General features: G+C 66.9%; 56 protein-coding genes (1 of these 56 cut by a window edge). 27 read left to right on the forward strand and 29 right to left on the reverse strand.

The annotated features are described in order from the left end of the window. The first annotated feature begins 11 nt into the window (after positions 1–11). Positions 12–1136 carry a mechanosensitive ion channel family protein gene (locus tag GGR40_RS14500; RefSeq protein ID WP_429276962.1) on the forward strand — a complete coding sequence of 375 codons (1125 nt, stop codon included), beginning with the start codon at positions 12–14 and terminating at the stop codon, positions 1134–1136. 67 nt (positions 1137–1203) lie between these two features. On the opposite strand, the gene GGR40_RS14505 is transcribed toward GGR40_RS14500, so the two are convergent. The 3 genes from GGR40_RS14505 to GGR40_RS14515 all read right to left on the reverse strand — a co-directional run bounded on the left by GGR40_RS14505 (position 1204) and on the right by GGR40_RS14515 (position 5887). Further along, positions 1204–3513 (reverse strand): CDC48 family AAA ATPase, encoded by a 2310-nt coding sequence (locus tag GGR40_RS14505; RefSeq protein WP_429276963.1) that lies wholly within the window; start codon positions 3511–3513, stop codon positions 1204–1206. Positions 3514–4057: 544 nt separating this feature from the next. Continuing rightward, entirely contained in the window at positions 4058–4831 is a 774-nt protein-coding gene (locus GGR40_RS14510; RefSeq protein WP_429276964.1) for a universal stress protein, read from the reverse strand. A gap of 159 nt (positions 4832–4990) precedes the next feature. Next, positions 4991–5887, reverse strand: a complete 897-nt coding sequence (locus GGR40_RS14515; RefSeq protein ID WP_429276965.1) for a LysR family transcriptional regulator — start codon at positions 5885–5887, stop codon at positions 4991–4993. 96 nt (positions 5888–5983) lie between these two features. Here GGR40_RS14515 and GGR40_RS14520 point away from each other — a divergent pair, with 96 nt between their 5' ends. The 4 genes from GGR40_RS14520 (at position 5984) to GGR40_RS14535 (ending at position 8778) form a co-directional block, all read left to right on the forward strand. Then, a complete protein-coding gene (locus tag GGR40_RS14520) occupies positions 5984–6691 on the forward strand; it encodes a CoA transferase subunit A (protein WP_429276966.1) in 708 nt (235 codons plus the stop codon). Then, a complete protein-coding gene (locus tag GGR40_RS14525; protein WP_429276967.1) occupies positions 6691–7341 on the forward strand; it encodes a CoA transferase subunit B in 651 nt (216 codons plus the stop codon). Before GGR40_RS14520 ends, GGR40_RS14525 begins: the two co-directional genes overlap by 1 nt. 102 nt (positions 7342–7443) lie before the next feature. Then, positions 7444–8127 carry a glutathione S-transferase family protein gene (locus GGR40_RS14530; RefSeq protein ID WP_429276968.1) on the forward strand — a complete coding sequence of 228 codons (684 nt, stop codon included), beginning with the start codon at positions 7444–7446 and terminating at the stop codon, positions 8125–8127. A gap of 105 nt (positions 8128–8232) precedes the next feature. Next, positions 8233–8778: a glutathione peroxidase gene (locus GGR40_RS14535; protein WP_429276969.1), complete on the forward strand. Its 546-nt coding sequence runs from the start codon at positions 8233–8235 to the stop codon at positions 8776–8778. 27 nt (positions 8779–8805) lie between these two features. On the opposite strand, the gene GGR40_RS14540 is transcribed toward GGR40_RS14535, so the two are convergent. From GGR40_RS14540 to GGR40_RS14550, 3 genes are all read right to left on the reverse strand, one after another. After that, complete coding sequence (locus GGR40_RS14540) at positions 8806–9669, reverse strand: sulfurtransferase (RefSeq protein WP_429276970.1); 864 nt, start codon at positions 9667–9669, stop codon at positions 8806–8808. Positions 9670–9873: 204 nt separating this feature from the next. After that, entirely contained in the window at positions 9874–10413 is a 540-nt protein-coding gene (ppa, locus tag GGR40_RS14545; protein WP_429276971.1) for an inorganic diphosphatase, read from the reverse strand. A gap of 194 nt (positions 10414–10607) precedes the next feature. Next, a complete protein-coding gene (locus GGR40_RS14550) occupies positions 10608–12551 on the reverse strand; it encodes a M61 family metallopeptidase (protein ID WP_429276972.1) in 1944 nt (647 codons plus the stop codon). A gap of 103 nt (positions 12552–12654) precedes the next feature. Here GGR40_RS14550 and hisS point away from each other — a divergent pair, with 103 nt between their 5' ends. The 8 genes from hisS to GGR40_RS14590 all read left to right on the forward strand — a co-directional run bounded on the left by hisS (position 12655) and on the right by GGR40_RS14590 (position 22421). Next, positions 12655–13899: a histidine--tRNA ligase gene (gene hisS, locus GGR40_RS14555; RefSeq protein ID WP_429276973.1), complete on the forward strand. Its 1245-nt coding sequence runs from the start codon at positions 12655–12657 to the stop codon at positions 13897–13899. Further along, positions 13896–14966, forward strand: a complete 1071-nt coding sequence (gene prfA / locus GGR40_RS14560) for a peptide chain release factor 1 (protein WP_429276974.1) — start codon at positions 13896–13898, stop codon at positions 14964–14966. Before hisS ends, prfA begins: the two co-directional genes overlap by 4 nt. Next, positions 14959–15819 (forward strand): peptide chain release factor N(5)-glutamine methyltransferase, encoded by an 861-nt coding sequence (gene prmC, locus GGR40_RS14565; protein ID WP_429276975.1) that lies wholly within the window; start codon positions 14959–14961, stop codon positions 15817–15819. Before prfA ends, prmC begins: the two co-directional genes overlap by 8 nt. A 252-nt stretch (positions 15820–16071) precedes the next feature. Next, a complete protein-coding gene (locus GGR40_RS14570) occupies positions 16072–16983 on the forward strand; it encodes a DUF4167 domain-containing protein (protein ID WP_429276976.1) in 912 nt (303 codons plus the stop codon). A 77-nt stretch (positions 16984–17060) separates the two neighbouring features. Beyond that, positions 17061–18704, forward strand: coding sequence for an apolipoprotein N-acyltransferase (gene lnt, locus GGR40_RS14575; protein ID WP_429276977.1), 1644 nt, complete (start codon positions 17061–17063; stop codon positions 18702–18704). Between the two features lie 44 nt (positions 18705–18748). Continuing rightward, positions 18749–19963: a methionine adenosyltransferase gene (gene metK, locus GGR40_RS14580; protein ID WP_429276978.1), complete on the forward strand. Its 1215-nt coding sequence runs from the start codon at positions 18749–18751 to the stop codon at positions 19961–19963. 272 nt (positions 19964–20235) lie between these two features. After that, positions 20236–22116: an oligoendopeptidase F gene (gene pepF / locus GGR40_RS14585; protein WP_429276979.1), complete on the forward strand. Its 1881-nt coding sequence runs from the start codon at positions 20236–20238 to the stop codon at positions 22114–22116. Positions 22117–22181: 65 nt separating this feature from the next. Continuing rightward, positions 22182–22421 carry a hypothetical protein gene (locus GGR40_RS14590; RefSeq protein WP_429276980.1) on the forward strand — a complete coding sequence of 80 codons (240 nt, stop codon included), beginning with the start codon at positions 22182–22184 and terminating at the stop codon, positions 22419–22421. Between the two features lie 64 nt (positions 22422–22485). On the opposite strand, the gene GGR40_RS14595 is transcribed toward GGR40_RS14590, so the two are convergent. After that, positions 22486–23937, reverse strand: a complete 1452-nt coding sequence (locus tag GGR40_RS14595; protein ID WP_429276981.1) for an NAD-dependent succinate-semialdehyde dehydrogenase — start codon at positions 23935–23937, stop codon at positions 22486–22488. A gap of 291 nt (positions 23938–24228) precedes the next feature. Here GGR40_RS14595 and GGR40_RS14600 point away from each other — a divergent pair, with 291 nt between their 5' ends. The 3 genes from GGR40_RS14600 to GGR40_RS14610 all read left to right on the forward strand — a co-directional run bounded on the left by GGR40_RS14600 (position 24229) and on the right by GGR40_RS14610 (position 28236). After that, a complete protein-coding gene (locus tag GGR40_RS14600; RefSeq protein ID WP_429276982.1) occupies positions 24229–25830 on the forward strand; it encodes a carboxyl transferase domain-containing protein in 1602 nt (533 codons plus the stop codon). A gap of 73 nt (positions 25831–25903) precedes the next feature. Continuing rightward, a complete protein-coding gene (locus tag GGR40_RS14605; RefSeq protein ID WP_429276983.1) occupies positions 25904–27760 on the forward strand; it encodes an ATP-binding protein in 1857 nt (618 codons plus the stop codon). Beyond that, positions 27760–28236 carry a MaoC family dehydratase gene (locus GGR40_RS14610; protein WP_429276984.1) on the forward strand — a complete coding sequence of 159 codons (477 nt, stop codon included), beginning with the start codon at positions 27760–27762 and terminating at the stop codon, positions 28234–28236. The genes GGR40_RS14605 and GGR40_RS14610 overlap by 1 nt, the downstream gene beginning before the upstream one ends. Before the next feature lie 57 nt (positions 28237–28293). Here the strand turns inward: GGR40_RS14610 and pyk are convergent, their stop codons facing one another. Next, the gene (gene pyk, locus GGR40_RS14615) at positions 28294–29766 is read right to left on the reverse strand and encodes a pyruvate kinase (RefSeq protein WP_429277021.1); all 1473 of its coding nucleotides are present in this window, start codon (positions 29764–29766) and stop codon (positions 28294–28296) included. Positions 29767–29867: 101 nt separating this feature from the next. On the opposite strand from pyk, the gene GGR40_RS14620 reads away from it, so the two are divergent. Beyond that, positions 29868–30179: a DUF1244 domain-containing protein gene (locus GGR40_RS14620; RefSeq protein ID WP_429277022.1), complete on the forward strand. Its 312-nt coding sequence runs from the start codon at positions 29868–29870 to the stop codon at positions 30177–30179. 26 nt (positions 30180–30205) lie between these two features. Here GGR40_RS14620 and GGR40_RS14625 read toward each other — a convergent pair whose 3' ends face one another. Beyond that, positions 30206–30520: a DMT family transporter gene (locus GGR40_RS14625; protein ID WP_429276985.1), complete on the reverse strand. Its 315-nt coding sequence runs from the start codon at positions 30518–30520 to the stop codon at positions 30206–30208. 223 nt (positions 30521–30743) lie between these two features. Here GGR40_RS14625 and GGR40_RS14630 point away from each other — a divergent pair, with 223 nt between their 5' ends. Further along, a complete protein-coding gene (locus GGR40_RS14630; RefSeq protein ID WP_429276986.1) occupies positions 30744–30980 on the forward strand; it encodes a DUF2312 domain-containing protein in 237 nt (78 codons plus the stop codon). A 51-nt stretch (positions 30981–31031) separates the two neighbouring features. Here GGR40_RS14630 and GGR40_RS14635 read toward each other — a convergent pair whose 3' ends face one another. After that, positions 31032–31745: a CPBP family glutamic-type intramembrane protease gene (locus GGR40_RS14635; protein ID WP_429276987.1), complete on the reverse strand. Its 714-nt coding sequence runs from the start codon at positions 31743–31745 to the stop codon at positions 31032–31034. A 182-nt stretch (positions 31746–31927) separates the two neighbouring features. Here GGR40_RS14635 and GGR40_RS14640 point away from each other — a divergent pair, with 182 nt between their 5' ends. The 7 genes from GGR40_RS14640 (at position 31928) to GGR40_RS14670 (ending at position 36731) form a co-directional block, all read left to right on the forward strand. Then, on the forward strand, positions 31928–32692 hold the full coding sequence (locus tag GGR40_RS14640) for a YebC/PmpR family DNA-binding transcriptional regulator (protein ID WP_429276988.1): 765 nt from the start codon (positions 31928–31930) through the stop codon (positions 32690–32692). A 25-nt stretch (positions 32693–32717) separates the two neighbouring features. After that, complete coding sequence (gene ruvC, locus GGR40_RS14645) at positions 32718–33194, forward strand: crossover junction endodeoxyribonuclease RuvC (RefSeq protein WP_429276989.1); 477 nt, start codon at positions 32718–32720, stop codon at positions 33192–33194. 55 nt (positions 33195–33249) lie between these two features. Further along, entirely contained in the window at positions 33250–33855 is a 606-nt protein-coding gene (gene ruvA, locus GGR40_RS14650) for a Holliday junction branch migration protein RuvA (RefSeq protein WP_429276990.1), read from the forward strand. Between the two features lie 19 nt (positions 33856–33874). Next, positions 33875–34147, forward strand: coding sequence for a type II toxin-antitoxin system ParD family antitoxin (locus tag GGR40_RS14655; protein ID WP_429276991.1), 273 nt, complete (start codon positions 33875–33877; stop codon positions 34145–34147). Continuing rightward, a complete protein-coding gene (locus GGR40_RS14660) occupies positions 34140–34442 on the forward strand; it encodes a type II toxin-antitoxin system RelE/ParE family toxin (RefSeq protein WP_429276992.1) in 303 nt (100 codons plus the stop codon). Before GGR40_RS14655 ends, GGR40_RS14660 begins: the two co-directional genes overlap by 8 nt. Then, positions 34439–35467, forward strand: coding sequence for a Holliday junction branch migration DNA helicase RuvB (gene ruvB / locus GGR40_RS14665; RefSeq protein WP_429276993.1), 1029 nt, complete (start codon positions 34439–34441; stop codon positions 35465–35467). Before GGR40_RS14660 ends, ruvB begins: the two co-directional genes overlap by 4 nt. A gap of 250 nt (positions 35468–35717) precedes the next feature. Continuing rightward, positions 35718–36731, forward strand: a complete 1014-nt coding sequence (locus GGR40_RS14670) for a PEP-CTERM sorting domain-containing protein (RefSeq protein WP_429276994.1) — start codon at positions 35718–35720, stop codon at positions 36729–36731. Between the two features lie 5 nt (positions 36732–36736). Here GGR40_RS14670 and GGR40_RS14675 read toward each other — a convergent pair whose 3' ends face one another. Next, positions 36737–39070: an O-linked N-acetylglucosamine transferase, SPINDLY family protein gene (locus GGR40_RS14675; RefSeq protein WP_429276995.1), complete on the reverse strand. Its 2334-nt coding sequence runs from the start codon at positions 39068–39070 to the stop codon at positions 36737–36739. Between GGR40_RS14675 and GGR40_RS14680 the strand changes: the two genes are divergently transcribed. Then, a complete protein-coding gene (locus GGR40_RS14680; protein WP_429276996.1) occupies positions 39069–40217 on the forward strand; it encodes a pyridoxal phosphate-dependent aminotransferase in 1149 nt (382 codons plus the stop codon). The genes GGR40_RS14675 and GGR40_RS14680 overlap by 2 nt on opposite strands. A 235-nt stretch (positions 40218–40452) precedes the next feature. Further along, a complete protein-coding gene (locus GGR40_RS14685; RefSeq protein ID WP_429276997.1) occupies positions 40453–40899 on the forward strand; it encodes a hypothetical protein in 447 nt (148 codons plus the stop codon). A gap of 202 nt (positions 40900–41101) precedes the next feature. On the opposite strand, the gene GGR40_RS14690 is transcribed toward GGR40_RS14685, so the two are convergent. From GGR40_RS14690 to fliE, 18 genes are all read right to left on the reverse strand, one after another. Beyond that, positions 41102–41731 (reverse strand): response regulator transcription factor, encoded by a 630-nt coding sequence (locus GGR40_RS14690; protein WP_429276998.1) that lies wholly within the window; start codon positions 41729–41731, stop codon positions 41102–41104. A gap of 168 nt (positions 41732–41899) precedes the next feature. Then, positions 41900–42292, reverse strand: coding sequence for a flagellar protein FliS (locus GGR40_RS14695; protein ID WP_429276999.1), 393 nt, complete (start codon positions 42290–42292; stop codon positions 41900–41902). Continuing rightward, on the reverse strand, positions 42274–43695 hold the full coding sequence (gene fliD / locus GGR40_RS14700; protein ID WP_429277000.1) for a flagellar filament capping protein FliD: 1422 nt from the start codon (positions 43693–43695) through the stop codon (positions 42274–42276). The genes GGR40_RS14695 and fliD overlap by 19 nt, the downstream gene beginning before the upstream one ends. A 46-nt stretch (positions 43696–43741) precedes the next feature. Beyond that, positions 43742–44881 carry an EscU/YscU/HrcU family type III secretion system export apparatus switch protein gene (locus tag GGR40_RS14705; RefSeq protein ID WP_429277001.1) on the reverse strand — a complete coding sequence of 380 codons (1140 nt, stop codon included), beginning with the start codon at positions 44879–44881 and terminating at the stop codon, positions 43742–43744. Next, a complete protein-coding gene (gene fliR, locus GGR40_RS14710) occupies positions 44878–45657 on the reverse strand; it encodes a flagellar biosynthetic protein FliR (RefSeq protein WP_429277002.1) in 780 nt (259 codons plus the stop codon). Before fliR ends, GGR40_RS14705 begins: the two co-directional genes overlap by 4 nt. 10 nt (positions 45658–45667) lie before the next feature. Continuing rightward, positions 45668–45958: a flagellar biosynthesis protein FliQ gene (gene fliQ / locus GGR40_RS14715; protein WP_429277003.1), complete on the reverse strand. Its 291-nt coding sequence runs from the start codon at positions 45956–45958 to the stop codon at positions 45668–45670. Further along, on the reverse strand, positions 45958–46713 hold the full coding sequence (fliP, locus tag GGR40_RS14720; RefSeq protein WP_429277023.1) for a flagellar type III secretion system pore protein FliP: 756 nt from the start codon (positions 46711–46713) through the stop codon (positions 45958–45960). Before fliP ends, fliQ begins: the two co-directional genes overlap by 1 nt. Before the next feature lie 38 nt (positions 46714–46751). Continuing rightward, the gene (locus tag GGR40_RS14725) at positions 46752–47039 is read right to left on the reverse strand and encodes a flagellar biosynthetic protein FliO (protein WP_429277004.1); all 288 of its coding nucleotides are present in this window, start codon (positions 47037–47039) and stop codon (positions 46752–46754) included. Between the two features lie 12 nt (positions 47040–47051). Beyond that, the gene (fliN, locus tag GGR40_RS14730) at positions 47052–47354 is read right to left on the reverse strand and encodes a flagellar motor switch protein FliN (RefSeq protein WP_429277005.1); all 303 of its coding nucleotides are present in this window, start codon (positions 47352–47354) and stop codon (positions 47052–47054) included. Positions 47355–47388: 34 nt separating this feature from the next. Then, positions 47389–48273 (reverse strand): FliM/FliN family flagellar motor switch protein, encoded by an 885-nt coding sequence (locus GGR40_RS14735; RefSeq protein ID WP_429277006.1) that lies wholly within the window; start codon positions 48271–48273, stop codon positions 47389–47391. Between the two features lie 8 nt (positions 48274–48281). Beyond that, positions 48282–48881 carry a flagellar basal body-associated FliL family protein gene (locus GGR40_RS14740; RefSeq protein WP_429277007.1) on the reverse strand — a complete coding sequence of 200 codons (600 nt, stop codon included), beginning with the start codon at positions 48879–48881 and terminating at the stop codon, positions 48282–48284. 26 nt (positions 48882–48907) lie between these two features. Beyond that, entirely contained in the window at positions 48908–50827 is a 1920-nt protein-coding gene (locus GGR40_RS14745) for a hypothetical protein (protein ID WP_429277008.1), read from the reverse strand. A gap of 63 nt (positions 50828–50890) precedes the next feature. After that, positions 50891–51316: a hypothetical protein gene (locus tag GGR40_RS14750; RefSeq protein WP_429277009.1), complete on the reverse strand. Its 426-nt coding sequence runs from the start codon at positions 51314–51316 to the stop codon at positions 50891–50893. Continuing rightward, a complete protein-coding gene (locus GGR40_RS14755) occupies positions 51313–52626 on the reverse strand; it encodes a FliI/YscN family ATPase (protein ID WP_429277010.1) in 1314 nt (437 codons plus the stop codon). Before GGR40_RS14755 ends, GGR40_RS14750 begins: the two co-directional genes overlap by 4 nt. Before the next feature lie 14 nt (positions 52627–52640). Further along, positions 52641–53264 (reverse strand): FliH/SctL family protein, encoded by a 624-nt coding sequence (locus GGR40_RS14760; RefSeq protein WP_429277011.1) that lies wholly within the window; start codon positions 53262–53264, stop codon positions 52641–52643. Further along, positions 53248–54264 (reverse strand): flagellar motor switch protein FliG, encoded by a 1017-nt coding sequence (gene fliG / locus GGR40_RS14765; protein WP_429277012.1) that lies wholly within the window; start codon positions 54262–54264, stop codon positions 53248–53250. Before fliG ends, GGR40_RS14760 begins: the two co-directional genes overlap by 17 nt. Beyond that, positions 54264–55919: a flagellar basal-body MS-ring/collar protein FliF gene (fliF, locus tag GGR40_RS14770; RefSeq protein WP_429277013.1), complete on the reverse strand. Its 1656-nt coding sequence runs from the start codon at positions 55917–55919 to the stop codon at positions 54264–54266. Before fliF ends, fliG begins: the two co-directional genes overlap by 1 nt. A 4-nt stretch (positions 55920–55923) precedes the next feature. Then, on the reverse strand, positions 55924–56277 hold the 3' portion of the coding sequence (fliE, locus tag GGR40_RS14775; protein ID WP_429277014.1) for a flagellar hook-basal body complex protein FliE. The gene runs 12 nt beyond the window's last position; 354 of the gene's 366 nt are visible here — the last part of the coding sequence; its start codon lies beyond the right edge, outside the window; it ends in the stop codon at positions 55924–55926.

Genomic DNA, 56277 nt, shown 5'->3' on the forward strand with positions numbered 1-56277 from the left:
GTTGATCCGGGATGATCGACTTCATCGAGAGCCACATCGCGGGCCTTCCGAACTGGGCCGAGCGGCCCGTGGTCGCCATTCTGGCCGGACTTATCGGCGTTGTCTTCGCGCTGCTGGTCCATGCGGTGCTGTTCCGCATTCTCGTGCGGGTGGCCCGGCGCAGCGCCAGCGACGCCGACGATCTTGTCGTCAACCGGCTGGAGCGGCCCACGCGCTGGGCCTTCGTCTCCATCGGCGTGGTGCTCGCCGCGCGGGAAGCTCCGGCGCTGGAGGCAGTGTGGGAACGGTTCGCTCCCTTCGTCATGCCGCTGCTGACAGGGTGGGTCGCCATTGCCATCCTGCGCGCCTTCATCGAGGCGATGATCCTGCGCGCCGACATCACGGTGGAGAACAACCGCAACGCCCGCCGCCGCCGCACCCGGCTGGGCATATTCAGCCGCATCGGCACGTTCCTGATCGTTTTCCTGACCATATCCGGCATGTTGGCCTCGATCCCCGGCGTCAAAGAGATCGGCGTCACCCTGATGGCATCGGCGGGCCTTGCCGCACTGGCCGTCGGCGCCGCGGCCCAGCCGGCGCTTAAGGCGCTGATCGCAGGCATCCAGATGGCGATGACGGAGCCGATCTCCATCGACGACGTCGTCATCCTCGACGGCGAATGGGGTCGGATCGAGGATATCCGCACCACGTATGTCGTCGTGCGCCTGTGGGATGAACGCCGCCTGGTCGTGCCGTCGAACCGCTTTCTGGAGGACACCTTCCAGAACTGGACCAAGACCACGTCGCAGCTGCTGGGGACGGTGTTCCTCTACCTCGACCACGGGACCGAGATTGGCCCGATCCGAGAGGAATATACGCGCCAGATCAAGGCGCACCGCCTGTTCGACGGTCGCGCGCAAGTGCTTCAGGTCACCGACTGCCGCGACCAGACCCTGGAAGTGCGCCTGCTGATGAGCGCGCGCGACGGCCCGACCCTGTTCGATCTGCGCTGCGAGATCCGCGAGAGCATGATGGACTGGATCCGTCGCGAGATGCCCGCAGCGCTGGCTCGCCGCCGCCAGATGCAGGTCGCCCCGATGGAACTTGCCGCCGCACCTTCGATGGTGGAGGCCATGGGGAAGGGTGCTCTTAACTGATGGATAAAGAGAAGCCCGGCCGTCACCGACCGGGCTTCTCTTCAATATCGAGCACAGGCCTTCCGGTTCAGTGCTTCCGTTCGCGAGTGCTTTCGACCATGCCTGGGGCGATGAAGCCGATGGGGTTGATCTCCATGGCGCGCTTTTTCAGTTCGCCTTTCATGCGCTCGTATTCGGCTTCCATGTCCTCGGTGACGGTGGCGCGGCTGTCTTCGAGGGCTTCGTCGAAGTCGGCCATGGTCACCGCGTCTACCGATGCGCCGCGTTTGCGGATGGCGATGAGGCCGGCGCGGCGGACGACGTCTTCGAGATCCGCACCGGTGAAGCGTTCGGTGCGGTCGGCAATCTCGCCAAGGCGCACGTCCTCGGCCAGCGGCATGCGGCTGGTGTGGATGCCCAGGATGTGCTCGCGGCCCGGCGCGTCGGGCGTGCCGACGTAGACCAGTTCGTCGAACCGGCCGGGGCGCAGAAGCGCAGGATCGACCAGCGCGGGACGGTTGGTGGCGCCGACCAGCACAACCGACTGCAGTTCCTCCATGCCGTCCATCTCGGCGAGGATGGTGTTGACGACGCGGGCGGTGACCTGCGGTTCGCCCATGCCGCCACCCATCCCGCGGGCGGGGACAAGGCTGTCGATCTCGTCGATGAAGATGACGCAGGGGGCCACCTGCCGTGCGCGGGCGAAGAGGCGGGCGATCTGCTGTTCGCTTTCTCCGTACCACTTGCTGAGGAGGTCGGACGACTTGATCGAGATGAAGTTCGCCTCCGCCTCCTTGGCGACGGCCTTGGCGAGCAGGGTTTTGCCGGTGCCGGGAGGGCCGTAGAGCAGGAAGCCCTTGGCCGGGCGGATACCCAGCTTGTGGAACGCCTCCGGGTTCTTCAGCGGCAGTTCGATGCCTTCCTTCAGCTTGAGCTGTGCGCCGTCCAGCCCGCCGATGTCGGCCCAGCCGATGTTCGGCACCTGCACCATCACTTCGCGCATGGCCGAGGGCTGCACCCGCTTGAGCGCGGCGACGAAGTCCTCGCGGTAGACCTGCAGATTATCGAGCACTTCCGCAGGGATGGTGCGGGCTTCCAGATCCAGCTTGGGCATGATCCGGCGCACCGCCTCGATCGCGGCTTCGCGCGCAAGGGCGGCAAGGTCGGCGCCGACGAAGCCGTGCGTGGTGCGCGCCAGTTCGTTGAGGTCCACGCGGTCGCCCAGCGGCATGCCACGGGTGTGGATGCCCAGGATTTCACGACGGCCCTTTTCGTCCGGCACGCCGATGACGATCTCGCGGTCGAAGCGGCCGGGCCGGCGCAGGGCCTCGTCGATGGCGTCGGGGCGGTTGGTGGCGGCGATCACCACCACGTGCGCGCGGCTGTTGAGGCCGTCCATCAGGGTGAGCAACTGGGCGACAAGGCGCTTTTCCGCTTCGCCGTGGACCTGATCGCGCTTGGGGGCGATCGAATCGATCTCGTCGATGAAGATGATTGCGGGCGCGGCCTTGGTCGCTTCCTCGAACACTTCGCGCAGGTGCTTCTCGCTCTCGCCATAACCGGACCCCATGATCTCGGGGCCGTTGATGGAGAAGAACTGCGCCTCGCTTTCGTTGGCGACGGCCTGGGCAAGGCGCGTCTTGCCGGTTCCCGGCGGACCGTGGAGCAGCACGCCCTTGGGCGGGGCGACGCCAAGGCGGGTGAACAGTTCGGGATAGCGCAGCGGCAGTTCCACCATTTCGCGCAGCTGGCGGATGGTGTCGCTCATGCCGCCGACGTCGTCGTAGTTGACGTCGCCACGCGCATCGTGCGCCTCTTCGAACACCTCGCGCAATTCCACCTCTGTGTTCTCATCGATGTGGACGATGCCGCGCGGGGTGGTGGAGACGACGTTGAGGCGGATCTGCGTCAGCGCATAGGCGGGCGCGTTGAACATGCGGCGCAGCTGGGGCGGGATGTCCGCGACCTGCTGCTGGCCGGTGGTGGCCACAAGGTCTCCCTGCACCATCGGGCGCTGGAAGAAGTTGCGCTTCAATGCGGCGGACGGCCCCTGCAGCCGCATGTCCTTCTGCGCGGGCGCGAAGACGACGCGCTGGGCGGGGCGCGATTCGGCCTTGCGGATGGTGACGTGGTCGCCGGAGCCGACCTCGGCATTGCCGCGCTGGAGGCCGTCGAGGCGCACCACGCTGAGGCCCTCGTCCTCGTCATGCGCAAGGACGGCTCGGGCCACCGTGACGGCCTTGCCGGTAATTTCGAGTACATCGCCTTCCATCGCGCCAATCTCTGAAAGCGAGGCGCGGGAGAGGCGAGCGATGCCATGGCCGCTCTCTTCCTGACGAGCGGCGGCGACCTGCAGCCTGACGGTGCGGTCGTCGGTCTTGATGTCGGTATCCGCCATGTGCGGGGTGTTCCTTCTTCGATCCCGTGCCGGTCATCGATCTGATCGACCGGCTGGTGAAGGATAGTGGGTATCGACACCGGGGATTTCAAACCAACCGACGGGTCGTGTCGGTGTTCCCTTGGATCGGCACGGAACGCAGGCCCGTTCAGGCAAGAAAAAAGGCCCGATCGTTACCGACCGGGCCATAAAAGTTTTGGGAGAGGATGCCTGAAAGGCAATGTCTGTATGGCCCCGAATCGGGTTTTGTGCAAGTGCGAAATGAGTAAACGGATTGTGAAAAATGCAACCTAGCTTGCATCCGCTTGCATAAGCTGGCCGTAAATGAACGAAATGTCAGGAAATCCGCAGTTCTTAATCTGAACCACCTTTCAAGTATGACTTTCCCCATAGGGCAACTCACAGCCCTAATGCGCGACTGTGCAAACCTTTGCCTGTTGCGATGCGCAAATAGCTTGCCGTGTTGAGCATCATTGATGTGGCTCATACACGAAACGGCGCCTGCTCCTGAGCCAGCAGACGCCATTTTTACGTAAGAGGACGATCAGTGCGCCAGCAGCAGCGCGGGCGCGGTTTCCTCTTTCAGGAAGAACTCGGTGACGCCGCCGAACAGGTATTCGCGCACCCGGCTCTTGCCGTACGCGCCCATGACCAGAAGGTCGGTGCCGCGCACTGCATTCGCCAGTGTGTCCTGCGTGGAATCGCCGCGTTCGTGTTCCTCCAGCACGGCATTGATGCCATGGCGCGACAGGTAGCGCAGGGCGTCGGTGGCGGGGAAGCTGCCGTCCTTGTCGATCACGCAGATCAGCTTCACCGATGAGCACTGCGCCAGAAGCGGCGCGGCGGCGCGCAGGGCTGCGGCAGACTGCTCGCCGCCGTCCCAACCGATGCAGGCGCTGCCGACGGGGACGGTAAGCGGCGTATCCGCCAGCGCCAGCACCGGTGCCCGCGCCCGCAGCGCCAGATCGCCCGCCAGCCCGCCCGAGCGCGAGACGACGATGAGGTCTGCCAGCCGCGCGGCATAGGCAAAGGCGGTGACGGGATCGTCCTCGCATCGCACCACCTCGAACGGGACACCGGAAGTGGCAAGGCGGGCTTCGGCGGCATCGGCCACCTCGTCATCGGTGGCGCGCGCCTTTTCCAATGCTTCGGACAGGACGTAGCTGCCGCCCATGGGATCCATCGCGATGTAGCGCGACACGGGGGTGTCGACGAGCACGGTGACATGGCCGTTTTCCCGCCGGGCGATGGCGAGCGCGGTCTCGAGGCGGGCGTCGCTGCCCGGCCTGCTGTCGGCGTTGACGAGTATCGAGCGCATGATCTTTCTCCCTCTGAGGCATCCTCAGTCCGGGCCGTCGGGGTGGGCGGTCCATGACCGGGATTAAACATAGGTCATGACGGGGAAACGAGCGGGCGCGCACCGGGTTGCGGCGCGATGGGGGGCGGACATGGTTTGACATGGTCGACCGGGCGCCGATCAGGTTCGCGGCGGCTTCCTGTCCGTGGCGTCTATCCGCAGCCGCCCCGCGCGCTCGAACAGGTCCAGGATCACCGGATCGCGTTCGCGCGTGCGGATCGCGGCCTCGAAGTGGACGTGCTGGCTTGGACGGGGCAGCACTTCGTGCAGATAGCCGGCGGCAAGGTGCCCGCGCACCATGGTTTCGGGCAGGACGGCGGCGCCCTGGCCGCTCGCGACGATCTCTATCAGGGTGCGCACGTTGTTGCAGGTATGGAGCGCGCGCGGGACGATGCCGTGGCCGTCCAGCGTCTCATGCGTAACGGCGTGCAGCGGGGAGTGCTCGGGCAGCGACCATACCGGTAGAGACTGCCTGAAGCCGCCTGCCGCCAAGACTTCCGCGTTCGCTGCCCAGACCAGCTGGACCGAACCGATCGGCGCCGTGCGCATTCCGGGACTCGCGACCGGGCCGGCCAGGAACACGATGTCGCGTGTGCCGTTCAGCAGTTGATGCAGCAGCGGCGCCGTCAGGTCGATCTCGATTTCCATCGCCACGCCCGGACGGTCGCGCTCGATCGCCTGGATGAACGAGGGCAGGCAGCTGGCCGCCGCGATCTCTCCGGCCCCGATGCGGACGGAGGCGGTGGCTCCTGCAAAGTCGCTGGCCTCCAGCAGCACCTGTTCCAGCCCGTGGTACAGCGGCTCTGTGGCCTGGACCAGCCGGCGGCCCCGTGCCGACAGCACCATGCGCCGCCCTTCGCGCTGGAACAGCGGCACGCCCAGTTGCTCCTCGATCTCGCGCACGCGGGCGGAAATCGCGGGCTGGGTGGTGTTCAGCCGCTGCGCCGCCGCCGCGAACGTGCCGAGGCGGTCGATCCACATCAGTGTTTCCAGATGAAAAAGGGCGATGCGTTTCATAAAAGATGCATATTGGAACCGATAAAAAACAATCGCTATTCGTGATGGGATAAGCTGTCTAGCCTCCCGCAGAAACTACAAAGAGGATCGGCCTCGATGAAGAAGATCTATCCCAGCGCGCAGGCCGCGCTGGACGGCGTGCTTAAGGACGGCCTGCTGATCGCTAGCGGCGGTTTCGGGCTTTGCGGCATCCCCGAACGGCTGCTCGACGCTATTCGCGATTCGGGCGTCACTGGCCTGACGTTCGCCTCCAACAATGCCGGTATCGACAACGAAGGCATCGGCAAGCTGCTGCGCACGAAGCAGGTGAAGAAGATGATCTCGTCCTACGTGGGCGAGAACAAGGAGTTCGAGCGCCAGTTCCTTGCCGGAGAACTTGAGGTCGAGTTCTGCCCCCAGGGCACACTGGCCGAGCGCATGCGGGCCGGTGGCGCGGGCATTCCGGGCTTCTATACCAAGACCGGTGTTGGCACGCAGGTGGCCGAGGGCAAGGAAGTGAAGAGCTTCCGGGGCGAAGACTACATCCTGGAGGAAGGGATCTTCGCCGACCTGTCCATCGTCAAGGCGTGGAAGGCTGACGAAACCGGCAACGTCGTGTTCCGCAAGACGGCGCGCAACTTCAACGTGCCCGCCGCTACCTGCGGCAAGGTCTGCATCGTCGAGGTGGAGGAGATCGTGCCGGTTGGCACCCTGGATCCCGATGCGATCCATCTGCCGGGCGTCTTCGTCCAGCGCATCGTCGTGGGCGCGCCTTACGACAAGAAGATCGAGTTCACGACCACCCGTGAAAGGGAGAGCGCGTAATGGCCCAGGAATCCAAAGGCTGGAACCGCAACGAAATGGCCGCGCGCGCCGCGAAGGAACTGCAGGACGGGTTCTACGTGAATCTGGGCATCGGCATCCCCACACTGGTGGCGAACTACGTGCCCGAAGACATTACAGTCACCCTGCAGAGCGAAAACGGCATGCTCGGCATCGGTCCGTTCCCCTATGCGGACGAAGTCGATGCCGACCTCATCAACGCGGGCAAGCAGACCATCAGCGAACTGCCGCACTCCGCTTATTTCGACAGCGCCACCAGCTTTGGCATGATCCGCGGCGGGCACATCGACCTGACCGTGCTGGGCGCGATGGAAGTGGCGGAAAACGGTGACATCGCCAACTGGATGATCCCCGGCAAGATGATCAAGGGCATGGGCGGCGCGATGGACCTCGTTGCCGGCGTGAAGAAGATCATCGTGGTGATGGAACACACGTCCAAGAACGGCGATCCCAAGTTCATCCCCGCCTGCACGCTGCCGCTGACAGGGACCAACGTGGTGGACATGGTCATCACCGACCTCGCCGTGTTCCAGCGCCCGGACCATGACAGCCCGTTCCGGCTGATCGAACTGGCGCCCGGCGTGACGGCCGAGGAAGTCGCCGCCAAGACCTCGGCGCATTACATAAGCTGATCGGAAACCGTCGTCCCGGATCGGGTCCGGGGCGGCGGTTCACCCCTCGCCACGGTGGCAACTTCGCGGTATTCCCGGCGCGATATTCGCAGGGAACCTTCCATGACTTACACCCTCATCACCGCGAACCGGAACTATTCCAGCTGGTCGCTGCGCCCCTGGGTGCTGATGAAGGCGCTCGCCATTCCGTTCGAGGACGAGCTTGAGCCGTTCACCATGCCGGTGAATTACGACGCCTTCCGCAGCTTCTCTCCCACTGGACAGGTGCCTGCGCTGATCGATGGCGATCGCACGGTGTGGGACTCGCTGGGCATCGCGCTTTACCTTGCTGACCGTCATCCGGCCGTCTGGCCGCAGGACGCTGAGGCCCGCGCCTTTGCACAAAGCGCGGTGTGCGAGATGCACGCGGGGTTCCCGGCCCTGCGCAGCGCCTGCACGATGAACGTTGGCGTCCGCGTGAAGCTGCGCCCGATGAGCGGTGCTCTGGTGCGTGAAGTCCACCGCATCCGCGAATTGTTCGAGGAAGGGCTGGAGCGCTTCGGCGGACCCTGGCTGGCAGGGGCGGAGTTTAGTGCGGTCGATGCGTTCTATGCGCCCGTGGCCTTTCGCATCCGCACCTACGGCCTCGACGTCGGCGGCGGCCACGCGTGGGTGGATGCGATGCTGGCCCACCCGGCGATGCGCCAGTGGGAGGAGGAAGCCCTTGCCGAAACCTGGCGCGAGGAAAGTCACGAGGCCGAACTGGCCGAGTCCGGTGACGTCACCGCCGATTACCGGCGCGCCTGATTCGGTGCATTCGCTCAGGCCGGCCCGCCCGCGCGCCTTGCGCGCTTGCCGGTCTGGCCGGACCGCCCCATAGTTTTGCGACACCTTTTTCCGGAGACTTCCCGCATGGCCGACTTCGCTTCCATCCCGCTGACCCGCATCGACGGCAAGCCCGACACGCTTGGCGACCACGCGGGCAATGTCCTGCTGGTGGTCAACGTGGCCTCCAAGTGCGGCCTCACCCCGCAGTACGAAGGGCTTGAGGCCATATACGAGGCGTACAAGGGGCAGGGCTTCGAAGTGCTGGGCTTCCCCGCCAACGACTTCGGCGCGCAGGAGCCGGGCACGCATGAGGAAATCGCCGAGTTCTGCTCGATCAACTATGGCGTCTCGTTCCCGCTGTTCGCCAAGGCAGACGTCACCGGAGAGGCAAGGCAGCCGCTCTACACCGCGCTGACCCAGGCGCAGCCCACTAAGCAGGGGCCGGCGCAGGAGTTTCGTGACAAGCTGAAGGGCTTCGGCATGACGCCGACCGAAGACCCCGAAGTGCTGTGGAACTTCGAGAAGTTCCTCATCGCCCGCGACGGCTCTGTCGTCGCCCGCTTCGCGCCGGGCGTAGAGCCCAGGGATCCTGCACTGGTCGAGGCGATCGAGGCCGAACTGGCGAAGTGAGCGCCCGTCGCGTCCGTCCGTGACCGTTCAGTCCCTGCCCGTCGCAACCGGGCGGGCAGGGTCGCTGATCCATTCGCTCCACGAACCGGGGTAAAGGCGGCCTGCGGGCACCCTGGCCACCGCCATCGCCAGCGCATTGTGGCAGGCGGTGACGCCCGATCCGCACTGCAGGATGGCGGATGCGCCCTGCAGCAGGGCGTTGAAATCGGCGGCAAGGTCATCGGCGGGTCGGAAACGGCCATCCGCGCCGAGGTTGTCGCGAAAGAAGCGATTGCGCGCGCCGGGAATGTGGCCGGCGACCGGATCTATCGGGTTAGGCTCGCCGGCGAAGCGCGACGGATCACGGGCGTCGAGCACCTGAGCCTTACCCGTGTCGATGTTGGTGAGCACGTCGGCGGCACGGACCGGTGCCGGAACCAGACTGTCCGCCACCTCGAAATCGCCCGGTACGGCGGCAACGGGCGTTCCGGCCTCCAGCGGCAGTCCGGCAGCCACCCAGGCCTGCCTGCCGCCGTCGAGTACGGTGACGGGCCCATGCCCCAGCCAGCGCAGCAGCCACCACAGACGTGCGGCCCAGGCCCCGCCGTGACTGTCGTACGCAACGACCTGCTGGTCCCGGCGAAGGCCCTGCGCCCGCAACCACGCTGCGAAAGCCACCGGCGCCGGCAACGGGTGCCGTCCATTGGTGCCGTCGGATGGCGATGCAAGGTCATTGTCCAGATGCGCGTAACGGGCGCCGGGAATGTGCCCCCGCGCGTAGATCTCCGCGCCCTTGTCCGGCGCGCCCAGTTCGAATTCGCAATCGAAAATGATCACGTCCGCACCCGATGCAAGCATGTCCTTGAGCGCGTCGACCGCGATCAGCGTCTGGTAAGTCATCGGTTCCTTCATTGGTGCGCGTCGGCATCGGGTGCTTGGCTGGCGATCACGATACGCGCCCGGCAGGCGGATTGTCGATGGCACTGCGTTCACCGATGGGATTTTTCACGATCGTGCCCGGCAACGGGGAGCGTTCGCTTCAGGCCATGAAAAAGGGGCCGACAGCTTGCGCCGCCGGCCCCTGTCCACATGGGGAAGTGGATCGTAAACCTTGGATCAGGCCTTCTTGTCGGCCTCGTAGCGCTCGATCGCCTCGATCACGATTCGGCGGGCATCCTCGGCGGTGCCCCAGGTGCCGACGCGCACCCACTTTTCCTTCTCCAGATCCTTGTAGTGGGTGAAGAAGTGCTCGACCTGCTGGTAGACGATGTCGGGCAGGTCTTCCTTCTCGTTGACGTGCGAATAGTACGGGAAGGTCGAGTTGATCGGCACGCAGAGGAGCTTTTCGTCGCCGCCATGCTCGTCTTCAAGGTTGAGGACGGCGATCGGGCGAACCTTGACCACGCAGCCCGGAATGAAGGGCGAACGCGCCACGACCAGCGCGTCGAGCGGGTCGCCATCGGGCGAAAGGGTGTGCGGCACGAAACCGTAGTTCGCGGGGTAGCGCATCGGCGTGTGCAGGATGCGATCGACGAACAGCGCGCCCGAATCCTTGTCGAATTCATACTTCACCGGCTCGCCGCCGACGGGGACTTCGATGATGACGTTCAGGCTCTCGGGCGGATTGTCGCCGACGGGAATCATGTCGATGCGCATAATGGTCCTTCTTTATTCTGGCGCTGTTCGTCGTCGTGCCTGGGAAGCACGGTTCGCGCGGGCTTAGCGTCGCGTTTATTGCGTCGCAACAGCCATTTCGGACTATTGGAGGGAGTTTACGCCAAAGTCGACGCAATTACCCCTGTCCGGCCCTCAAGCCGGGGCCGGACAGGGGTAATTGCGTCCGGTGCGGCTTACTTGCCGCGCGGCGCCAGCAGTCTGTCGAAGCCGTTGGTCTTGCCCGGCGTCGTGCTTTCCAGCCACGGGTAGCGCAGGCCGCCGTGGTAGTCGATGGACACCGTCTGGTAGCGTTCGCCACGCTTCACCAGCAGGCTGAGCGGGGTCTTGCCGTCCTTTGCAGCGGTGATGGCGTCCTTCATCACGTCGGACGAATAGGCACGCCCGCCCACGGCCACGATCTTCACCGCGTTGACGATACCGGCGTTGTAGGCCGGGCCATCCCACAGGGTGGCGGTGACGTCGCCATCCTTGTTCAGCGTGACGCCCAGCGAATAGGTCAGGTCGAGCGTCTTGCGATCGTCGGCGATGCCCTTTTCATAGGGGTTCTGCTTGTCCTTCCAGACCAGCTTGTAGCCGCCCATCTGCACGCCGTTGAGCGGTGCCGGCTGGTTGGTGTCGTACAGGCGGGTGCGCAGGAAGGTGGCCCAGTCATAGGCGTAGATGCCGTTCAGCGTCTTTGCCACGTCGTCGAAAGTGTAAGTCACTTCGCCCCAGTCGCCGTCACGGATGCCGAAGAAGGCCTTGGCGAAATCGTCCAGCCCTCTGGCGCCGTTCGTCCCCTTGCGGATGATCTGGTCGGCTTCCAGCCAGACCAGCGCGCCTTCGACGTAGTAGTCTTCCGAACGGGTGAGCGAGGTGTAGGGCAGGGGACGGCGGCGGACCAGCTGCGGCGCATTCACCGTATCCTCGACCGAGCGCCAGGCGCGGCCCGGCGTGCCTTCGGCATACTTGGCTGCGGCGGTGGCGAACATCGCCGTGACCATGTCACGCGACTGGACGCCCGAACGCGCGGCCAGGACATAGCCCCAGAACTGCGTCTGGCCTTCGTAGACCCACAGCATCGTGTTCTGCATCGGCTGCTGGTAGTCCGGCGTCCAGGCATCGGCGCCGCGGCGGAACTTGCCGTTCCAGCTGTGCACGAATTCATGCGAGATGACGTTACGGTCCCAGCCCATCGTGTCCCAGTCGGTCCACGACTTGGGTTCCTGCTGGTTTTCACTGGAGCGATGATGCTCCAGCCCGATGCCGCCCATACGGTCGGTAAGGGCAAGGAGAAAATCGTAATGGTCGAAGTGGCGCGACCCGAACGTGGCCAGCGATTCGGTCACCAGGTTGCGATATGTCTGGAGGTGCTCCGGCTTGATCTTCAGCAGGTCCGGCTCGTCGGCGACGACGTCCATGAACACGTTCTTGCCCAGATCCCAGCGCTGCGCATGGATGCCGGCGAACACCGGCGAATCGACCAGCCGCTCAAAGTCGATGGTGTTCCACGTCACCGTGTCTCCGGCGCGCTGGAACCCGTCGAGCGCGGTGAAGACCTGCCAGCCGCGCGGGAAGGTGACGGTCGGCTTGTACTGGATGCCGCGCGTGTAATAGCCCGCCGGGTAAAGGCTCATCTTCTCCCACTGGAGATTGAGCATCTCCTGCGTCATCGTGATACGGCCTTCGGTGCTTTGCAGCGGCGAGGTGTGGACGAACTTGGCGGTGACCGTCCTGGTTCCCTCGGGCAGGGCGAGGTGGAAGGCGTTTACCGCCACGGTGTCACGCACCCACGGGATTTCCTTACCGTCGGCGTAGAAGTGAATGTCCGCCAGCAGTGCGTAAGGGCCGGTTTCCGAATGGTTGCCCGGCAGCCAGCCCGCCTGAAGCAGGATGAGGTCGCGGGCACCGGTCGCCACCGGGATCTGCTGCGTCACGCGGTAGACGCCGCGCGTGATGTCGGTGGCGTCGATCGTGAGGTCGATTGGCCCGGCATAGGGCACGTCCCTGGCCGCTGGCATCTCCGGCGGCAGCGGGGGCGCCATGGGGGTGGAACGGGTGGCATCCTGCGCAAAGGCCGAAGTCGACAGCAGCAGGGGGGTGGTGAGCAGGGTCGCGCCCTTGAGCAGAGTCTTCATTACGCAGGTCTTTGCGCTTGTTGCCCGGTTTGGCAACCATCCAATAAGCTCAAATTGGCGGGACCACTTCACGGATAGCGCCATTGCGGCTAGACGCGCGCGGATGAACACCACACCACAGGCCATTCGCGGAACCCAGGACATCTTCGGCGCCGACGCCGAGGCTTTCGCCCACGTCGTCGAGACGTTCGAGCGCGTGCGCAAGCTGTACCGCTTCCGCCGTGTGGAGATGCCGGTGTTCGAGAAGACCGCCGTGTTCTCCCGCTCGCTGGGCGAGACGACCGACGTGGTATCCAAGGAAATGTATTCTTTCGAGGATCGCGGTGGCGAATCGCTGACGCTGCGGCCTGAATTCACCGCTGGCATCGCCCGCGCCTACCTGACCGACGGCTGGAAGCAGTTCGCCCCGCTCAAGGTGGCGACGCATGGGCCGCTGTTCCGTTACGAACGCCCGCAGAAGGGCCGCTATCGCCAGTTCCACCAGATCGACGCCGAAGTGATCGGCGCGGCAGAGCCGATGGCGGACGTGGAGCTGCTGGTGATGGCCGATCAGCTGCTCAAGGAACTCGGCATCGCCGATGGCGTGACGTTGCAGCTGAACACGCTGGGTGACGGCGAAAGCCGCGAGGCATGGCGCGCTGCGCTGGTCGAATATTTCAGCGCGCACCGCGATTCGCTGTCCGAGGATTCGCAGGACCGGCTTGAGCGCAACCCGCTGCGCATCCTCGATTCCAAGGATCCGCGCGACAAGCCCTTCACTGCCGATGCGCCGAAGATCGACGATTACCTGTCGGCAGAGGCGCAGGACTTCTTCGGCGCGGTCACCTCCGGTCTCGATGCAGCGGGCGTCGCCTGGACCCGCGCCGAAGCGCTGGTGCGAGGGCTGGACTACTATCGCCACACCGCTTTCGAGTTCGTGACCGACCGCCTTGGCGCGCAGGGCACGGTGCTGGGCGGTGGGCGCTATGACGGCCTGATGGTCGCGCTGGGCGGTCCGGAAACCCCGGCGGTCGGCTGGGCGGCAGGGATCGAGCGGCTGGCGATGCTGGTAGCCGATGCCGGACAGACCGCCGAGGCGCCGCTGACGGCGATGCTGGCGGTGGAGGACGACGCCGCTTTGGGCTTCGCGCTCAAGACGCTGACAGCGCTGCGCCACCAGGGCATCGACGCCGAAATCATCGCCACCGGATCCCCGCGCAAGCGCTTCGACAAGGCGGTGAAGTCGAACGCGAAGGCGATCGTCTCGTTCGTGGTCAAGGACGGCGCGCCCGTCGCCAACCTGCGCGCCGGCGAAACCACGCCTGCTCGATTGGCGGTGGAGCAGGTGCTGGTGACCGTCCAGCCGTGAGCATATCCGACATTCGCCTTGCGCAGCTCGGCGGTCGCCTTGCTGAACTGGAGGCGCGCCTTGCGTCCGGCACGCTGGAAGGCGAGGCATTCGTCGCCGCCAGCCGCGATTATGCAGAGCTTGAACCGGTGGCGCGGGCCGCTGCGCGAGTCGTCTCCATGCGCGGCGAACTGGAATCGCTGCTCGGCCTCGAAGACCCGGACCCCGAGATGCGCGCCCTTGCCGCAGAGGAAGCGGCGCGCCTGAAGGCCGAACTGCCCGAAGCCGAGCGCCGCCTGGCCATCGCCATGCTGCCGCGCGATGCGGCGGACGTGCGCCCGGCGATGCTGGAAATCCGCGCCGGCACCGGTGGCGACGAGGCCGCGCTGTTCGCCGCCGACCTTTACCGCATGTACGAAAAGTACGCCGCCGAGCAGGGCTGGCGGGTCGAGATGGTCAGCGCCAATGCCAGCGATGTCGGCGGCTTCAAGGAAGTGGTGGCCAACGTCACCGGATCGGGCGTGTTCGCCAAGCTGAAGTTCGAAAGCGGCGTCCACCGCGTCCAGCGCGTGCCCGTGACCGAATCTGGCGGCCGCATCCATACCTCTGCGGCCACCGTGGCGGTGCTGCCCGAACCCACGGAGGTCGATGTCCAGATCGAGGACAAGGACCTCAAGATCGACATCTACCGCGCGTCGGGCGCGGGCGGGCAGCACGTCAACACCACCGATTCGGCAGTCCGCATCACGCACCTGCCCAGCGGCATCGTGGTAACCTGCCAGGACGAGCGCAGCCAGCACAAGAACAAGGCCAAGGCCATGCAGGTGCTGCGCGCGCGCCTCTATGAAAAGATGCGCGACGAAGCGCAGGGGGCAGAGGCCGAGGCGCGCAAGGCGATGGTCGGTTCAGGCGACCGGTCGGAGCGCATCCGCACCTACAACTTCCCACAGGGGCGCGTGACCGACCACCGCATCAACCTGACGCTGCATCGCCTGCCCGAAGTGCTGGAAGGCACCGGCCTTGCCGAACTGGTCGACGCGCTCATCGCCGAGGACGAGGCAAAGCGGCTGGCGGCGATGGATGGCTGACGCCATCGCCATCACCGTCGCCGAAGCCATCCGCGACGCAGCCCTGCGCCTCGCCGAAACCAGCGACACCGCCCGCCTCGACGCAGAAGTCCTGATGGCCCATGTGCTGGGAGTCACCCGCTCGCAGCTGCTGCTCAGTTGGATGCGCGAACCCGCGCCCGCTGGGTTCGCCGCTCTGGTGGATCGGCGCGCAGCGCATGAACCTGTCGCCTACATCACCGGCAAGGCCGAATTCTACGGTCTGGAACTCGACGTCACCCCTGCCACGCTGATCCCGCGCGGGGATACCGAAACGCTGGTCGAGGCCGCACGGCGGGCTCTGACGGACCGTCCGCCCGCGCGCATCCTCGACCTTGGCACCGGCACCGGCGCGCTGCTGCTGGCGGCGCTGTCGCTCTGGCCCGAGGCCGAAGGGGTCGCGACCGACCGCTCGCCCGATGCGCTGACCGTGGCACAGACCAACGCCGCCCGCCATGCGCCCACCGCACGGCTGGTGCTGGCGGACTGGACGAAGGCGGGCTGGTCTGCGGATCTGGGCCGCTTCGACCTGATCCTGACGAACCCGCCCTATGTCGAGGACGATGCCCGGCTCGATACCTCGGTGCGCGGGTTCGAGCCTGCGGGCGCGCTGTTTTCAGGGCCTGAGGGGCTCGACGATTACCGTGCCCTCGTTCCCCAGCTGCCCGGCCTGCTGGCGCCCGGCGGGGTGGCGATGGTGGAGATCGGCTGGCGGCAGGCTGAAGCGGTCGCTGCTATCGGTGCGGAAACGGGGCTTTCGTCCACGGTCCACCGCGATCTGGGCGGGCGGGATCGTGTGGTCGCGTTTTCGGGGACAAACGTGCAGGCCGCGTAAGTTTCCTCTTGGAATCGGACGTCCGAATCCCTAATGATTATGGCGAACCGGCCGAATGGACGATTTTTTCCCATACCCGGTTCGCCTCCAGCATTTGCAAGCGGTCGGCGGCACCAACGCATCCGACAGGGCAGATGGGGAAGACACGGCGACCGGGGGGTCGATCGTGATCATGTGACGCAGGGCATTCTGACTTAATCGGGGTCGGAGCGCGCCAGGGCTTGAAGCCGGGGTTTTGAGGAAAGTCATCCCTTGAATAACAACAATCGTGGTAACAACCGTCGGCGTGGCCGCGGTAACAATCGCCAGCAGGGCGGCCAGCAGACCAATCGGATCGACAGCAGGGCACGCGGCAATGCGCCGCAGCTTCTGGAAAAGTACCGCAAGCTGGCGCACGACGCGCATCTCAACGGCGATCGCGTGACGGAGGAATATTACCTCCAGTTCGCGGACCACTATTTCCGCGTCATCGCCGACCAGAAGCAGCGCCAGGAAGAAGGCCGCCAGCCGCAGCAGCCGCGCCGCGACGATCACCGTCAGGCCGACTACGGCGACGACTACGGTTCCTACGACGATCCTTACGGCGAAGCGCCTGCCGCTCCGGTCGAGCGTGCGCCCCGTGCAGAGCGTGAACCGCGCCAGTACGAACAGCGCGGCGACCGTCCTCAGGAGCAGCGTGAACCGCGCGGCGACCGCCAGCGTGATGACCGCCGCGACCAGCGCCATAACGAACAGCGCCAGCATGAGCAGGCCGCGCAGGACGCCCCCGAACCTGTCGGTGAGGACGTGCCCGAAGGTGAGCGCAACCTCTACGAACCGCCCGAGAACCCCTTTGTGCGTGACAACCGCGCATCGCGTGGTCTGAAGCAGCGCAAGCCGCGTGGCGATCGCCGCGGCGACGACGAAGGCGAAGACACGGCTCCGGCTGCATCGGACGATGTCGCTCCCGTTGTTCAGGCGCCGGAAGAGGCCTCGGCCTTCGATGCCGCCACGCTGCCTCCCGCGATCTCGGCCAAGCCGACGCGCAAGCGTACCCCCAAGGCTGCCACCCCGGTCGAAGCCGCTCCGGCAGCCGAAGGCGAAGCGGCACCCGAGGAAAAGCCCCGCCGTCGTCGCACCCGCAAGGCCGCTGACGAAACCGCGACCGAAGCGGTCGAAGGCTGAACCCTTACCCGGCGTGATGCATCTGAGCCGTAACTGGCTCTTGCATCCCGCCGGACCGGGCCTACAAGCCCAACGCGATGCAGTCCGACCGGTACGCTTCGCCCTTTCCCGCAATCCTTGCCCTGGCCGTGCCCCCGCGGCCTGCCTTGCGCGCCGTGGCAGCGACTGCCGCTGGCGCGCTTGTTGCGTGCGGGTTCCAGCCACTGGCGCTCTGGCCGCTGACGCTGATCGCCGTCGCCTGGCTGATGGAACTGGTTGTCCGGGCGCGCACCGGGCGGCAGGTCTTCGCGCTGGGATGGTGCTTTGGGCTGGGCTATTTCACGCTCGGCAACAACTGGATCGCCACGGCCTTCACCTATCAGGCGAACATGCCGCACTGGCTGGGCATGATCGCGGTGCTGCTACTTGCGCTCTACCTGGCGCTGTTTCCCGCCTTCGCCGTGCTGGCGGCATGGCTGGTGACCCGTCCTGACGGAAAGCCCGGTGCGCGGGTGTTCGCAACCTTCACGCTCGCCTTTGCGGCGAGCTGGATCGTCACGGAATGGCTGCGTGGCTGGCTGTTCACCGGCTTTGCCTGGAACCCGCTAGGCATAGCGCTGCTGGGTGGTTTTGAAAGCCGGGGACTGGCGCTGCTGGCACCGTGGATCGGGACATACGGCCTGTCGGGCGTGCTGGCGCTGCTGGCGGGTGCGCCCGGCATCTTTGCGCGCAGTTCGATGGGCAGGGCGGCTGCGTCGATCTCTGTGGCGGTAGTGGCAATCGGTCTTGCCGTCGTCATGCACATGCCAGGACCGTCCGCCGCTGAAGGATCCGTGCGCTACACGCTGGTGCAGCCCGACATCCGACAGGAATTCATCGACGATCCCCGCTATTTCGAGCGTAATTTCCAGCGCCTAGCCGCCTTGTCGCTGCCGCGTTTGCCGGGGGACCGGCGCGTGGTTCTATGGCCCGAATCAGGTCTGGGCGATTTCCTGCGCGACGGTTATCCCACCTACCTCTACCGCATCTACACGTATGCTGGCGACCCGGTGCTGGCCCGTCGGCGACTGGGCCGGGTGATCGGACCTTACGGCCTGTTGCAGACCGGCGCGGTCGACCTCGTGATGGAAGGCGACGAGCAGAAGGCCGCGCGCAATTCGGTCACGGCCATCGACGGGAACGGCGCGATCGTTGGCAGTTATTCCAAGGCGCATCTGGTGCCTTACGGCGAATACCTGCCGATGCGCGGGCTGCTGGAGCCGCTGGGCCTGAGCCGTCTGGTGGCGGGGCAGCTGGATTTCCTGCCGGGTCCGGGCCCCCGCACCCTTGACTTCGGCGCCTATGGCAAAGTCGGCGTGCAGATCTGCTACGAAATCGTCTTCAGCGGCGAGGTCGTCGATCCTGCCAACCGGCCCAGCTACATCTTCAACCCGTCCAACGACGGCTGGTTCGGCGCCTGGGGGCCACCGCAGCATCTCGCGCAGGCGCGGTTGCGCGCGATGGAGGAAGGGGTGCCGGTCCTGCGCGCCACGACCACGGGCATCAGCGCGGTCATCGACGCGAACGGCATCGTGCGCGCCTTCGTGCCGCGCCACCGTGCCGGACGGCTCGACGGGATGATCCCGCCGGTTCACCAGCCGACACCGTTCGCCCGCTTAGGGAATGCTCTCCCTCTGGCGGTTGCCGCATTGCTGATGGCGATTGCGCTTTGCGTGGTTGCGCTCGGGCGTCGGCGGGGCTAAACCAGACGCTCACATAAAGCTTTCTTTATATCCCAAGGGATCACATGCGCAGCAACTACGTGTTCACGTCCGAGAGCGTCTCCGAGGGGCATCCGGACAAGGTTTCCGACCAGATTTCCGACGCCATCGTCGATCTCTTCCTGTCGAAAGACCCCGAGGCGCGCGTCGCCTGCGAGACGCTGACGACCACCCAGCTCGTTGTTCTTGCCGGCGAAATCCGCTGCAAGGGCGTGTTCGAGAATGGCGAGTGGGCCGAAGGCGCGCTTGAGGAAATCGAAAAGGTCGTGCGCGACGTTGTCCGCAAGATTGGCTACGCGCAGGACGGTTTCCACTGGGAAACGTTCGAGTTCATCAATCGCCTGCATGCCCAGTCCGCGCACATCGCGCAGGGCGTCGACGCTTCGGGCAACAAGGACGAAGGCGCCGGCGACCAAGGCATCATGTTCGGTTTCGCCTGCGACGAGACGCCCGACCTGATGCCCGCGACGCTGGACTACAGCCACAAGATCCTGCACCGCCTGGCCGCCGACCGCCATTCGGGCGTGGCGCCGTTCCTTGAGCCTGACGCGAAGAGCCAGGTCACCCTGCGCTTTGAAAACGGCGTGCCGGTTGCCGCCACCGCCGTCGTCGTCTCCACCCAGCATGCCGCCGGGTACGACAAGGGCGAAAACGAAGCCGAACTGAAGGCCTACGTGAAGAAGGTCGTCGGCGAAGTGCTGCCCGAAGGGTTCGTGACGGCGGAAACGGTGTTCCACATCAACCCGACCGGATCGTTTGAAATCGGCGGCCCTGACGGCGACGCGGGTCTGACTGGGCGCAAGATCATCGTCGACACTTACGGCGGCGCTTCGCCGCACGGCGGCGGCGCGTTCTCGGGCAAGGATCCCACCAAGGTGGACCGTTCGGCTGCTTACGTGACGCGCTATCTGGCGAAGAACGTGGTCGCTGCGGGCCTTGCCACGCGCTGCACCATTCAGGTTTCCTACGCCATCGGCGTCTCTGCGCCGCTGTCGCTCTATGTCGACACGCATGGCACCGGCACCGTGGACGATGCCGCGCTGGAAGCCGCGATCACCAAGGTTTCGGCAGAAAAGCTGGGCGGCCTGACCCCGCGCGGCATCCGCGTCGGTCTTGGCCTGAACAAGCCCATCTACGGCCCGACCGCGGCTTACGGCCACTTCGGCCGCCAGCCCGAAGGCGACCTGTTCCCCTGGGAACGCACCGACCTGGCTGATGCGCTGAAGGCCGCGCTGGCCTGATCTGGAGGGTGGCTGCGGCCACCCTTCGCCAAGTTCAGGGTGAGCGGGGCATGGCCCTTGGCGTCCACTCCGATAGTGAGCGTGTCCGTCATGGCCCCGCTTTCCAATCCGCTCAGGCTGAGCTTGTCGAAGCCCCCTGAGTTGCAGACCTGCTTCGATAAACCGCCGACGCCGCTCGACCGGCGTCGGCGTTTCTCTTGCCAGCCCGCGACAAGGCGATAGCTACGACGGGATGAGCCGTGCTTCGGGCGCGGCATGCAAGGGACATATCCATGATCGAAACCGACCGCCGCGGCGCTTTGGGCCTTGCCGCCGCGCTTCCCCTCGCTTCGGGGCTTCCTGCGCTGCTGGCGGGCACCGCACATGCCGCCGAGGCGGCCGCCACCGGCGGGGCGCAGTGGGATCTCAACGATCTTTACCCTACCCTCGATGCCTGGGAAACCGCTCGCAAGCAGGTGGCCGCCGCGCTGCCGCGCCTGTCCGCCTACAAGGGTACGCTGGGGCAGAGCGCCGGGTCGATGCGGAAGGCACTGGAGGATATCTCCGACGTGTCGCGCACGTTCGCCCGCGTCTACGTCTATGCCTCGCTGCGCGCGGACGAAGACGTGCGCGTTTCGGCCAATCAGGAACGCAATGCGCAGGTCATGGACCTTTACGCCGCTTTCGGAGAGGCCACCGCGTGGACTGCGCCTGAAACGCTGGCGCTGGGCCGCGACAAGGTGGAGGGCTTCATCGCCGCCGACAAGGCGCTGCAGACGCGCTTCGCCTATGGTCTGCGCAAGACCATGCGCGATGCGGAACATACGCTGGATGCCAAGGGAGAGGCCCTGCTGGCGGCGGCTTCATCGCCGCTGTCAGGGCCGGAGACGATCCGGCAGCAGTTGTTCTCCTCCGACATTCCCTGGCCCGAGGTGACGCTTTCGGACGGGCGCAAGACCCGGCTGGACGCGCAGGGCTATTCGCTGACCCGCGATGCCCCGAATCGCGCGGACCGCAAGACGGTGATGGACGGCTTCTTCGGCGAGATGGGCAAGTTCGAAAGCTCGTTGGGCGCGGCCATGGCTGCCAAGCTGAAGGGCGACGTGTTCGAGGCGCGCGCCCGTAACTACAAGAGCTGCCTTGCCATGGCGCTCGCGCCCGGCGCCGTGCCTGAAGGCGTCTATCGCACGCTGGTGGCGGAAACCAATGCGGGGTTGCCGCAGCTGCACCGCTCGTTCGAACTGCGCCGCAGGATGCTGAACCTGCCGGACATGCACTATTACGACATCTACCCGCCGCTGGTCAGCATGGACCGCAAGTTCACCCTGACCGACATGCGCAACATCACCTTGAAGGCCGTCGAGCCGCTCGGCCCCGACTACGTCAAGCGGCTGGGCGCGGCGACGGCGGCGAAGTGGATGGATCCGTGGCCGCGCCCCGGCAAGCGTCCCGGCGCCTACATGAACGGCTCGGCCTATGGGGTGCACCCGTACCTGCTGCTGAATCTGGGCGAGAACTACGACGGGATGACCACCTATGCCCACGAATGGGGCCACGCGATGCATTCGCTGCTGGCCGATTCGGTGCAGCCTTACGAACTGTCGGACTACCCGATCTTCACTGCGGAGATCGCCTCCACCTGCAACGAAGTGCTGCTGGCGCACTACATGCTGGAGCAGGCGAAGACCAAGGAAGAGAAGATCTACTACCTCGGCATGCGGCTGGAAGGGATGCGCGGCACGTTCTTCCGCCAGGCCATGTTCGCCGAGTTCGAGCTGAAGATGCACGAGATGGCCGAGGCCGGAGACGGCCTGTCGGGCGAGAGCCTGACGCGGGTCTATCTGGACCTGCTGAAGCGCTATCACGGCCCCAACTTCGTGATCGACGCGCCTTACGCGATCGAATGGGCCTATATCCCGCACTTCTACAGCACGTTCTACGTCTACCAGTATGCCACTTCGATCTCGGCGGGGACGTGGTTCGCGCAATCGATCCTGAACGGCGGCAAGGCGGAGCGCGAACTCTATCTGGACGTGCTGCGCGCGGGTGGATCGGCGGACCCGGTGGACATCCTGAAGAAGGCCGGCCTCGATATGACCACGCCCGACCCGTACCGCGCGCTGGTGGCGGACTTCAAGGCGACGGTGGACCAGATCGAGGCGCTGCTGGGGTGAGTGGGGCCTTGATGCGCAGGGACGATCCATGCACAACGGCTTCCCCCTCCAGGAGAAGGCTAACTGTGCAGAAAGTAATACAATTTATCGTCGTGATCGTGGTCGCGGTGACGGTGATGTTCGGCGGCCGCTGGTACATGTATGTCGCGAATGCCGAAAGCCCGTATGACGAGGTGGGCATTGCGCTCAACGGCTATGCTCCGGGGCCGCTGCGGGCCTGGGGCTGCCACAAGCTGCAATCCCGGTTCGGCGCGCAGCTGCCGCCCTATGGATGCGCCGCCGCCGACGGACGCACCTGGATGTGAGCGCACATGCCGCCCCGGCCTTCCTGACCGGGGCGGCATTGTCACTAAGCCTGCCGAAGCGGATTCAGGCCGGCTTGATGCCCATGCAGAGGTACTTCACCTCCATGTAGTCATCGAGGCCGTAGTGCGAGCCTTCGCGGCCCAGACCCGACTGCTTGACGCCGCCGAACGGCGCGACTTCGGTGGAGATGAGGCCGGTGTTGATGCCCACCATGCCCGCTTCCAGCGCCTCTGCCACGCGCCACACGCGGCTCAGGTCGCTGGCGTAGAAGTAGCTGGCAAGGCCGAATTCGGTGTCGTTGGCCATGCGGATGGCGTCGGCCTCGTCGGTGAAGCGGATCACGCCGGCCAGCGGGCCGAACGTCTCTTCGCGCGCCAGCTTCATGTCAGGTTTTACCCCGGCGACCACGGTGGGGTTGAAGAAGCTGCCGCCGCGCTCGTTGCGCTGGCCGCCTGCAAGCACCTTGGCGCCGCCGTCGACGGCATCCTTCAGGTGTTCTTCCACCTTTTCGACTGCCTTCTCGTCGATCAGCGGGCCGACTTCGGTGCCGTCGTCCAGGCCGTAGCCCACCTTCATGCCGCTGACGCGCGCGGCCAGCTTCTCGACGAACTCGTCGTAGACGCCGTCCTGCACATAGAAGCGGTTGGTGCAAACGCAGGTCTGGCCGCCGTTGCGGAACTTGGAGATCATCGCGCCTTCGATGGCCGCGTCCACGTCGGCATCGTCGAAGACCACGAACGGCGCGTTGCCGCCCAGTTCCATCGAGCACTTCTTGATCGTTTCGGCACATTCGCGCAGCAGGTCGCGGCCGATCTCGGTCGATCCGGTGAAGGTCAGCTTGGCGACCTTGGGGCTGGCGGTCAGCGCGCCGCCGATCTGCCCGGCGCTGCCGGTGACGACGTTGACCACGCCCTTGGGAATACCCGCCATTTCGCACAACCGCGCGATCGCCAGCGCCGAGAAGGGCGTGGCCGACGCCGGCTTGATGACGATGGTGCAGCCCGCTGCCAGCGCCGGGCCCAGCTTGCGGGTTATCATCGCATTGGGGAAGTTCCACGGCGTGATCGCGGCGACGACGCCGACGCCCTGCTTGATGACGACAATGCGGCGGTCGGCGGCATGGCCGGGGATCACGTCGCCATAGGCGCGCTTGCCCTCTTCGGCGAACCATTCGATGAAGCTGGCGCCATAGGCGATTTCGCCGCGCCCTTCGGCCAGCGGTTTGCCCTGTTCGCGGCTGAGCAGTTCGCCCAGATCGTCCTGGTGCTGCATCATCAGGGCGAACAGCTTGCGCATCAGTTTGGCGCGTTCCCCGGCGGTCTTCGCGCGCCAGGCGGGCAGGGCAGCCTCGGCAGCGGCGATGGCGCGGTTGGTCTCGTCGGCGCCTGCCTTGGGCACGGTGCCCAGCACTTTGCCGGTGCCGGGATCGGTGACGTCGATGGTGGCCCCGCCGTCCGCATCGACCCAGGCGCCGTCGATGTAGCACTGCTGCTTCAGGAAGTCGGTATAGGCCATTTTGCGTGGTTCCTCGTTGTCTGCCGGGCGGGGGGCATCGGTGATGGATGCCCGCAGTTTCCGACATGGTCTAGGTACGGCTCCTAGCGGTTACAAGGTGGCCTAACGCCTGCAACAAGCATGAGGTTCGCGAAATCGGCGGGTTCGTGGAATGTCTTCGCGTATCGGGCAACGAGCTTTGCTGTCAGGTTTATTATTTCACTCCTGCGCAATTTTCCGTTTCCGTGCGCCCGTCCCCCGCGCTAGAGAGTTGAGCAAGAGACAGGCACGGCCTGCACGAAAGGAAGAGGCATGAGCGCACCGGTCCTGCAGACCAGCGTTGACCTGGACAGTCCCGAAGCCCGCGCGCACGATGCGCACAATCGCGCGCTGGTCGCCGAGTTGCGCGAACGGGTGGCGAAAGCGGCGCTGGGCGGCGACGAACGATCGCGTGAGCGGCATCTGGCGCGCGGCAAGCTGCTGCCCCGCGACCGGGTGGAGCGGCTGCTGGATGCCGGATCGGCGTTTCTGGAAGTGGGCCAGCTGGCGGCGAACGGCATGTACGGGGACGAAGTGCCCGGCGCCGGGGTGATCGCCGGGATCGGCACGGTCTCCGGTCGGCAGTGCATGATCTTCGCCAACGACGCGACGGTGAAGGGCGGCACGTACTACCCAATGACCGTCAAGAAGCACCTGCGCGGGCAGGAGATCGCGCAGGCCAACCGCCTGCCGTGCATCTACCTTGTCGACAGTGGGGGCGCCAACCTGCCCAACCAGGCGGAGGTCTTCCCGGATCGCGACCATTTCGGCCGGTTCTTCTTCAACCAGGCGCGGATGAGCGCCAGCGGCATCCCGCAGATCGCCAGCGTCATGGGCATCTGCACCGCGGGCGGCGCCTACGTCCCGGCGATGAGCGACGAGACGGTGATCGTGAAGGAGCAGGGCACGATCTTCCTCGCCGGTCCGCCGCTGGTGCAGGCCGCGACCGGGGAAGTCATCACCGCCGAGGATCTGGGCGGCGGCGACCTGCACGCGCGCAAGTCGGGCGTCGTCGATCATCTGGCAGAGGATGACGAGCACGCGCTGACCATCGTACGCGACATCGTCAGCCACCTTGGTCCGGCCCACCGCCATGATCTGGAACTGCGCGAGGCGCGCCCGCCGAAATACGCCGCCGAGGAACTCTACGCCATCGTCCCCGAGGACGTGCGCGCACCCTACGACGTGCACGAGGTGATCGCCCGCATCGTCGATGGCAGTGAATTTCACGAATTCAAGGCGCTGTACGGCGCCACGCTGGTCTGCGGCTTTGCGCATATCCACGGGCATCCGGTGGCGATCCTGGCGAACAACGGCGTGCTGTTTTCAGAAAGCGCACAGAAGGGGGCGCACTTCATCGAACTGGCCTGCCAGCGGCGCATTCCGCTGCTGTTCCTGCAGAACATCTCGGGCTTCATGGTCGGGGGCAAGTACGAAGCCGAAGGCATCGCCAAGCACGGCGCAAAGCTGGTCACGGCGGTGGCGACGGCGCAGGTGCCCAAGCTGACGGTGCTGATCGGCGGGTCGTTCGGCGCGGGCAACTACGGCATGTGCGGGCGCGCCTACGACCCGCGTTTCCTGTTCACCTGGCCCAATGCGCGCATCTCGGTGATGGGCGGGGAGCAGGCGGCATCGGTGCTGGCCACTGTCCATCGCGATGCCGCCAGTTGGTCTGCCGAAGAGGCGGAGGCGTTCAAGGCCCCCATTCGCCAGAAGTACGAGGACGAAGGCAACCCCTATTACGCCACCGCGCGATTGTGGGACGACGGCGTGATCGACCCGGCCCAGACCCGCGACGTGCTGGGGCTGGCGCTGTCCGCCTGCCTTGAGGCGCCGATCGCGGAGGCGCCCCGCTTTGGGGTGTTCCGGATGTGATGGCCGACTTGCTCCTCTCCGGATGGAGAAGAAAAGGGCGTTTTGTGGCCCGGCGTTCGATGGGAGTTACATCATGATAACCTCGCTCCTGATCGCCAACCGTGGCGAGATTGCCTGTCGGATCATCCGCACGGCACGGGTGATGGGCATCCGCACCATCGCGGTCCATTCCGATGCCGATGCCGATGCGCTGCATGTGCGCGAGGCGGACGAGGCAGTGCACATCGGCGCATCGCCGGCGCGTGAAAGCTATCTGGTGGGCGACAGGATCCTTGCCGCCGCAAGGGCCACGGGGGCAGAGGCGATCCATCCCGGTTACGGCTTCCTGTCGGAGAACGCCGCCTTTGCGCAGGCCGTGCTGGATGCGGGCCTTGTCTGGGTGGGGCCGGACCCGTCCTCCATCACCGCGATGGGCCTCAAGGATGCGGCCAAGACGCTGATGGCGCAGGCCGGAGTGCCGGTGACGCCCGGTTACATGGGCGCGAATCAGGACGCCGTGTTCCTTGCGCAGGAAGCCGCCAAAATCGGCTATCCGGTGCTGATAAAGGCGGTTGCGGGCGGCGGCGGCAAGGGCATGCGGCTGGTCGAGAGCGGGGACGCCTTCGCCGATGCGCTGGCTTCGTGCAAGCGCGAGGCGGCGGCGTCGTTCGGCAACGACCATGTGCTGATCGAGAAATACATCGCCTCTCCCCGCCACATCGAGGTGCAGGTCTTCGGCGACCGCCACGGCAACGTCGTCCACCTGTTCGAGCGCGACTGCTCCTTGCAGCGCCGCCACCAGAAGGTGATCGAGGAAGCGCCCGCCCCCGGCATGGACGCGGCTACGCGCGAGGCGCTGTGCGCGGCTGCGGTGCGTGCGGCGAAGGCGGTCGATTACGTCGGCGCCGGCACGATAGAGTTCATCGCCGACGGGTCGGGCGCGCTGTCGGCGGACCGGATCTGGTTCATGGAGATGAACACCCGCCTGCAGGTCGAGCATCCCGTCACCGAGGCGATCACCGGCGTCGATCTGGTCGAATGGCAGCTGCGCGTGGCGAGCGGAGAGCCGCTGCCGCTGGCCCAGCACGACCTGGCGATCGACGGCTGGGCGATGGAAGCGCGGCTCTATGCCGAAGACCCGGCCAAGGGCTTCATGCCCAGCATCGGCAAGCTGGACCTGCTGCAGTTCGGAGAGGCGGAAGGGGGCCGCATCGACACCGGCGTCTATGAAGGGGCCGAAGTGTCGCCTTTCTACGACCCGATGATCGCCAAGGTCATCGCCTGGGGCGACGACCGCGACGAGGCGCGCGAACGGCTGGGCGCGATGCTGGAGGACACGGCCGTCTGGCCGGTCCGCACCAATGCCGCATTCCTGGTGAACGCACTGCGCCACCCGGACTTTGCGGCGGGCAGGGTCGATACCGGGCTGATCGGTCGCGACGGGGAAGCGCTGGCCGTCGATCCCATGCCTTCGGACGCGGTTCTGCAGGCCGCCGCCGCATCGCTGACGCCTGCAGGCATCGCGCCGGGGCTGCGGCTGAATGCGCCACCCCGCCGCAAGGCATGGTTCCTGCTCGACGGGGAGAAGGTGGAAATCGAAGTGGGCGGGGCGCAGGCAGCAGGGGGCGGCACGGACGCTCCCTCCACCGGCGTGCTGGTGGCCGAACAGGGCAGGGCGTGGCTGCTGACCCCGTGGCGGCGCGATGGCACGCACGGCGGCGCGGATGGGTCGGGCGCGATCCTGGCGCCGATGCCGGGCAAGGTCATCGCCGTCGATGTGGCCGAAGGGCAGGCGGTGACGCGCGGGCAGAAGCTGCTGACGCTAGAGGCGATGAAGATGGAACACACGCTGGTTGCGCCGTTCGATGGCGTCGTCGCGCGGCTGGATGCCGTCGCCGGGCGGCAGGTGCAGGTCGATGCGCTGCTGGCTCAGATCGAGGAGACGGCCTGATGGCGGGGCGCTTCTTCGACGAATGGCAGGTGGGCGACCGCGTGACGCACCAGCCCAGCCGCACCGTCACCGAGACCGACAACCTGCTGTTCTCGACGATGACGCACAATATCCAGCCGCTGCATCTGGACGCGGAAGCCGCCAGGGCCAGCGAGTTCGGGCGGATACTGGTCAATTCGACCTTCACCTTCAGCCTGGCGGTGGGTCTTTCCATCGCCGACACGACGCTGGGCACGCTGGTCGCCAACCTGGGCTTCGACAAGGTGGTGACACCCAAACCGACGTTCATCGGCGATACGCTGACGTGTTCCAGCGAGGTCGTGGAATTGCGCGAAAGCCGGTCGCGGCCGGGGCAGGGGATCGTGGTGTTCCGCCACGAGATGACCAACCAGCGCGGGGAACAGGTGCTCTCGATGCTGCGCACGGTGCTGCTGCATCGTCGGGGCGGGGCGGATGGAGCGCAAGCGGCGCTCTGAGGCGTGATGGACAGGACGCGGGGGGAGCCGTGAAGCGCCCCCCGCGCCGCTTGTCGGTCAGCGCGGGGTGTCCAGTTCGTTGCCGGTCAGCGTGACGATGTGCAGCAGGTTGGTGGAACCCGGCACGCCGAAAGGAACGCCCGCCAGCGTCACCAGCCGCGAACCGGCGGCGCCGAAGCCATGGCGCAGGGCCATGCGCTTGCCCTTGCCGATCATTTCCTCGAAGCTGCCGATGTCCTTCGTGATGACCGAATGCGTACCCCACAGCAGCGCCAGACGGCGGGCCGTCTTCTGCGACGGGGTAAGCACCAGCATCGGCGCGCCGGGCCTCTCGCGCGCCACGCGGCGGGCGGAACTGCCCGAACCGGTGAACACCACGATCCCCTCGATCGTCAGCGTATCGGCGATCTGGGCGCAGGCGTCGGACAGGGCGTCGGCGCTGGTTGCGTCGGGCGGGGTGTTGGTCAGGTGGATGCGCTGGCGATAGGTGCTGTCGCTTTCCACCTTGGCGGCGATGCGGTCCATGATCGTCACCGCCTCTACCGGCCACTGGCCCGCTGCCGTCTCTGCCGAGAGCATCACCGCGTCGGCGCCGTCGTAGACCGCGTTCGCCACGTCCGACACTTCGGCGCGGGTGGGCGAGGGGCTGGTGATCATCGATTCGAGCATCTGCGTGGCGACGACCACCGGCTTGCCCTGGGCACGGGTCTGGGCGACGATGTGCTTCTGGATCGGCGGCACTTCCTCGGGCAGGAGTTCGACACCCAAGTCGCCGCGCGCCACCATGATCCCGTCTGAAAGCTCGATGATCTCATCCAGGCTTTCGACGGCGGCGGGCTTTTCGATCTTCGCCATGATCGCGCCGACGCCGCCCGAGAGGCGGCGCGCTTCGGCGACGTCCTCGGGGCGCTGGACGAAGGACAGGCCGATCCAGTCCGCCTGCTGTTCCACCGCAAAGGCCAGGTCGCGGCGGTCCTTTTCGGTCAGGGCCGGGACGGGGACGATCGCGTCGGGAATGTTCACGCCCTTGCGGTCGGAGATCGGCCCGCCGACTTCGGCACTGCACAGGATCGCGTCCGCGTCGGCGCGGATGACCACAAGGCGCAGCTTGCCGTCGTCGATCAGCAGGCGCTGGCCCTTCTGCAGGATGCCGAACAGTTCGGGATGCGGCAGGCACACGCGCTCGTCGTTGCCGGGCGTGGGATCGCGGTCCAGCGTGAAGTGCGCGCCGTGGCGGATGAACGCCTTGCCGCCTTCGAACTGGCCGACGCGCAGCTTCGGTCCCTGCAGGTCGCACAGGATGGCGATCGGCCGCTCCAGATCCTTTTCCACCGCGCGGATGTTGGCGATGGTTTCGCGGTGGGTTTCATGGTCGCCGTGGCTCATGTTGACGCGGAAGGCGTCCGCGCCCGCCTTGAGCAGCTTGGCGATCGTCTCCTTGTCCCGGCTGGCGGGGCCAAGCGTGGCAAGGATCTTGACCTTGCGCTGGCGCTTGATGCCGCGATGGTGGGGGGAACGACGATAGGGCATGCTGCCCGAAGGAATGGTGGTGACCAAGTTTTCTGCCTCTTCCGGAAACGGGGCCTCATATGGCAAAGGCAGCATTACAAACCAAGGACGATTGGCAGATTATGAACGACCAGCATCGCATTGATACATTGGACGACGCGGTGGCCGCAGCGGCATTCCGCCGACTGGTGCGTCATCTGCAGCATCGGCACGATGCCCAGAACATCGATCTGATGGGCCTGGCGGGGTTCTGCCGCAACTGCCTGGCCGACTGGATTCGCGATGCCGGGTTCGAAGGCGACCGTGCCGATGCGCGCGCGGTGATCCACGGCATGCCATTCGACGAATGGAAGGCGCAGCACCAGAGCGAAGCGACTCCGGACCAGATCGCCCGTATGGAAGAAAGCGTGAAGAAGAACGCTCCGGGGCACTGAGCAGGTCGGGAACCGACTGCAAGCCTTCAGGACGCCGCCTTCATCAGCACGATGCCGCCCAGGATGAAGGCGGCGGCGATCACCCGCATCGCGCTTGCCGCTTCGCCCAGCAAAGTGATGCCCACCACGAAAGCCCCCAGCGCGCCGATACCGGTCCACACCGCATAGGCGGTGCCCAGCGGCAGCGACCGCATGGCGCTGGCCAGCAATCCGAAACTGGCGACCATCCCGACGATCGTGATGATACTGGGCCACAGCCGGGTGAATCCGGCGGACTGCTTCATGGAAGAGGCCCAGACCACTTCAAGCAGGCCAGCGAAGAACAGTTGGATCCACGGCATTCGGCATTGCTCCTTTACGGTCGATTGCCGGGCCGTCCCGGTCTTGAATATCCCGTCAGGAGCGCGAACGTGGTCGACGCAAGGCCCAGATAGGACGTGGGCAGCGGGCATACAACCGCAGTCCTCCACATGATTTCCACAGGGGCGCGCTTTGCCCGAATCTCCCGGCCTCGCTATCAGCCCCGACCAACCGATTCACCTGCATTACCGGAGCACGTACCCCATGGCCGAAACCACCGACGATCGCCTGCGCCTTCTGATCGAGCGCGTCGAGCGCCTGGAAGAAGAGAAGAAGGGCATCTCGGACGACATTCGCGACGTCTACAACGAGGCGAAGGCGGTCGGCTACGACGTCAAGATCATGCGGACCATCGTGCGCCTTCGCAAGATGAAGCCCGACGATCGCCGCGAAATGGACATGCTGATCGACACCTACAAAACCGCGCTCGGCATCGACTGAACCCGGTCCTTCCCCGTGCCCGCTTCCTCTCCGGAGCGGCTCGGGGAGGGGTTATCCGCCCAGTTGCACCAGCACCATAGCCGCCGCATTGGCGCAGCCGTGCTGGATCATCGCGGCGGGTAGGCCGATGCGCTGCCGGGTGAAGCCCAGCAGCACGCCTGCCCACAACTGCGGCAGGACCATCGGCAACAGCAGCACGGACACCGCCGGATAGTTCATCAGGTGAACCCCGGCGAAGGCCAGCGCGACCAGCCAGAACACCGCCGGATAGACCTTGGCGTAGGCATCGGGCGTCCCGCGCTTTCTAAGCCATAGCCAGCCGCCCACGGCTGCCAGCACCAGCGCCAGAAGCGACCCCACCAACGCCAGCGGCGCCAGCGACTTCGCCGCCGCAGTCAGCGCTGCGAACAGGATGGCGCACCCCAGCAGCCATAGCGCGCGGGGCCGTCCCGTCTGCCAGCCGCGAAAGATCATCTCCTCCAGCACCGGCGCGATGACGACCGTGATCGGCAGCAGCCATGCGGACGGCAGTTTGCCGAATGCATCGGGCAGCGGCTGGCCCATCGCCTGCTGGTAGAACCCCAGCAGCGGCAGGATCACCAGCAGCAGCCCGCCCACATGCAGGGCCGTCAGCGTCCCCAGCGCAGCCCATGCCTGCCGCGACAATAGCCCCAGTGGGCGCAGCACCCGGGGACGTTTCAGGAAAGCGCCCAGTTCGCGCAGGATCGCAAAGCGAGGGGAGGAGGTCAGGGTCTGCGTAGCCATCGAACGCAATTAGCCAGACGGTCCTTGATTTTTCGTTGCGCGATTTCGTTTGGCACGGGGGCGAAAGCCCGACTCCGGTTGCCCTTTGCACTGCCTCTGTTGTAAGGCCCGCGCCACTTCATTCATCGCAATCGCCCGTCGATCAACGGGCAGACAACGAGCGGACAGGTAAGGCACGAGCAATGGCAGGCCATTCCAAATTCAAGAACATCATGCACCGCAAGGGTGCGCAGGACAAGAAGCGCTCGGCGCAGTTCTCCAAGCTCAGCCGCGAAATCACCGTGGCCGCCAAGATGGGTATGCCCGACCCGGACATGAACCCGCGCCTGCGCGCCGCCGTCAACGCGGCCAAGGCCCAGTCCATGCCCAAGGACAACATCCAGCGCGCCATCGACAAGGCGAGCAAGGGCGATGCCGAGAACTATGAGGAAGTGCGCTACGAGGGTTACGGCCCCGCAGGCATCGCCATCATCGTCGAGGCGCTGACCGACAACCGCAACCGTACCGCCACCAACGTGCGCACCGCCTTCGCCAAGAACGGCGGCAACCTTGGCGCTTCGGGCGCGGTTTCGCACGGGTTCGAGCGCCTTGGCCTGATCGAATACCCCGCCTCGGTCGGCGATGAGGACAAGGTTCTCGAAGCCGCGATCGAAGCGGGCGCAGAGGACGTCGAGAGCGACATGGGCGACGGCGACGAGAACCTGGGCCAGCACCAGATCTGGGTCTCGGTGGATTCGCTCCACGAAGTCGCGCGCGAACTGGAAAAGACGCTCGGCGAGGCCGAGGGCGTGAAACTGGCATGGAAGCCCAACCTCACCGTCGACGTCGATGCCGACACCGTCAGCACGCTGATGAAGCTGGTCGACACGCTGGAAGACGACGACGACGTGCAGACCGTGTGGGGCAACTACGCCATCTCCGACGAAGTCATGGAAACGCTGGGCTGATCCGGATTCCGGCTATTCCGCAGCCATGATAATCCTCGGCATCGACCCCGGCCTGACGTGCACGGGCTGGGGCGTCGTCGCCAAGAGCGGCAGCCGCCTCAGCCATGTCGCCAACGGCCAGATCCGCACCAACGCCAAGGCCGGAATGGCCGAGCGTCTGGTGGAGCTGGACGCGGCGCTGACCGACGTGATCCTCCAGCATCGCCCCGATACCGGCGCGGTGGAGGAGGTGTTCGTCAACGTGAACCCGCAATCGACGCTGAAACTGGGGCAGGCCCGCGGCGTCGCGATGCTCTCGGTCGCGCGGGCGGGGCTGACGGTGGCGGAATATTCGACCAAGCTGGTGAAGAAGGCCATCGTCGGCACCGGCGGCGCGGAAAAGGCACAGGTTCAGGCGATGCTCAAGGTGCTACTGCCCGGCGTCAAGCTGGCGGGCGAAGACGCGGCAGACGCGCTGGCCGTGGCGATCACGCACGCGAACATGCTGGGCAGCCATCGTTAAACGTCGGCGCTTTTCCTCTGGCGCGGTGAATCCCTTCCTGCCATAGGAACAAACCATGATCGCCAAGCTGACAGGACTGCTCGATGATACCGGCCCGGACTGGGCGATCATCGACGTGAACGGCGTGGGTTACCTCGTGCACTGTTCGGCCCGCACGCTGGACCACCTCGGCATCCGGGGCGACCGCGTGGTGGTCCATACCGAAATGCAGGTGTCGGAAACCGACCAGCGCCTGATCGGCTTCGCCTCTGCGGCGGAGCGCAACTGGTTCCGGCTGTTGACGGCGGTGCAGGGGGTCGGCTCCAAGGTGGCGCTGGCAATCCTCTCGGCCCTGACGACAGAGGAACTGCAGCGCGCCTGCGCCGGTGGAGACAGCGCCATGGTGGCCCGCGCCAACGGCGTCGGCCCAAAGCTGGCCAGCCGCATTGTCAACGAACTCAAGGACAAGGCCGGCGGCCTGCCGGTTGCGCCCGGTATGCCCGGCATCGCCTCCGCAGCGCCCGCAGGCTCCGCCAGCGCGGACGCCGTGTCGGCCCTCCAGAACCTGGGCTTCAAGCCCGCCGTCGCGGCAGTAGCCGTCGGCAAGGCGGTGGACGAACTGGGCGAGGATGCGGCGTTGGGCGACCTTATGCGTGTGGCGCTGAAACTGGCGTCGGGCTAGGGAAAATGGACAATCGCCTATGAATCCCTATACTGCGCCCATGTCCCAGCTCAACGTCACAATGCCGCCCGCCCTGCGCAGATGGATCGAGTTTCGCGTGTCGGAAGGGCGCTATGCCAACGCCAGCGATTACGTGCGCGATCTGGTCCGGCGCGATCAGGACATGGCACAGGACGACACCGAGGCATTGCGCGCCATGATCGCGGAAGGCCTTGCATCGGGTGTGGTCGATGAGGATCCCCGGCTGGTGATCGAGCAGATCATCGCGGACCGACGAAGCAAGCGTGGCTGACGTCCGCTTCTCGTCCGCTGCTCGTTCGGATCTTGTAATCATCGACGAATACAGCGCCCGTCAGTTTGGTGACGACGTGACCGACGTCTATGCGCGCGGCTTCATGGAGGCGTTCGATCTTCTGGCGCGTCATCCGCACGCAGGGGCCGGCTGGGAACGCCTGGGGGAAGGCATCCGCTGCCTGACGCATCGGCAGCACCGAATATTCTATCGCATCGACGGCGACACCGTTCTGATCGCTCGCATCCTCCATCACGCGATGGATGAACGCGCGGCGCTGCGTGGCAAATCATGACCGATAACCCCATCCTTTCCCCCAATCGCCAGGCGGAGGACGCCGATGCGGCGCTTCGGCCCAAGACGCTGGCCGAATTCGTCGGGCAGGCGGCGGCCAAGGACAACCTGCGCGTCTTCATCGAAAGTGCCAAATCGCGGCGCGAGGCGATGGATCATGTGCTGTTCTTCGGGCCGCCGGGTCTTGGCAAGACCACGCTGGCCCAGATCGTCGCGCGGGAACTGGGCGTGGGCTTTCGCGCCACGTCCGGGCCTGTCATTGCCAAGGCGGGCGACTTGGCCGCGCTGCTGACCAACCTGGAGCAGGGCGATGTCCTGTTCATCGACGAGATTCACCGCCTCAATCCCGTGGTGGAGGAAGTGCTCTATCCGGCGATGGAAGACCGCGCGCTGGACCTCATCATCGGTGAAGGCCCATCCGCCCGATCGGTGCGGATCGACCTGCCCCCCTTCACCCTCGTCGGCGCGACGACCCGGCAGGGGCTGTTGCAGACGCCGCTGCGCGACCGTTTCGGTATCCCCGTGCGGCTGCAGTTCTACACTGTGGAGGAGCTGGAAAAGGTCGTTTCGCGCGGGGCGGGGCTGCTCGGCATCGGCATCGACAAGGGCGGCGCTACCGAGATCGCGCGGCGGGCCCGCGGCACCCCGCGCGTAGCAGGCCGCCTGATGCGCCGCGTGCGCGACTTTGCGCATGTGGCGGGATCGGACGTCATCACACGCGCCATCGCCGACGATTCGCTGACCCGGCTGGAGGTGGATGCGATCGGCCTAGACGCGCAGGATCGTCGTTACCTGCGCATGATCGCGGACATCTATAAGGGCGGCCCGGTGGGCGTGGAAACGCTGGCGGCGGGCCTCTCGGAACCGCGCGACACGATCGAGGAAGTGATCGAGCCCTACCTCATCCAGTTGGGCCTCGTCGCCCGCACCGCGCGCGGGCGTTGCCTCAACGACCGGGGCTGGAGCCATCTGGGGATTACCCCGCCGGCAGGGCCGCAGGGCGGGCTGTTCGATTCGGAAACCTGAAGACGCGAAACGTGCCGGCGGCGGCAAAACCGTCGGCCCGCTTTACATCAGGCCGGGGCGATAGTCCCGTTTCGGTACACCCCTTTGGTTAGAATGATAAATTAACCCGTTTTCCCGCATCGGGACGCTGAATTTCCGGTGAATGGCGTTGCCGCATTAACGTGTCTCTGCGTTGTTTCTGGCAGATGGACGCAAGGTAGCCCGCAAGGGTCTTCGCGCTTCCGGTGCGAAACAAAGAGAGCAACGCATTATGTCGGTTAGGATGGCCCTGGCGAAACTGTCTGCCTGTGCGGCAGGCTGCGCGATCATCGGCGGCGGTGCCGTCCATGTGGCGGAAACGCAGTCGGCCAAGACCGAATACCGCAAGGTGAAGGTGGCAAAGGCTGCTCCGGTGAAGACGGTGAAGCACCCGGCCCGGCGCATCGTCCGCAAGGACGATCCGCGCACCACCCGGCGCGTCCGCAAGATCGTCAAGCGCACCTGCTGCGACCAGCCCCAGCAGATGGCCATGGTGCCGATGCCCCCGCCATACGTTCCCGGCCCCGGTCCGTCCTATTCGGGCGGCGGCGGCGGCGCGCCGGTGGTGATCGGCGGCGGCCCCATCGGTGGGTTCGGCGGTGGCTTCTTCGGCGGGTTCTTCGGTGGCGGCAGCAGTGGCGGTGCCGGCGGTAACGTGGTCATCACCTCGACGACCACCGGCGGCACCACCACCGGCGGCACGGTGACCTCCACCACATCCGGCAACGTGACCAGCACCAGTTCCACGACATCGGGCAATGTCTCCACCTCGACCACGTCGGGCAACGTCAGCACGAGCACGTCTGGCAACGTCTCGTCCACGACTTCGGGCAACGTTTCGTCGACCACGTCCGGGAACGTAAGCTCCACGACGTCGGGGAACGTCACCTCGTCCACCACCACGACCAGCTCGGGGAATATCTCCTCGACCTCGGGCAACGTGTCATCCACCTCGACGACATCGGGCAACGTCTCGACCAGTTCGGGCAACGTGTCGACCAGCACCAGTTCGTCGACCAGTTCCTCGACATCGACCAGTTCTTCTTCCTCGACCAGCACCTCGACTTCGTCGTCCACTTCGTCCTCGACGTCCTCCTCGACATCGACCAGCACCTCGTCGGGCGGATCGACTTCGACCAGCACGGGCGGCCATGACGTGCCCGCGCCGCCGATGCTGATCCTGTTCGGAGCGGCGGCAGCGGCGGTGGTCGGTCGTCGCAGGCTGTCTCGCGCCCGCGCGGCCTGAGGCGGTCAGCGCACCTCGAACGGCGCGGGCGGCAGGCCTTCCACCTGTCGCCGCTGCATTTCGGTGAAGGCGTGTTCCACCCGGCGAGTCAGCCCGGCGGTATCGAACAGCGCGCATTGCAGGCGGTTCTCCACCAGCCGTGCGCGCAAGGTCGCCATCCGGGCCCGGTCGGTGGCAAGCGCCTGCGCGGTCCGCATGTACTCCTCGACGTGATCGACCGCCAGCTCCGGTAGTCCGGCGGCGCTCACAAGGCTTGCCGCCACCCGCGCTGCGAACTGCCGCCCGGCCAGCGTCAGCACCGGCAGTCCCGCCCACAATGCATCACTGGCGGTGGTATGGGCGTTGACCGAGAAAGTATCGAGAAACAGGTCGGCGTGGACCAGCCGCCCGAGGTGCTCTGCGTGGGGGACGGGCGGCGCGAAGACGATCCGCCCGGCAGGCACGCTGCGCGCGGCGGCCTCTTGCAGAAGGTTCGCCTCGGCCCATGGATTGGTGCGCAGCAGCCATAGCACGCTACCCTCGACGTCACGCAGCAGCCCCATCCAGACGTCCCATTCGGCGGGCGAGATCTTGTAGCACTGGTTGAAACAGGCGAAGACGAAGCCCGTCTCGGGCAGTCCCCAGCCGACGCGGCCAAGGGTGTCGGGGACGATCGGGCGCCGGTCATCGTTGGCCTGGTAGCAGTGCGCCAGACGCACCACATTCTCGGCGAAACCCGCCCCCGCGCCGTGGGGCACCGTCATCCGGTCTGCCAGCACGTAGTCGATGCAGGGGTGCCCCAGCGTGCCCGGATAGCCCATCCAGCTCACCTGCACGGGCGCGAGGCGATGACCGAACAGGCGGCTGCGGGTGCCCATGGTATAACCCTTGAGATCGACAGCAATGTCCAGCCCGGCAGCGCGGGCATGGGCCACCACGTCATCGTCGCGCATGTCGCCGATCTCCACGAAGGTGTCGGCATGCGCGCGCAGGGCGACGCGGGCGGCATCGTTCTCGCGCCGTGGTCCGTAGCTGTAGAGGTGCACGGCGAAGCGGGCGCGGTCGTGCTCGCGGAAGAAGCCGGCCATCAGGTGCATCGTCGCGTGATCGTGGAAGTCGGCGGAAAAATAGCCGACGCGGATGCGCCCATCGGGAGCCGGAGCGGGCTCGGGCAGCGATGCCGCCGCCGGGAACATCCGCGCAGCGCAGGCCTGCGACCGGCGAAGCTGGTGCACCGGGTCGTCCACGAAAGGCAGCGACGCGAAAGGTTGCACGGCGGCGGCTTCCGGCCCGTCGGTCAGGGCATATTCGTCGCGGTGGCGCCAGTCGCAGATGTGGGCCTCCTCGAACAGGGCCTGCAACCGGGCAGAGGCGTCGTCCGGGTCCACTGCCAGCGCGGCGCGGAAGGCAGCGATGGCGGCGGTGCGTTCGCCCATCAGCGACAGCGTCTTGCCGCGGTTGACCAGCGCCCGCCGGTCGTCAGGCGCGATCGCCAGCGCGCGGTCGAATGCATCAAGCGCTTGGGGGGCATCTTGCGCGGCCAAAAACTGCGCGCCCATGTTGTTGAGCGCGTCGGCATGGTCCGGGCGCAGCGCGGCGGCGGTGGCGAAACAGGCGATGGCCTCGGCCCGCCGCCCCTGCCGCGCGCGCAGGTTGCCGAGGTTGTAATGGGCGTCGGCGTGGCCCGGATCGACGGCGATGGCTTCCGCGAACAGGTGCGCCGCCTCGTCCAGACGGCCCGCCGTGTCGAGCAGGCCGGCAAGGTTGTAGCGGGCATCGGCATAGTCGGGCGCGCGTGAAACCACCTCGCGGAGGACCGCCTCGGCTTCGGGCACGCGGTCCTGCCGGGTCAGCGCCACGGCCAGGTTGTTGCAGGCCGCCTGCGCATGGGGGTCGGCCTCCACGGCGCGGCGGAACGCGATTTCCGCGCCCGCAGCGTCTCCCAGTTCCAGCATCGCAGCGCCCAGCAGGTTGTGGACGCCGTGGGCATGGGGATGCGCGCTGGAAAGCGCTTCGCCGCACTCCACTGCTTCGGCCATGCGCCCGGCCTCGAACGCGGCGACCATGCGATCGAACTGCAGCTGGGCGGGGGTGTCGGGGGATGAAGCCGCATCCAGCGCGCGCAGGCCTTCCAGCGCGCGGGGGTTGCGGGGAAAATGTGCCAGCACCCGCAGGTACAGCGCACGCGCATCTTGCGCCGCGCCCTTGCGCGCGGCGGTTCGGGCCTTGGTCAGCAGGCTTTGCACTCCGGTCATCGCTTCGGTCTGGCGGGGACGTGCTTCATATCCGGTCACCGGCGGCATCCGGGCTTCTACGGGCCGGATTGCATCGCGTGGCGGCGGGGCGTAGCAGGCGGGCATGATCGCCCAGGTTGAACCGTTCCACGCCACCACCATCGGCCGCCTCGCCTACGAACTCGCCGCCGAAGGGCGCGACGTGATCCACATGGAGTACGGCCAGCCGTCCACCGGCGCGCCCGCCGCCGCCATCGCCGCCGCGCATGCTGCGCTGGATGCCGAGGCTGGGGGCTACTGGGAAAGTTCGGCGCTGCGTGAACGCATCGCGCGCCATTACCGTGACGCCTACGGGGTGGACGTCTCGCCGGAGCAGGTATTCCTGACCTGCGGCGCTTCGCCGGCGTTCGTGCTGGCGCTGTCGTGCTGCTTCCGGCCCGGCGCGCGGGTGGCGCTGGCGCGGCCGGGCTACGTGGCGTACCGCAATGCCATGCGCACGCTCTACATAGAGCCGGTGGAGCTGCCCTGCGGCCCGGCTGAGCGTTACCAGATCACCGCCGCCGCGCTCGACGCGCTGGATCCCGCGCCCGATGGGCTGATCGTCGCCAGCCCGGCAAACCCCACCGGCACCGTCATCGCGCGGCAGGAACTGGCGGCGATTGCCGAAGTCTGCGCGCGCAAGAACATCACCATGATCTCGGACGAGATCTATCACGGCCTGACGTACGCGGTGGAGGCCGATTCGCTGCTGCAGCACGCTCCGCAGGCGCTGGTGGTGAACAGTTTTTCCAAGTGGTTCTCGATGGCGGGATGGCGGCTGGGCTGGCTGGTGGTGCCGCCGCACCTGATCGATCCGGCGCGCGCGCGAATCGCCAACCTGTTCCTGACGCCGCCGGTGCTGGCGCAGCACGCCGGGCTGGTCGCCTTCGACTGCACCGGGGAACTGGAAGGCCACCACGCCAACTATGCGCGCAATCGCGAAGTGCTGCTGGCCGCACTGCCCCGCCTTGGCTTGCAGCGGATCGCGCCGCCGGACGGGGCATTCTACATCTGGGCGGACATCGGTCATCTGACGAATGACAGCTTCGCCTTCTGCCGCCAACTGCTGGCCGATACCGCCGTCGCCACCGCGCCCGGCGTCGATTTCGACCCAGTAGACGGTAACCGCTTCATCCGGTTCAGTTTTGCCGTGTCCACCGCTGAAATCGAAGACGCGATAGAGCGGATGGTGCCGTGGTTCGCCGCCCGTCGTGAAGCTGTCGGCGGGGGATGAGGCGTCGATCCCAGAGGGTAATTGTCGGAAGGGGTGTCTCGGAACAGGAATTTCCTCCGCAATAATGCTGAAGGACTTTGCGTAGTCTTGACCCTACGGGAGCTTCACCTGCCCTCTATAAGTTGTAACAAGGCGGGACAGCGAATCCGGGCTAGGGAACTGTGCGTATTGACGCGAAGGCCCTTCCGGGGACTGTGGCGCACCCTTCGGCACGCGAAAAATAACGATAAACGCAATGGCAACGACCCTGGATCAATTCGTGGACGAGCGTGCGCAGGCCCGCCGCCTGCGTGACTTCCTGCATGACTGTGCAGGCAGCGCCCCGTGCGAGGAAGCCGACCGCGTGCGCGAAGCGCTGACGCTGCTGGGTGGCGCAGGCCTGGACGGAGCGACCCCATTCGACCACGCGCGGATCGAGGCCATGCTAGCCTGCGGGGCAGCGATGAGCGCGGTGCTGGAAATCCTGGGCCCTGACATGCCGTTCATGCTTTCGCGCGGGGGAAGCGATTCCTGTCTGGCCACGGTGGTTCCGGCTGGTGGCCCCGAAGAAGCGATTGCCGAGGGACCTACCCTGGCGCTGGCGATGCTGGCCGGCCACGTGGCTGCGGTGCTTTCGCGCATGGAGCGGGTCGGCCATCTGATCGAAATGCCCATGGCATCTGCGTCGCTGCGCCTGCACTAGGTTCTTGAGCAGAAGTCGCACTGCCGTGGCTGGCGCCTGACAGGCCCGGCCGGGAGGGGGAGCGACCGGGCCTGCCCCTTCGACTGCGGGATCAGGCGTCGGCGCCTTGGCAACGGAAGGAGCGCCGACGCATCCCTTGTACGTCCCGCGTGGCTAACGCGGCGTTGACGAGGGGTTACGGACCTTTCCGCAAGACCGCCCCTCAGTTCACCAGCGAGGCTTCGATGGCGATGCGGATGGCGTCCGAGGTGTGGTTCGCGCCCAGCTTGTTGAGCATGTTGGCGCGGTGGATTTCCACGGTCCGCGGGCTGATGGACAGCTTTTCCCCGATCAGGCGGTTGGACAGGCCGCTGGCGACCCCGCCCAGCACTTCGCGTTCGCGCCGGGTCAGGCGGTCGACGCGAGCGCGGGCCATGACTTCGCGCAGCTTGGCATTGCCCATGCTTTCGGCGCGGGTGATCGCCTTGGCGAGGCTGTCCGTCAGTTCTTCCGGCGAGATCGGCCAGGCGATGTAGTCGATCGCCCCGTCCAGGATGGCCTGGACGATCCGTTGCGCGCCCGGTTCTTCCGAAAAGGCGATGATCGGGAACCATTCGCCGTGGCTGGCCATGCTTTCGATCAGTTCGTCGATGGCGCCTGCCTGATCGTGGATGAGCACCACGCCCGACCGCGGCCAGGCCATCGCGAGTTCGGAAATATTCTCGAACGGTTCGACGTGGATGCCGCCGCTGGACAACGCATGGCTGATGGCGGCGCGACGGCGCATGTCGGCATCGATGAGGATCAGGTTCGAGATAAGGTCCACGGCGAGGCTCCCATCCATACCCTTCATTGGGTTTGTGCCTAGGGAGTTATTCGCATCCCCTTCGCCCCGTCGCGCCCGACCTGCTCCGAAACCGAGGCAAGTGCGGGGCTAATGGCGGCTAACCCGCCTTTTTCCGTGACCCGCGCGTTGACCGAAACGGGTACGTCGTCCCGTTTCGAGCCCGTTGGGACACCATCATCCGGCCAGCAGGGCCTGCCCGATCTCGGCGAAATCGCTGCGCAGCGTGGTGATCGCATCGGCATCGAACGCCAGCGCATTGTCGAGGATCGTGCGCCGCGCCCCTTCGTAGAGCTGGCCCAGCGCCGCCGCCATGCCGTCCGTCCCGGCGACGCCCATCTGCAGCGCGGTGATGGCGGTGAGGGCGCGGGTCATCGACCGGCTTTTCAGGCAGTTGTCGCCGTTGGCGTCGGCGTGGACGGCGGTGCCCAGCGCGCTGACGAGATGTTCGTAGCACAAATGCACCAGCTCTGCCGGTCCCGCGCCGCTGACGCGCGCGTCGAAGTCCACCCTGCGATAGGCTTCCTGAGGGGAGGTCTGCATCAGCATGGTCAGCTCGACTTGTTCCACTGGGCGATCTGGTTGGTCAGCATCGCCAGCGTCGATTTCGATGCGCCGATGCGCGTTTCGGACGCGGTGTACTGCGCCACCAGCCGCGCGCGCAGCTTTTCCTGCTGTTCGGCAAGGTCGGTCTTTTCGGTGGTGAGGCCGGTCTTCTTCTTGGTGTAGCCCGCGATCGAGCTGCCCAGCGAATAGGCGTCCGACGTCGTCGTGGTGGCGCGGTAGATCTTGTCCACTGTGGCGAAGACGCCGTTGACGCCGTTGGTGAACATCGCCGCCACTCCTTTGGGATCGGCGGCCTGCGTGGCGCTGAGGCGGTCGGTGTCGAGGGTGAAGGTGCCGTCGCGCTGGAGCTTGAGGCCAAGGTCGGCCAGCGTCCTTGCCGCGCCCGTGGCGCCCGGCATGATCGTGGTGCCACCAAGGCCGGAGAGCGATCGCTTGAGCGCGCGGGCACCCGCATCGTTCGCCAGGTCGCCGCCCAGCGACGTGGCGCTGTTGAGGGCGGTGACGACTTCGTTCAGGGCATCGACGAAGTCCTGCATCGAACTGGCGATGGCGCTCGATGGGTCGGAGAAGCCGACCGTGGTGGGCGCGCCGACATTGGTGGCGGCCAGTTGCAGCTTCACGCCGGGGATCGCGTCGGTGACGGTGTTGGACGTGGCCGTCATCGGCAGGCCGTCCACCTTGAACGCGGCATCGGTGGCGGTGTTCATCAGCGTGCCGTTGGCGGAGCCGGGCGACCACGCGAGGGCGGACAGGCTGGCATCGCCAGTTTCCAGAACGAAGCCGTTGGCCGCGCCCTCCGCGCCCTTGAGCACCAGCTGCGCGCCGTTGACGGTGGTGGTGACATAGGCGCTGACGCCCGCATCCGCGCCATTGATTGCGGTGGCGACGTCGGCCAGCGTCGCGCCTTGCGGGATGGCGATACCGACTGCGGCGTGGGCAGTGTCGTGTGCGAAGGCGCCGCCTGTGACGGTGCCGAACTTCAGCGTCAGTGTGCCCGATCCGACCGGGCTGGTGGTGGCCGCAAAGGGCGCGCTCGCCAGCTGCTGGCGCGCGGCCAGTTGCGTCACTTCGAGCGAGAAACTGCCGCTCGGCTGGCTGGAGCCGGACAGCGTGGCGGTGGCGACGGCGGCATTGGCAATGCTGGGCGTGCGGGCCAGACTGCCCGAACGCACCAGCGCGCCCAGCGAGGTGTCGAGCCCCAGCATCAGCGACTTGATGTTGGAGGCGGCGGAAATCTGCGCGTCCAGCTTGTCTGACCGGGCCGCCAGCCGTTCGTTGCGCGATGCGAACTGGGCGTTCGCAAGGTTGTTGGCCAGCGCCGTCATGTCCACGCCGCTGCCCCCGCCAAGCGCGGTCACGATCGAGGTCGTGGTGGTGGCCGAAGTGGTGGAGGAGGTGCTGGTCATGCGCGTTAGAACGGCGGCGGCAGGCGGCGATTAAGGCTTGGGCCGATCATGACACCGACCCCGGATCGAGCCTTCCCTCGGCGTCGAAGCGCAGGGTCACCGGCACCGCGACTTCGGGATTTGGCCGCTTTTCCCCGCGTTTCAGCGCCAGAACGAAGGCAAGCAGCGCGGCAACGGCGACGTAGTGTTCCTCTCGGATCACCTGCCTTTCGCGTGTAGTGTAGAACACCGAGCGGGCAAGCGCGGGGTATTGCAGCACCGGCACCTTGTGCTCTGCCGCCAGTTCGCGCATCGCCAGCGCCTTGTCCCCGCGTCCCTTGGCGACGAGGATCGGCGCGGCGGCCTTCGCCGGGTCATAGGCCAGCGCGACGGCGAAGTGCGTGGGGTTGGCGATGACGAACTGCGCCTGCTGCATTGCCGGGACCAGCCCGCCCATCGCGATCTTGCGCTGCCGCTCCTTGATGGCGGCCTTCTTTTCGGGCGCGCCTTCGGCTTCCTTGGATTCGTCGCGCACATCCTGCAGCGTCATCATCAGCCGCTTGTTGCGGCGGAACAGCTGGATCGGCAGATCGACCAGCGCGATCAGGAACAGCCCGGCGGACAGCCAGAACAGCAGCAGGACGATGGTATTCCACGCCCATGCCAGCTGCGCGAACACGTCGCCGCGTCCCAGCCGGGCGAAGGCGTCGATCCGGCCCTCTGCCCAGACCCACGCGATCACCCCCAGCAACGCGACCTTGGCAAGGCCCTTCGCCATCTCGATCCAGCCGGAAGGGCCGAACACGCGCTTGAGACCGGACATGGGGTTCACCCGCGAACCCTTGGGTGCAAGGTTGCCGCCGATCCAGCGGCCCTGCCCGAAACTCAGCTGCGCCAGCAGGGATATGGCGACGACGCCAAGGCCCAGCACCGCGATCGGCGGCAGCGCGGCAACGAGGGCGCGGGTCAGCATCGTGCCGGGCGCAAATTCGTCCAGCCCGGCGCGGTCGAAGGTGAAGCTGGTGCGGATCAGATCCTCGCACATATCCAGCAGCCACGGCCCTGCCAGCAGCAGCCAGGCCCCGCCGATCGCCATCGAGGCTGCCGTTGCCAGTTCGCGCGGGCGGATGACGTCGCCGCGCTTGGCCGCATCGCGCAGGCGCTTTTCGGAGGGGGCGAAGCTCTTCTCGCCTTCCTGCTCGCTCACTGGAACAGTTCCTCGGCATGGTCGAGCGCTTCGGCGGAGAGGCGGGTGACGAGGTCGGTCAGCACCGGGGCCGAGATCATCATCGCCGCGATGCCGCCCAGCACGCCCATCGGCAGGCCCAGCGAGAACAGGTTGAGCGCCGGGGCGGAGCGGCTGAGCACGCCCGCCACCAGCTGCACCACCAGCAGCACCAGCGTCACCGGCAGCGCGATGGCGACCGCGGTGAGGAACATCTGGCCCGCAAAGCCCGAGACGAGGGAGAACCGCTCCGGCCCCAGCCAGGTCTGGCCCGGCGGGAATACGTCATACGACTGGATCACCAGCCCGAACCATTGCAGATGCGCACCCAGCGCCAGGAACACCACGGTCATCACGACCATGAAATACTGGCCGATCGCCGGGGACTGGGTGCCTGCCACGGGATCGACCGCGACGGCCATGTTCATGCCCATGCCGCCGCCGATGATCTCCGCCGCGATGATTGGCGCAGCGAACGACAGCTGCAGGATGAACCCCAGCGTCAGGCCGACCAGCACTTCGCCCATGACTGTTAACAGGCCCGGCACCGACAATAGCTGCGGCGGCGCCTGCACCTGCGTCCAGGCGCAGACCAGCACCGCCAGCGCGCCCGCCACCATGACGCGCACCTGCGGCGGCACCGTCACCGCGCCGAACAGCGGCGCCGCCACCAGTGCGGCGCCGATGCGGGTCATGACGAAGACCAGCCGCCAGAACTCGGCCTCCAGCGGGCCGAAGCCGAAGTCGACCCCGTTCATGATGGGCCGTTCAATGCGACGCCTGCGTCTGCTGGCCTGTGGCAGCGATCTGGGCAAAGATGTCCTGCGTGTAGTCGGCGATCAGCGTCATCATCGAACCGCCCAGCAGCACCAGCACCAGTGCGATGACGGCCAGCTTTGGCACGAAGGTCAGCGTCTGCTCGTTTACCGAAGTCGCGGCCTGCACGATCCCGATGACAAGCCCCACCGCCAGCGAGGCCAGCAGGACCGGCGCGGAGACGAGCGCGGTCACCCACAGCATCCGGTCCGCAAGGGCGAGGAGGGCGCTTATGTCATCCATCACCCGAAACTCTGCGCCAGCGAACCCATCAGCAGCGACCAGCCGTCCACCATCACGAACAGCAGCAGCTTGAACGGCAACGAGACGACCATCGGGCTCATCATCGCCATGCCCAGGCTCATCAGGACGGAGGACACCACGAGGTCGATCACCAGGAACGGCAGGAACAGCATGAAGCCGATCTGGAACGCGGTCTTCAGTTCGCTGGTCACGAAGGCGGGCAGCAGGATGGAGAACGGCACGTCGGCGGCGCTGGCAAAGCGCGGGGCCTTGGCCATTTCGGCGAACATCAGCAGGTCGCGTTCGCGCGTCTGGCGGATCATGAAGGCGTGGAACGCCTGCCCGCCGTTCCTGATGGCACCCTCGGCGTTCAGCGTGCCCGCCGCGTAAGGGGCGATGGCGGTGCGGTTCACCGTGTCCAGCGTGGGCGCCATGACGAACAGCGACAGGAACATCGACAGCCCGATCAGCACTTGGTTGGGCGGCGACTGCTGCAACCCGATGGCCTGCCGCAGGATCGACAGCACCACCAGAATGCGGGTGAAGCTGGTCATCATCAGGATCAGGCTGGGCAGGATCGTCAGCAGCCCCATGATGAGGAGCAGCTGCAGCGACATCGTCATGCCCGGCCCGTCGGTGCCGCCCAGCGAACCAAACGCGCGGTCAAGTGCGCCGGGGATGGCTGCGGGGGGCTGGCCGGTGGCCTGAGCGGCGGCCTGTTGAGCATGGGCGCTGGCAGAGATCACCAGCCCCATCACCACGGCACCGATAGCTCCGCAGCGGGAGAGGAAGCTCACTCCTCCACCTCCACCCGCTCGACCGGGCGCGGCCTTGCGGGCGCCTCCGCCAGCCGCGTCAGCCCGCTGCGCGATGCGGAGACGAGGATTTCGCGCCCGTGGAACTCGATCACCGCCAGCTTGAGCGTGGGCGACAGCATCGTGGTCTCGACAATGCGGATGGTCTTCGATCCCGTGCCGATCCCGGCGCGCGCCTGCACCATCTTCGCCAGCCGCAGGCAGCCCCACACCATCGCGGCGATCAGCGGCAGCAGGATCAGCAGCTTGAGGACGTACCACAGCATGAGCCCGCCCCTTCATTCACCGCTTTCGCCGGGCAGGCCCAGCGCATCGTCAGGGGCGGCGGTTTCCTCCACGCCCAGCATCTCGACGATGCGCAGGCCGAACCGGCCGTTGTGCGAGACGACCTCGCCCTTGGCGATGGGCTTGCCGTTGACCAGCACGTCGAGCAGGTCGTCGGTCATGCGGTCCAGCATGACCAGGCTTTCGGGGCCAAGCGCCAGAATGTCCTTCAGCTTCATCTGCGACCGGCCCAGTTCGACCGAAAGGCGCACATCGACGTCACGGAGAAAATCGAGGCCGCGGGAATGGATACTCATGTTTGTGGGTGTTCCTCGATCTTCAAATAGAGTTTCAAAAGGCATTCTGGACCTGGATCGCCACGCGATCCTCGACTTCGCCGACGGTGCCGGCAGCGATGGTGCGCCCGTCCACCCGCAGCGGCACCGCGCGCGCCACCGTCACCGGCAGCACGTCGCCGGGCCGCAGCGCGGACAGCCGGGAAAAGGGCAGGGTCATGTCGACCAGCACCGCCGTCACCTCGATCGGCAGCGAGGCGAAGGGTTCGCCGTCGGGGCCAGGGCGGCTGGTGCGCGGGGCCGCACGCCGCCGTCTGCGGGGCGCGACAAGGGCGCTCGCCAGCGTGCCCAGCGGAAAGGCAAGGGCAAGCGACCATGGTTCGGCGCCCGGTTCCTCGATCTCCAGCACGATCCGCAGCAATGGTTCGCCGGGGCCGAACGGGGCCAGCTGCGCCAGAACGGTGTCGCGCCGCAGCGGCATGACGCGGTGCACCTCGTCCCCACCCATCCCGGCGGACAGCGCGGCGGCGATGGCATCCTCCATGCGCGCCAGCAGCAGTTCGGCGGAAAGCGGAAAGCGCGTGGGCAGCGGATCGGGCAGCAGCCCGCGCCCGCCGAACGTGCGGTCCAGCAGCCGCAGCACCGGCGCCGCCTCGAAGCTGGCGAGCAGCGGCAGGCGCTTGGGGCCAAGACCCATCAGGGCATGCGCAGTCAGACCCTTTTCCTCGGCGATCAGGGCCTGCAGCGTGCCCTCGGCGGGAATGCCGATGCGCACCACGGGCGGTTCGCTGCCGGACACGCGGCCCAGCCCAGAGGGCAGGGTGCGCGCCAGCGTCTCTCCCAGCTGGGTCAGCGGGCGCACCATCTCGGCGATGGACGGCCCCGCGCCGAGCAGTTCGGCGGCGTGGCGGGCCTTGCGGGGCGGTGTGGAGGCAGCCATGCGCGGCCTCACTGGACGATGAAGTTGCGGAAGTAGACGGCGTCGACGCCGCCGAACCCTTCCTTCTGGACGAGCACCTGGTTGATCGCCGCCGTCATGCGCTTTTGCAGGCGATCCTTGCCTTCGGGGGTAGAGGCGTCTTCCTCGGGCGTGTCGGCAAGGATGCCCAGCAACCGGGACCGGATCGCCAGTTCGTGCTTGCCCAGCCATTGCAGCACCCGCCCGTCGCGCCGGGTGGAGCAGGCGATGCTGGCCTGCACCATCGCGTCGCTGCCCTTGAGGTTGGAGGTGAAATCGTCGGTGAAGGTGTAGTAGGCGGTGCGGTATTCGTCGCCGCCTTCGCTTTCGGCCTCTTCTCCGCCGCCTTCCTCACCCTCGCCTTCCTTGGCGGGGGGAGCGAAGGGGTCGACTTCGCCCTTCCTTACCAGCTGCGGGCCTTCGGGCTTCTTTTCCTCGGCATGGCTGCCGCCAATGACGCCCGCCGCCATCAGCCCGAACACGCCGCCGCCGCCCACCGCCAGCATGCCGACGGCGACCAGGATCAGCCCCAGCTTACCCTTCTTCTTTTTCGGCGCGTCGTCATCGACCTTGGGAGTCTTGTCACTCATTCACCAATTCCCTGTTGCGGCGGCGATCAGGCGTAGACGCCGCCCGGGCGACGATCGTCGCGGGGGCGGGCGGGCGTGCCGGGTTGTTGCTGGTCCTGCTGGCGCTGGCCGGTGTTGTTGCCGGCGCCGCCGTTCGTCCCTTCCCGGCGCTGCTGCTGTTGGCTGGCGGAGCCGTCGGCGCGTGCCTGCTGACCGTTCTGGGTCTGCGCGTTCTGGGCCTGTGCGCTCTGGCTCTGCTGCTGCGATGAAGGATTGTCCTGACGCGGCTGGTCCTGCGTACCGGCGCCCGCAGCGCCGCTGGCGACTGCGACGGCAGCGGCCTGTACCGCCGGTACGAAATCGGCATCGCGGCTGGACAGCGTGACCGAAAGGCCGCCTTCGTCCTGCCCCAGCTGCATCGCCACGCGCCCGAATTCGGCATGGTCGAAAGCGGTGCGTACCACATGCGGCGCGGCGGCTTCACGCGCTTCGGCAAGGCGCGAGACGAGCGTGTCGAAATCCTGCGGCGATTCGCTCACTGTCGATGGGGCGTGGCCGGCGATGGCGGCTTCCGGGGTAACAGACCCGGCTGCGGCAAGGGCGGGCGAAACCAACAACGAGGCGGGCGGCTGCGGATCCTCGGGGATGGGACGAGTGGCAGCAGGTTCCGAAGCGCTTGGCCGCTCAGCCGTGGCGTCTATCGAAACCGGTGCGCTGCGGTGCGGTTCAGGAGCGATGGCGGGCGTTTCGGGCGCAGGCGGTACGTCCGGCATCACCGTCGCGCGGGCCGGCGGCGGCTCGATGGTCGGCGCCGTGGCCATCCGGGGCGCAGGTTGTGCAGTGGCGCTCTGCTGCGGCATGGTTCGGGAATCGGGGCTTTGCACTGCCTGAGCCGGGGGCGGTGTCGCGGATGAGGGGGCATCACCGGGAATGCCCGCCGCGGCCTGCGCTATCGACAGCGCCACTGGCCGCTCAGGCAGCACCCCCGGCGTCGCCGCGACCGTTACCGGCGTACGAAGCGAAGGCTGCGCCGCCGCGTCAGTCATGGCGGCGGTGAATTTCGCCGTGTCGATGGCGGGCGGGGCGCGGTCATCCGCAATGCGGACGATCTCGATCGGCTCGAACCGGATCGCGCGAACCTGCTCGGGCACGATCGGCGAGGGCGACGCGCTCTGGTTCTCCGTCGGCTGAGCCGGCGTGCGAAGGGTGGCTGGTCGCGTGGTCCGGTCTGCTGTCACCGGAGGGGTGAGGATTGCCTGCACGTCGGGCGCCACCGGCGCCAGCATATCCGGCGCGGCAACGAGGGGCATCGTCGATGCGATCGCGTCCTTTGCGCCCGGCGCCGCGATGCTATCGGCAGGGGCATCGATCGTCGGAGCGACAGCCGCTTCGGGTGCGGTGCCCTGCGGCAACATCTTGCCGCTGCTCTTGCCGTTCTTGCCGTCCGGCAGCGGTGCCGCAGCGACGGTCGGCAGTGACTGGGCATGTGCAGGCACAAGCGCCGACGGTGCAGGCAAGGGCGTGCCTTCCGTCGACGCGGTGGCGGGCGGCGCTTTGGAAGGCGCGGCAGCGCCGTTCTCGGCGACCGATGATCCGGCAGCCAGATGCACGGTCAGCGCGATGCGTGACGGCGCGGAAAAAGCCGGGATGGGAGCATCGGGATCAGGTTCCGCCCTTGGCGCGGAGGTTGCGACGCCTGCCTGCTTCACCAGCGCTTCAAGGCCGCTCTGCACGCCCTTCACGGCATCCGCCAGCGGCGTTGCGGCTGCGGCGGTCAGGCCGGTGGCGGTCAGGCCGGTCGCGGTCAGTGAGGGCATCGCAGGCGGCCCTTCTTCCCCCGGCGCAGATACAGGTGCACCCGCACTGCCCAGCAGCGCGGCAAAGTCGCCGGGCAGGGCGACAGCCGCCGATGCGCCCGGCGTCGGGGGGAGAGCGACGGTCAGCGTGGGGGCGGTACTCTGGATCATGCGGAGCGTCGGTCCTTGGGCAATGGGGCGTGTCAGGGTCAGGCAGGCCCGCCCCGGCAAAGGTTAATCAAGTTCCGTGCCAGACGCCCTTTTGCCGCCCAGTGCGGGCTCTTGCGCCTTGCTGGCGACGACGCGGGCCTGCGCCGTGGCGCGGTCCTCGATGGCGGCGCGGCGGCGTTCCGCTTCGACCAGCAGCTGTTGCTTGGCATCGGCGATCGCCTGGGCCCGCAGCGCGTCGCCATCGGTGGTGCGGGTAAGCGTTCGCATTCCGTCGACGAAACGCCCGACCTGATGCAGCGAAGCGCCATCCGGCGCGTCGCGGCGGGCGGCGTATCCGGCGGCGAGGTTTCGGGTGCGGTCGGACAGGTTGCGCAGTTGCGCCAGCGTGCTTTCCGCCTGCGCCGCCTCGGTCGCCGCTGTCTGCTTGGCGATCGCGCGCAGTTTTTCCAGCCGGTTGAGCCGCGCCAGCTTCTTGCGCTCGGCGGTCATGACATCAGGCTCGTCAGCTGGGCGGCGCTTTGTGCCAGCGTCACGACTTCGCCCTGCGGCTGGCACAGGAAGCCGGTGAGCGCGCCGTGCATGGCGATCGCGCGGTCGAGCTGCGGGTCTGCGCCCTGTCGATAGGCCCCCATCAGCACAAGGTCGCGGTTAGCCTCGTAGCTGGCGGTCAGCGCGCGGAAGGTGCGGGCCGCCTGCTGATGCTCACGCGGGACGATGTCATTCATCACACGACTGAGGGACGCTGCGATGTCTATCGCCGGATACTGCCCGCGCTGGGCCAGATCGCGCGACAGCACGACGTGTCCGTCCAGGATCGACCGAGCGGTGTCCACCACCGGGTCGTCCTGGTTGTCGCCGTCCGCCAGCACGGTGTAGAGGCCGGTGATCGAGCCGCCGCTGGCCGCCGAATTGCCCGCGCGCTCCACCAGCTTGGTGATCGTGGCAAGGGCGGACGGGGGGTAGCCGCGCGCTGCGCCGGGTTCGCCCAGCAGCAGGCCGATCTCGCGCCCGGCGTGGGCCACGCGGGTCAGGCTGTCCAGGATCAGCAGCACGTTGCGGCCCGCTGCGCGGAAATGCTCGGCCATCGACGTCGCCAGCATCGCCCCGCGCAGGCGCAGATTGGGGGCGTGGTCGGCGGGGACGGCAACGATGACGGTCTTGTGCCGCTTGGCATCGTGCATGTGGCGTTCGACAAAGTCCGACACCTCGCGCGCGCGTTCGCCGATCAGGCCGACGACGATGATGTCCGCGCTGGCGCCGTGGGCGATCATGTCGATCAGCACCGACTTGCCGACGCCCGACCCCGCCATCACGCCGATCCGCTGGCCAATGCCGAACGTGGTCATCGCGTTCAGCGCGCGCACGCCGGTGTCGAACGGGCGGCGCACCGGACTGCGGTCCAGCGCCGAGGTGCGCACGCCGCCGGACGGCCATTCGAGCCGGGTGTGGATGGGCAACCCGCCGTCGATCGGCAGTCCCTCTCCATCCACCGCGCGGCCCAGGAACGCCTCGCCCACCGGCAGCATGCCGGGATGCCCCTCTGGCACGACGCGGGCGCCCGGGCGCAGAAGCGTGGTGTCGCCCAGCAACATCATCATCGTGCGCCCGTTGCGAAAGCCGATGACCTCTGCGGCGAGCGTCGCGCGCCCGTTGGCGACCTTGCACAGCGCGCCGACCGGGATCGACAGCCCGCTGACTTCCAGCAGCCCGCCGTCGCAGGCGGTGACGATGCCGAACCGGCGCGGGCCGAGTTCGGCAGGGGCGGCGGCGAAGTCGGCGAGTATCCGGGCGTATGTCATCAGACCCTGTCCTGTCAGGCCTGATGCAGCGCTTCGGCGATGGCCAGGCGCCAGGCGGCAGGGCCGTCCTCGACGCCGCCGGTCGCGGTTTCGACGCGCACGGTGCCGCGTTCCAGCAAGGGATCGGGGCGCACGGTCCAGTCCGCTTGAAGGCGTGCGGATACCAGTTCGATGTCGGCGGGGTGCAGCCGCACCACCCGCTCGTCGTCGGCGCGCGTGAGCATGGACACGGCGCGGGCGATGCGGTTGGTGAGTGCCACCTCGTCCAGCGCCAGCGGGCCGAGCGCCGCTTCGCACAGGGCTGCTACGGTATCGCGCAGGCGCAGCCGCAGGTCTTCGGCCATCGTCGCGTCGAGCCGGGCGAAGGACAGCGCCAGTTCCTCGCGCGCGCGGTCGTCGGCCAGCATGCGTGCGGCGGCCTCGGCGGTGGCGGTGGCATGGCCCTCGGCATAGCCGCGCCCGTATGTCTCGGTCAGGATGTCGGGCGCGTCCGCAGCGATGTCGTGATGCGGCACGAGTATCTCGGGCAGGGCGCTGAATCGCGTGGTGGGGCGGAACGCGGGCGCCTGCCCCAGCGCCTCGGCCAGCGAGATGCGCGGTCGCGGGACAGTGAAGCCCATGTCAGACATAGTCGTCATCCCCCGATGAGCCGAAGACGATGGCGCCGTCCGCCGCCAGCTTGCGGGCGACGGCGACGACGGCCTTCTGCGCGGTCACCACGTCAGCCAGCTTGACCCGTCCGCGCGCGGCTATCTCGTCGCGCACGCCGTCCGCGGCGCGGCTGGACATGGCGCGGAAGAAGACCTCCCGCTCGTCCTCGGAAATGCCCTTGAGTGCATCGATCAGCGTTTCGTTGGGCACGTCGCGCAGCAGTGCCCCCATCGCCTGCGGGTCGAGGACGAAGAGGTGCTCGAACTTGAACATCTCCTCCTCGATCTGGCGGGCCAGCACCTTGTCGCGCTTGGTCAGCGCGCCCATGACGTGCTTTTCGGCGACCTTGCCGATGGAATTGATGATCTGCGCGGCCTCGCGCGCGCCGCCCATTTGAAGCGGGCGTTCGCCATGCGCCTCGGAAATGCGGCGGGACAGCACTTCCTCCAGCATCTCCAGCGCATGGGGCGCGACGGGGCCGAGGGTGGCGATGCGGTGGACGATCTCGGGCTGCACCTCGGGCGGCAGACCGTGCATCACCGCCGCCGCCACTTCGGGGTCCAGCTGGATCAGCAGCACGGCGATCGCCTGCGGATGCTCGCCCTTCACCAGCGGGATCAGCGCATCGGGCGTCAGCCAGCGCGCCAGTTCCAGCGAGGACGTTCCCGTGGCCGCCGCCGCCGGAGCTATGCGGCGCATCATGTTCTCGGTCTTCACCTCGCCCAGCGCCCGGTTCATCATCGTGCGGACCTGGCCGACGCGATCGTGGACGACGAGGCCCATCTTCTCGGTCTTCTCGACAAAGCCGGTGATGGCGCTGGCGATGACGTCCGGGCCGATCTCGCCCAGTTGCACCATCTTTTCGCCCAGCAGGCGCAGTTCGTGGGGTTCGAGCGCAGACAGGATATGCGTGGTCTGGTCCTCGTCCAGCAGCATCATCATGACCGCCGCGTTGTCGACGGGGGCCATCGGGCTAATTTCGGTCATCAGGCGGCTTTCTGGTCGTCAGGCGGGTTGAGCATCTGGCGCAGGACAAGGACGGCGCTATCGGGCTTTTCGGCAACGAGGCGCTGGGCGATTTCCAGCTGGCGGGCGAGGAGTTCGGCACGGCTGATCTCAACCGCGACGCCTTCGACGTCCGAGATTTCCGGGCGCGCGGTGAGGGCGGCGGTGGTGGAGGGCAGGCTGTCGTCCAGCTGGACGTCGCCCTTCCTGCCCTTCTTCGCCGGTTTGCCGCCGCGCAGGGCGGTGATCATCGGCCGCACGCCCAGCAGCAGCACCAGCAGCACGGCCAGCACCGCTGCGCCGTTGCGCACGATCATGGCGAACCAATCAGTCTCGTAGAACGGCGTTGCCTCGACCGGGGGCGGGGTGAACTTGCGGGTGACGATCTTCACCGTGTCCCCCCGCGCCTGATCGGCCCCGACCGCCGCGCTGACGAGCGACTGCAGATCCTGGATTTCCTGCGGCTTGGCTCCCTTCATGGCGTCGGCACTGATGGCGACGGCCACGGTCAGGCGCTTGATGTTGCCGGGACCGGTTTCGGAAACCGACACCTGCCGGCCCAGTTCGTAGGTGCGGCTGGACGAACTCTCGCCGTTCTGCGGGGTGGCGCCGGGCGCAGTGGCGGTCGGCGTCCCCTGCGGCGCGCCGGGGACGGCCTGCGTGGCAGGGGGCGGGGTGTTGGACAGGACGCCGGGCACACCGCCCGCCTGCCCCGCGCCTGCGGTGGAGGACTGCTGCTGCTGTTCGCTGCGCACCACCCCGTCCTTGTCGTAGCTTTCGCGCGCGGCGGTCACCTGATCCATGTTCAGTTCCACCTGCGCCTCGGTGGTGAACTTGCCGTCGCCCAGCATCGGGGTGAGCAGCTGTGAAACCTGTTCGCGCAGCTTGGATTCAAGGCGCGATTGCATGTCGAGCCGCGCGTTGTCGCCGTTGCGGCTGCCTTCGGACAGCAGTTGCCCATGCTGGTCCACCACGCGCACGGCATCGGGCGACAGGCCCGGCACCGATGCGGCGACGAGGTTGACGATCGCCGCGACCTGGCTCTGACTGAGGCTGCGGCCCGAACGCAGGCGCACCATCACCGACGCGGTGGGCGCCACGTTGTCCCGCACGAAGACCGAGCGTTCGGCCTCTGCCAGATGCACGCGCACAGCCTCCACGCCGTCGATCTGGCCGATGGTCAGTTGCAGGTCGTGTTCGCGCGCGGAACGCAGCCGCTGCCCTTCCAGCGTGCGGCTGGCGCCCATCGGCAGCTTGTCCAGCATCTGGTCGCCGCTTTCGGGGCTGGACAATGCACCGTCCTGCGCCACCAGCATGCGGGCCTTGTAGTAATCCGCCTCGGACACGGTGAGGGCGCCGGTCTGGTTGTCGATGCGATAGGCGATCTGCGCCCCGTCGAGCGCTTCCGCCACGCCCGCGCGCTCCGAATCGTCAAGCTGGGCGTAGAGGACGCGCTGCGGGGTGGGGGCCATCAGGCTCCAGGTCAGCGCTGCGCCGCCGATCGCGGACAGGCCGATGAAGACCGGCAGCATCTTCCTGACGGCGGGCTGCTGCGTGATCGCGGAAAGCCGCGTCAGCACGCTGCCACCAGCGGCGAACGGCGATGCGGGACCGCCTGCGGGGACGAGGTCGGCCATCTACTCAGACTCCCATCCGCATGATGTCCTGATAGGCGGACAGCAGCTTGTTGCGGACCTGCAGCGTGGCTTCGAAGGCGACGCCCGCTTCCTGCCTGGCCAGCATGACCTTGGCGACGTCGGTGACCTCGCCCTTTTCGTAGGCGACGGAGAGGTCTTCGGAGCGCTGCTGCACGGCGCTGACGCCGTTCAGGGCGCTATGCAGGCTGTTGGCGAAGCCACCGCCCGCGCCCTCCGTGGCAGAGGGCTGGTTGGCGGCCTGCGTGGTGTGGATTTCGCGCAGAAGGTCGTTGCGAGAGATGATCTGCTGGCGCAGCGCCAGGATCTGCTGAATCCCGCCGCCCGCACCGATGGAGGG

Origin of the sequence: Novosphingobium gossypii (assembly GCF_050433305.1) — a bacterium.
In the GTDB taxonomy this organism is placed as follows: Bacteria; Pseudomonadota; Alphaproteobacteria; order Sphingomonadales; family Sphingomonadaceae; genus Novosphingobium; species Novosphingobium gossypii.

Bases quoted from the DNA above. Each gene is read 5' to 3' on its own strand.
- GGR40_RS14500 (WP_429276962.1), top strand. From the start codon at position 12: ATGATCGACTTCATCGAGAGCCACATCGCGGGCCTTCCGAACTGGGCC.
- GGR40_RS14505 (WP_429276963.1), bottom strand. From the start codon at position 3,513: ATGGCGGATACCGACATCAAGACCGACGACCGCACCGTCAGGCTGCAG.
- GGR40_RS14510 (WP_429276964.1), bottom strand. From the start codon at position 4,831: ATGCGCTCGATACTCGTCAACGCCGACAGCAGGCCGGGCAGCGACGCC.
- GGR40_RS14515 (WP_429276965.1), bottom strand. From the start codon at position 5,887: ATGAAACGCATCGCCCTTTTTCATCTGGAAACACTGATGTGGATCGAC.
- GGR40_RS14520 (WP_429276966.1), top strand. From the start codon at position 5,984: ATGAAGAAGATCTATCCCAGCGCGCAGGCCGCGCTGGACGGCGTGCTT.
- GGR40_RS14525 (WP_429276967.1), top strand. From the start codon at position 6,691: ATGGCCCAGGAATCCAAAGGCTGGAACCGCAACGAAATGGCCGCGCGC.
- GGR40_RS14530 (WP_429276968.1), top strand. From the start codon at position 7,444: ATGACTTACACCCTCATCACCGCGAACCGGAACTATTCCAGCTGGTCG.
- GGR40_RS14535 (WP_429276969.1), top strand. From the start codon at position 8,233: ATGGCCGACTTCGCTTCCATCCCGCTGACCCGCATCGACGGCAAGCCC.
- GGR40_RS14540 (WP_429276970.1), bottom strand. From the start codon at position 9,669: ATGAAGGAACCGATGACTTACCAGACGCTGATCGCGGTCGACGCGCTC.
- ppa (WP_429276971.1), bottom strand. From the start codon at position 10,413: ATGCGCATCGACATGATTCCCGTCGGCGACAATCCGCCCGAGAGCCTG.
- GGR40_RS14550 (WP_429276972.1), bottom strand. From the start codon at position 12,551: ATGAAGACTCTGCTCAAGGGCGCGACCCTGCTCACCACCCCCCTGCTG.
- hisS (WP_429276973.1), top strand. From the start codon at position 12,655: ATGAACACCACACCACAGGCCATTCGCGGAACCCAGGACATCTTCGGC.
- prmC (WP_429276975.1), top strand. From the start codon at position 14,959: ATGGCTGACGCCATCGCCATCACCGTCGCCGAAGCCATCCGCGACGCA.
- lnt (WP_429276977.1), top strand. From the start codon at position 17,061: ATGCAGTCCGACCGGTACGCTTCGCCCTTTCCCGCAATCCTTGCCCTG.
- metK (WP_429276978.1), top strand. From the start codon at position 18,749: ATGCGCAGCAACTACGTGTTCACGTCCGAGAGCGTCTCCGAGGGGCAT.
- pepF (WP_429276979.1), top strand. From the start codon at position 20,236: ATGATCGAAACCGACCGCCGCGGCGCTTTGGGCCTTGCCGCCGCGCTT.
- GGR40_RS14595 (WP_429276981.1), bottom strand. From the start codon at position 23,937: ATGGCCTATACCGACTTCCTGAAGCAGCAGTGCTACATCGACGGCGCC.
- GGR40_RS14600 (WP_429276982.1), top strand. From the start codon at position 24,229: ATGAGCGCACCGGTCCTGCAGACCAGCGTTGACCTGGACAGTCCCGAA.
- GGR40_RS14605 (WP_429276983.1), top strand. From the start codon at position 25,904: ATGATAACCTCGCTCCTGATCGCCAACCGTGGCGAGATTGCCTGTCGG.
- GGR40_RS14610 (WP_429276984.1), top strand. From the start codon at position 27,760: ATGGCGGGGCGCTTCTTCGACGAATGGCAGGTGGGCGACCGCGTGACG.
- pyk (WP_429277021.1), bottom strand. From the start codon at position 29,766: ATGCCCTATCGTCGTTCCCCCCACCATCGCGGCATCAAGCGCCAGCGC.
- GGR40_RS14620 (WP_429277022.1), top strand. From the start codon at position 29,868: ATGAACGACCAGCATCGCATTGATACATTGGACGACGCGGTGGCCGCA.
- GGR40_RS14625 (WP_429276985.1), bottom strand. From the start codon at position 30,520: ATGCCGTGGATCCAACTGTTCTTCGCTGGCCTGCTTGAAGTGGTCTGG.
- GGR40_RS14630 (WP_429276986.1), top strand. From the start codon at position 30,744: ATGGCCGAAACCACCGACGATCGCCTGCGCCTTCTGATCGAGCGCGTC.
- GGR40_RS14635 (WP_429276987.1), bottom strand. From the start codon at position 31,745: ATGGCTACGCAGACCCTGACCTCCTCCCCTCGCTTTGCGATCCTGCGC.
- GGR40_RS14640 (WP_429276988.1), top strand. From the start codon at position 31,928: ATGGCAGGCCATTCCAAATTCAAGAACATCATGCACCGCAAGGGTGCG.
- ruvC (WP_429276989.1), top strand. From the start codon at position 32,718: ATGATAATCCTCGGCATCGACCCCGGCCTGACGTGCACGGGCTGGGGC.
- ruvA (WP_429276990.1), top strand. From the start codon at position 33,250: ATGATCGCCAAGCTGACAGGACTGCTCGATGATACCGGCCCGGACTGG.
- GGR40_RS14655 (WP_429276991.1), top strand. From the start codon at position 33,875: ATGAATCCCTATACTGCGCCCATGTCCCAGCTCAACGTCACAATGCCG.
- ruvB (WP_429276993.1), top strand. From the start codon at position 34,439: ATGACCGATAACCCCATCCTTTCCCCCAATCGCCAGGCGGAGGACGCC.
- GGR40_RS14670 (WP_429276994.1), top strand. From the start codon at position 35,718: ATGTCGGTTAGGATGGCCCTGGCGAAACTGTCTGCCTGTGCGGCAGGC.
- GGR40_RS14680 (WP_429276996.1), top strand. From the start codon at position 39,069: ATGATCGCCCAGGTTGAACCGTTCCACGCCACCACCATCGGCCGCCTC.
- GGR40_RS14675 (WP_429276995.1), bottom strand. From the start codon at position 39,070: ATGCCCGCCTGCTACGCCCCGCCGCCACGCGATGCAATCCGGCCCGTA.
- GGR40_RS14685 (WP_429276997.1), top strand. From the start codon at position 40,453: ATGGCAACGACCCTGGATCAATTCGTGGACGAGCGTGCGCAGGCCCGC.
- GGR40_RS14690 (WP_429276998.1), bottom strand. From the start codon at position 41,731: ATGAAGGGTATGGATGGGAGCCTCGCCGTGGACCTTATCTCGAACCTG.
- fliD (WP_429277000.1), bottom strand. From the start codon at position 43,695: ATGACCAGCACCTCCTCCACCACTTCGGCCACCACCACGACCTCGATC.
- fliR (WP_429277002.1), bottom strand. From the start codon at position 45,657: ATGAACGGGGTCGACTTCGGCTTCGGCCCGCTGGAGGCCGAGTTCTGG.
- fliQ (WP_429277003.1), bottom strand. From the start codon at position 45,958: ATGGATGACATAAGCGCCCTCCTCGCCCTTGCGGACCGGATGCTGTGG.
- fliP (WP_429277023.1), bottom strand. From the start codon at position 46,713: ATGGGGCTGGTGATCTCTGCCAGCGCCCATGCTCAACAGGCCGCCGCT.
- GGR40_RS14725 (WP_429277004.1), bottom strand. From the start codon at position 47,039: ATGCTGTGGTACGTCCTCAAGCTGCTGATCCTGCTGCCGCTGATCGCC.
- fliN (WP_429277005.1), bottom strand. From the start codon at position 47,354: ATGAGTATCCATTCCCGCGGCCTCGATTTTCTCCGTGACGTCGATGTG.
- GGR40_RS14735 (WP_429277006.1), bottom strand. From the start codon at position 48,273: ATGGCTGCCTCCACACCGCCCCGCAAGGCCCGCCACGCCGCCGAACTG.
- GGR40_RS14740 (WP_429277007.1), bottom strand. From the start codon at position 48,881: ATGAGTGACAAGACTCCCAAGGTCGATGACGACGCGCCGAAAAAGAAG.
- GGR40_RS14745 (WP_429277008.1), bottom strand. From the start codon at position 50,827: ATGATCCAGAGTACCGCCCCCACGCTGACCGTCGCTCTCCCCCCGACG.
- GGR40_RS14750 (WP_429277009.1), bottom strand. From the start codon at position 51,316: ATGACCGCCGAGCGCAAGAAGCTGGCGCGGCTCAACCGGCTGGAAAAA.
- GGR40_RS14755 (WP_429277010.1), bottom strand. From the start codon at position 52,626: ATGACATACGCCCGGATACTCGCCGACTTCGCCGCCGCCCCTGCCGAA.
- GGR40_RS14760 (WP_429277011.1), bottom strand. From the start codon at position 53,264: ATGACGACTATGTCTGACATGGGCTTCACTGTCCCGCGACCGCGCATC.
- fliG (WP_429277012.1), bottom strand. From the start codon at position 54,264: ATGACCGAAATTAGCCCGATGGCCCCCGTCGACAACGCGGCGGTCATG.
- fliF (WP_429277013.1), bottom strand. From the start codon at position 55,919: ATGGCCGACCTCGTCCCCGCAGGCGGTCCCGCATCGCCGTTCGCCGCT.